This window comes from Antarcticirhabdus aurantiaca (assembly GCF_009765365.1).
GTDB lineage: Bacteria > Pseudomonadota > Alphaproteobacteria > Rhizobiales > Rhizobiaceae > Antarcticirhabdus > Antarcticirhabdus aurantiaca.
In genome coordinates, this window is sequence record NZ_VTOM01000007.1 from 163,694 (window position 1) to 217,667 (window position 53,974).

59 protein-coding genes, 2 tRNA genes and 1 pseudogene (2 of these 62 cut by a window edge) are annotated in these 53,974 nt (G+C 69.6%); 32 read left to right on the plus strand and 30 right to left on the minus strand.

The window, feature by feature from the left end; all coding sequences use genetic code 11:
* The 5 genes from FZN60_RS10635 to FZN60_RS10655 form a co-directional block, all read left to right on the plus strand.
* A protein-coding gene (locus FZN60_RS10635) for an amino acid ABC transporter substrate-binding protein (RefSeq protein WP_158873461.1) crosses the window boundary here: on the plus strand, positions 1-299 show its 3' end. The gene continues 721 nt to the left of window position 1, outside the view; only the last 299 of its 1,020 coding nucleotides appear in the window; its start codon lies beyond the left edge, outside the window; it ends in the stop codon at positions 297-299.
* Between the two features lie 260 nt (positions 300-559).
* Positions 560-1,756: an amino acid ABC transporter permease gene (locus tag FZN60_RS10640; protein ID WP_158873462.1), complete on the plus strand. Its 1,197-nt coding sequence runs from the start codon at positions 560-562 to the stop codon at positions 1,754-1,756.
* 12 nt (positions 1,757-1,768) lie between these two features.
* Entirely contained in the window at positions 1,769-3,265 is a 1,497-nt protein-coding gene (locus FZN60_RS10645) for an amino acid ABC transporter permease (protein WP_158873463.1), read from the plus strand.
* A gap of 65 nt (positions 3,266-3,330) precedes the next feature.
* Positions 3,331-4,074, plus strand: a complete 744-nt coding sequence (locus tag FZN60_RS10650) for an amino acid ABC transporter ATP-binding protein (protein ID WP_158873530.1) — start codon at positions 3,331-3,333, stop codon at positions 4,072-4,074.
* A gap of 151 nt (positions 4,075-4,225) precedes the next feature.
* Entirely contained in the window at positions 4,226-5,410 is a 1,185-nt protein-coding gene (locus FZN60_RS10655) for an AI-2E family transporter (RefSeq protein WP_246726703.1), read from the plus strand.
* A gap of 65 nt (positions 5,411-5,475) precedes the next feature.
* Here FZN60_RS10655 and FZN60_RS28635 read toward each other — a convergent pair whose 3' ends face one another.
* From FZN60_RS28635 to FZN60_RS10670, 3 genes are all read right to left on the minus strand, one after another.
* Positions 5,476-7,524, minus strand: a complete 2,049-nt coding sequence (locus FZN60_RS28635; RefSeq protein ID WP_199266537.1) for an OmpA family protein — start codon at positions 7,522-7,524, stop codon at positions 5,476-5,478.
* Between the two features lie 160 nt (positions 7,525-7,684).
* Positions 7,685-8,860 (minus strand): FAD-dependent monooxygenase, encoded by a 1,176-nt coding sequence (locus FZN60_RS10665; protein WP_158873464.1) that lies wholly within the window; start codon positions 8,858-8,860, stop codon positions 7,685-7,687.
* Positions 8,861-8,876: 16 nt separating this feature from the next.
* Positions 8,877-9,122: a zinc-finger domain-containing protein gene (locus FZN60_RS10670; RefSeq protein WP_158873465.1), complete on the minus strand. Its 246-nt coding sequence runs from the start codon at positions 9,120-9,122 to the stop codon at positions 8,877-8,879.
* Positions 9,123-9,251: 129 nt separating this feature from the next.
* Here FZN60_RS10670 and FZN60_RS10675 point away from each other — a divergent pair, with 129 nt between their 5' ends.
* The 3 genes from FZN60_RS10675 (at position 9,252) to FZN60_RS10685 (ending at position 11,236) form a co-directional block, all read left to right on the plus strand.
* Positions 9,252-10,010, plus strand: a complete 759-nt coding sequence (locus FZN60_RS10675) for an alpha/beta fold hydrolase (protein WP_158873466.1) — start codon at positions 9,252-9,254, stop codon at positions 10,008-10,010.
* 108 nt (positions 10,011-10,118) lie between these two features.
* Positions 10,119-10,952 carry a serine O-acetyltransferase gene (gene cysE, locus FZN60_RS10680; RefSeq protein WP_158873467.1) on the plus strand — a complete coding sequence of 278 codons (834 nt, stop codon included), beginning with the start codon at positions 10,119-10,121 and terminating at the stop codon, positions 10,950-10,952.
* Positions 10,953-11,026: 74 nt separating this feature from the next.
* Positions 11,027-11,236 carry a DUF3126 family protein gene (locus FZN60_RS10685; protein WP_158873468.1) on the plus strand — a complete coding sequence of 70 codons (210 nt, stop codon included), beginning with the start codon at positions 11,027-11,029 and terminating at the stop codon, positions 11,234-11,236.
* 116 nt (positions 11,237-11,352) lie between these two features.
* Here the strand turns inward: FZN60_RS10685 and FZN60_RS10690 are convergent, their stop codons facing one another.
* Together FZN60_RS10690 and FZN60_RS10695 are read right to left on the minus strand one after the other, a co-directional pair.
* Complete coding sequence (locus FZN60_RS10690) at positions 11,353-11,931, minus strand: transglutaminase-like cysteine peptidase (protein ID WP_158873533.1); 579 nt, start codon at positions 11,929-11,931, stop codon at positions 11,353-11,355.
* A gap of 485 nt (positions 11,932-12,416) precedes the next feature.
* Positions 12,417-13,022, minus strand: coding sequence for a PilZ domain-containing protein (locus FZN60_RS10695; protein ID WP_158873469.1), 606 nt, complete (start codon positions 13,020-13,022; stop codon positions 12,417-12,419).
* Between the two features lie 140 nt (positions 13,023-13,162).
* Here FZN60_RS10695 and FZN60_RS10700 point away from each other — a divergent pair, with 140 nt between their 5' ends.
* Positions 13,163-13,930 carry a rhomboid family intramembrane serine protease gene (locus FZN60_RS10700; RefSeq protein ID WP_246726704.1) on the plus strand — a complete coding sequence of 256 codons (768 nt, stop codon included), beginning with the start codon at positions 13,163-13,165 and terminating at the stop codon, positions 13,928-13,930.
* Positions 13,931-13,988: 58 nt separating this feature from the next.
* The gene (locus FZN60_RS10705) at positions 13,989-14,423 is read left to right on the plus strand and encodes a CBS domain-containing protein (protein ID WP_158873471.1); all 435 of its coding nucleotides are present in this window, start codon (positions 13,989-13,991) and stop codon (positions 14,421-14,423) included.
* On the opposite strand, the gene FZN60_RS10710 is transcribed toward FZN60_RS10705, so the two are convergent.
* The 3 genes from FZN60_RS10710 to folE all read right to left on the minus strand — a co-directional run bounded on the left by FZN60_RS10710 (position 14,424) and on the right by folE (position 16,630).
* Positions 14,424-15,311: a patatin-like phospholipase family protein gene (locus tag FZN60_RS10710; protein WP_246726711.1), complete on the minus strand. Its 888-nt coding sequence runs from the start codon at positions 15,309-15,311 to the stop codon at positions 14,424-14,426.
* Positions 15,312-15,569: 258 nt separating this feature from the next.
* The gene (gene hisI, locus FZN60_RS10715) at positions 15,570-16,007 is read right to left on the minus strand and encodes a phosphoribosyl-AMP cyclohydrolase (RefSeq protein WP_158873472.1); all 438 of its coding nucleotides are present in this window, start codon (positions 16,005-16,007) and stop codon (positions 15,570-15,572) included.
* Entirely contained in the window at positions 16,004-16,630 is a 627-nt protein-coding gene (gene folE, locus FZN60_RS10720) for a GTP cyclohydrolase I FolE (protein WP_158873473.1), read from the minus strand. The genes hisI and folE overlap by 4 nt, the downstream gene beginning before the upstream one ends.
* Before the next feature lie 275 nt (positions 16,631-16,905).
* Here folE and FZN60_RS10725 point away from each other — a divergent pair, with 275 nt between their 5' ends.
* The 4 genes from FZN60_RS10725 to thrS all read left to right on the plus strand — a co-directional run bounded on the left by FZN60_RS10725 (position 16,906) and on the right by thrS (position 20,215).
* The gene (locus tag FZN60_RS10725) at positions 16,906-17,355 is read left to right on the plus strand and encodes an iron-sulfur cluster assembly scaffold protein (protein ID WP_158873474.1); all 450 of its coding nucleotides are present in this window, start codon (positions 16,906-16,908) and stop codon (positions 17,353-17,355) included.
* Positions 17,356-17,366: 11 nt separating this feature from the next.
* Positions 17,367-17,534: a nucleotidyltransferase family protein gene (locus FZN60_RS10730; protein WP_158873475.1), complete on the plus strand. Its 168-nt coding sequence runs from the start codon at positions 17,367-17,369 to the stop codon at positions 17,532-17,534.
* A gap of 275 nt (positions 17,535-17,809) precedes the next feature.
* Positions 17,810-18,088 (plus strand): membrane protein insertion efficiency factor YidD, encoded by a 279-nt coding sequence (yidD, locus tag FZN60_RS10735; protein WP_158873476.1) that lies wholly within the window; start codon positions 17,810-17,812, stop codon positions 18,086-18,088.
* Between the two features lie 129 nt (positions 18,089-18,217).
* On the plus strand, positions 18,218-20,215 hold the full coding sequence (thrS, locus tag FZN60_RS10740; RefSeq protein ID WP_158873477.1) for a threonine--tRNA ligase: 1,998 nt from the start codon (positions 18,218-18,220) through the stop codon (positions 20,213-20,215).
* Positions 20,216-20,254: 39 nt separating this feature from the next.
* Here the strand turns inward: thrS and FZN60_RS10745 are convergent, their stop codons facing one another.
* A complete protein-coding gene (locus FZN60_RS10745) occupies positions 20,255-21,238 on the minus strand; it encodes an RgsD C-terminal domain-containing protein (RefSeq protein WP_158873478.1) in 984 nt (327 codons plus the stop codon).
* 383 nt (positions 21,239-21,621) lie between these two features.
* On the opposite strand from FZN60_RS10745, the gene FZN60_RS10750 reads away from it, so the two are divergent.
* From FZN60_RS10750 to FZN60_RS10760, 3 genes are all read left to right on the plus strand, one after another.
* A complete protein-coding gene (locus FZN60_RS10750; RefSeq protein WP_158873479.1) occupies positions 21,622-22,206 on the plus strand; it encodes a nitroreductase family protein in 585 nt (194 codons plus the stop codon).
* An 8-nt stretch (positions 22,207-22,214) separates the two neighbouring features.
* Entirely contained in the window at positions 22,215-22,835 is a 621-nt protein-coding gene (locus tag FZN60_RS10755) for a flavin reductase family protein (RefSeq protein WP_158873535.1), read from the plus strand.
* An 83-nt stretch (positions 22,836-22,918) separates the two neighbouring features.
* The gene (locus tag FZN60_RS10760) at positions 22,919-24,052 is read left to right on the plus strand and encodes a DUF2336 domain-containing protein (protein WP_158873480.1); all 1,134 of its coding nucleotides are present in this window, start codon (positions 22,919-22,921) and stop codon (positions 24,050-24,052) included.
* Positions 24,053-24,067: 15 nt separating this feature from the next.
* On the opposite strand, the gene FZN60_RS10765 is transcribed toward FZN60_RS10760, so the two are convergent.
* Entirely contained in the window at positions 24,068-24,841 is a 774-nt protein-coding gene (locus tag FZN60_RS10765) for an NAD kinase (protein ID WP_158873481.1), read from the minus strand.
* Positions 24,842-24,979: 138 nt separating this feature from the next.
* Here FZN60_RS10765 and FZN60_RS10770 point away from each other — a divergent pair.
* Positions 24,980-25,054: transfer RNA gene (locus FZN60_RS10770), tRNA-Thr, on the plus strand.
* 777 nt (positions 25,055-25,831) lie between these two features.
* Here the strand turns inward: FZN60_RS10770 and FZN60_RS10775 are convergent.
* Positions 25,832-26,062: a hypothetical protein gene (locus FZN60_RS10775; protein WP_158873482.1), complete on the minus strand. Its 231-nt coding sequence runs from the start codon at positions 26,060-26,062 to the stop codon at positions 25,832-25,834.
* A 163-nt stretch (positions 26,063-26,225) separates the two neighbouring features.
* Here FZN60_RS10775 and FZN60_RS10780 point away from each other — a divergent pair, with 163 nt between their 5' ends.
* Entirely contained in the window at positions 26,226-27,323 is a 1,098-nt protein-coding gene (locus FZN60_RS10780) for an SPL family radical SAM protein (RefSeq protein ID WP_158873483.1), read from the plus strand.
* A 13-nt stretch (positions 27,324-27,336) separates the two neighbouring features.
* Here the strand turns inward: FZN60_RS10780 and FZN60_RS10785 are convergent, their stop codons facing one another.
* On the minus strand, positions 27,337-27,666 hold the full coding sequence (locus FZN60_RS10785; protein WP_158873484.1) for a hypothetical protein: 330 nt from the start codon (positions 27,664-27,666) through the stop codon (positions 27,337-27,339).
* Between the two features lie 251 nt (positions 27,667-27,917).
* Here FZN60_RS10785 and FZN60_RS10790 point away from each other — a divergent pair, with 251 nt between their 5' ends.
* Both FZN60_RS10790 and FZN60_RS10795 read left to right on the plus strand, forming a co-directional pair.
* A complete protein-coding gene (locus tag FZN60_RS10790; protein WP_199266538.1) occupies positions 27,918-28,364 on the plus strand; it encodes a DUF4126 family protein in 447 nt (148 codons plus the stop codon).
* A 12-nt stretch (positions 28,365-28,376) separates the two neighbouring features.
* Positions 28,377-28,891: pseudogene (locus FZN60_RS10795) on the plus strand (DNA polymerase ligase N-terminal domain-containing protein).
* A 68-nt stretch (positions 28,892-28,959) separates the two neighbouring features.
* Here the strand turns inward: FZN60_RS10795 and FZN60_RS10800 are convergent.
* From FZN60_RS10800 to FZN60_RS10840, 9 genes are all read right to left on the minus strand, one after another.
* A complete protein-coding gene (locus tag FZN60_RS10800) occupies positions 28,960-29,157 on the minus strand; it encodes a hypothetical protein (protein ID WP_158873485.1) in 198 nt (65 codons plus the stop codon).
* A complete protein-coding gene (locus FZN60_RS10805; protein WP_158873486.1) occupies positions 29,154-29,831 on the minus strand; it encodes a hypothetical protein in 678 nt (225 codons plus the stop codon). The genes FZN60_RS10800 and FZN60_RS10805 overlap by 4 nt, the downstream gene beginning before the upstream one ends.
* A gap of 5 nt (positions 29,832-29,836) precedes the next feature.
* Positions 29,837-30,925, minus strand: coding sequence for a formate dehydrogenase subunit gamma (locus tag FZN60_RS10810; protein WP_158873487.1), 1,089 nt, complete (start codon positions 30,923-30,925; stop codon positions 29,837-29,839).
* Between the two features lie 14 nt (positions 30,926-30,939).
* Positions 30,940-31,536 (minus strand): formate dehydrogenase FDH3 subunit beta, encoded by a 597-nt coding sequence (gene fdh3B, locus FZN60_RS10815; RefSeq protein WP_158873488.1) that lies wholly within the window; start codon positions 31,534-31,536, stop codon positions 30,940-30,942.
* 15 nt (positions 31,537-31,551) lie between these two features.
* Positions 31,552-34,485, minus strand: coding sequence for a formate dehydrogenase subunit alpha (locus tag FZN60_RS10820; RefSeq protein ID WP_158873489.1), 2,934 nt, complete (start codon positions 34,483-34,485; stop codon positions 31,552-31,554).
* Between the two features lie 7 nt (positions 34,486-34,492).
* Positions 34,493-34,720 (minus strand): formate dehydrogenase, encoded by a 228-nt coding sequence (locus tag FZN60_RS10825; RefSeq protein WP_158873490.1) that lies wholly within the window; start codon positions 34,718-34,720, stop codon positions 34,493-34,495.
* A 35-nt stretch (positions 34,721-34,755) separates the two neighbouring features.
* Positions 34,756-35,382 carry a TorD/DmsD family molecular chaperone gene (locus FZN60_RS10830; protein WP_199266539.1) on the minus strand — a complete coding sequence of 209 codons (627 nt, stop codon included), beginning with the start codon at positions 35,380-35,382 and terminating at the stop codon, positions 34,756-34,758.
* A 135-nt stretch (positions 35,383-35,517) separates the two neighbouring features.
* On the minus strand, positions 35,518-36,150 hold the full coding sequence (locus tag FZN60_RS10835; protein WP_158873492.1) for a DUF3306 domain-containing protein: 633 nt from the start codon (positions 36,148-36,150) through the stop codon (positions 35,518-35,520).
* Positions 36,151-36,153: 3 nt separating this feature from the next.
* A complete protein-coding gene (locus FZN60_RS10840; RefSeq protein WP_158873493.1) occupies positions 36,154-37,854 on the minus strand; it encodes a 4Fe-4S dicluster domain-containing protein in 1,701 nt (566 codons plus the stop codon).
* Positions 37,855-38,018: 164 nt separating this feature from the next.
* Here FZN60_RS10840 and FZN60_RS10845 point away from each other — a divergent pair, with 164 nt between their 5' ends.
* Genes FZN60_RS10845 through FZN60_RS10855 form a run of 3 tightly spaced genes read left to right on the plus strand, consistent with a single transcriptional unit; the run spans position 38,019 to position 40,022 of the window.
* Positions 38,019-38,555: a DUF6505 family protein gene (locus FZN60_RS10845; RefSeq protein ID WP_158873494.1), complete on the plus strand. Its 537-nt coding sequence runs from the start codon at positions 38,019-38,021 to the stop codon at positions 38,553-38,555.
* A 2-nt stretch (positions 38,556-38,557) separates the two neighbouring features.
* Positions 38,558-39,568, plus strand: a complete 1,011-nt coding sequence (locus tag FZN60_RS10850; protein ID WP_158873537.1) for a DUF6352 family protein — start codon at positions 38,558-38,560, stop codon at positions 39,566-39,568.
* Positions 39,569-39,572: 4 nt separating this feature from the next.
* Positions 39,573-40,022: a DUF3305 domain-containing protein gene (locus tag FZN60_RS10855; RefSeq protein ID WP_158873495.1), complete on the plus strand. Its 450-nt coding sequence runs from the start codon at positions 39,573-39,575 to the stop codon at positions 40,020-40,022.
* Positions 40,023-40,028: 6 nt separating this feature from the next.
* Here the strand turns inward: FZN60_RS10855 and FZN60_RS10860 are convergent, their stop codons facing one another.
* Positions 40,029-41,285, minus strand: a complete 1,257-nt coding sequence (locus FZN60_RS10860) for a molybdopterin molybdotransferase MoeA (RefSeq protein ID WP_158873496.1) — start codon at positions 41,283-41,285, stop codon at positions 40,029-40,031.
* A gap of 121 nt (positions 41,286-41,406) precedes the next feature.
* Between FZN60_RS10860 and FZN60_RS10865 the strand changes: the two genes are divergently transcribed.
* Positions 41,407-42,264 carry a formate dehydrogenase accessory sulfurtransferase FdhD gene (locus tag FZN60_RS10865; protein WP_158873497.1) on the plus strand — a complete coding sequence of 286 codons (858 nt, stop codon included), beginning with the start codon at positions 41,407-41,409 and terminating at the stop codon, positions 42,262-42,264.
* A gap of 9 nt (positions 42,265-42,273) precedes the next feature.
* Here the strand turns inward: FZN60_RS10865 and FZN60_RS10870 are convergent, their stop codons facing one another.
* From FZN60_RS10870 to FZN60_RS10895, 6 genes are all read right to left on the minus strand, one after another.
* A complete protein-coding gene (locus tag FZN60_RS10870) occupies positions 42,274-44,223 on the minus strand; it encodes a molybdopterin biosynthesis protein (RefSeq protein WP_158873498.1) in 1,950 nt (649 codons plus the stop codon).
* Positions 44,220-45,425, minus strand: coding sequence for a molybdopterin-binding protein (locus tag FZN60_RS10875; protein ID WP_255475937.1), 1,206 nt, complete (start codon positions 45,423-45,425; stop codon positions 44,220-44,222). Before FZN60_RS10875 ends, FZN60_RS10870 begins: the two co-directional genes overlap by 4 nt.
* Positions 45,329-46,174: an ABC transporter substrate-binding protein gene (locus FZN60_RS28890; RefSeq protein ID WP_158873500.1), complete on the minus strand. Its 846-nt coding sequence runs from the start codon at positions 46,172-46,174 to the stop codon at positions 45,329-45,331. The genes FZN60_RS10875 and FZN60_RS28890 overlap by 97 nt, the downstream gene beginning before the upstream one ends.
* A gap of 26 nt (positions 46,175-46,200) precedes the next feature.
* The gene (locus FZN60_RS10885) at positions 46,201-46,926 is read right to left on the minus strand and encodes an energy-coupling factor ABC transporter ATP-binding protein (protein ID WP_158873501.1); all 726 of its coding nucleotides are present in this window, start codon (positions 46,924-46,926) and stop codon (positions 46,201-46,203) included.
* Positions 46,923-47,618 carry an ABC transporter permease gene (locus tag FZN60_RS10890; RefSeq protein ID WP_158873502.1) on the minus strand — a complete coding sequence of 232 codons (696 nt, stop codon included), beginning with the start codon at positions 47,616-47,618 and terminating at the stop codon, positions 46,923-46,925. The genes FZN60_RS10885 and FZN60_RS10890 overlap by 4 nt, the downstream gene beginning before the upstream one ends.
* Positions 47,619-47,693: 75 nt before the next feature.
* Complete coding sequence (locus FZN60_RS10895; protein WP_158873503.1) at positions 47,694-48,353, minus strand: OmpA family protein; 660 nt, start codon at positions 48,351-48,353, stop codon at positions 47,694-47,696.
* 67 nt (positions 48,354-48,420) lie between these two features.
* On the opposite strand from FZN60_RS10895, the gene FZN60_RS10900 reads away from it, so the two are divergent.
* Together FZN60_RS10900 and FZN60_RS10905 are read left to right on the plus strand one after the other, a co-directional pair.
* The gene (locus FZN60_RS10900) at positions 48,421-48,933 is read left to right on the plus strand and encodes an ExbD/TolR family protein (protein ID WP_158873504.1); all 513 of its coding nucleotides are present in this window, start codon (positions 48,421-48,423) and stop codon (positions 48,931-48,933) included.
* Entirely contained in the window at positions 48,930-50,318 is a 1,389-nt protein-coding gene (locus tag FZN60_RS10905; RefSeq protein ID WP_158873505.1) for a hypothetical protein, read from the plus strand. Before FZN60_RS10900 ends, FZN60_RS10905 begins: the two co-directional genes overlap by 4 nt.
* 4 nt (positions 50,319-50,322) lie before the next feature.
* Here the strand turns inward: FZN60_RS10905 and FZN60_RS10910 are convergent, their stop codons facing one another.
* Positions 50,323-50,736: an ExbD/TolR family protein gene (locus FZN60_RS10910; protein WP_158873506.1), complete on the minus strand. Its 414-nt coding sequence runs from the start codon at positions 50,734-50,736 to the stop codon at positions 50,323-50,325.
* A gap of 260 nt (positions 50,737-50,996) precedes the next feature.
* Between FZN60_RS10910 and FZN60_RS10915 the strand changes: the two genes are divergently transcribed.
* Together FZN60_RS10915 and FZN60_RS10920 are read left to right on the plus strand one after the other, a co-directional pair.
* Positions 50,997-51,551: a hypothetical protein gene (locus FZN60_RS10915; RefSeq protein WP_158873507.1), complete on the plus strand. Its 555-nt coding sequence runs from the start codon at positions 50,997-50,999 to the stop codon at positions 51,549-51,551.
* 42 nt (positions 51,552-51,593) lie between these two features.
* Positions 51,594-52,241, plus strand: a complete 648-nt coding sequence (locus FZN60_RS10920; protein WP_158873508.1) for a MotA/TolQ/ExbB proton channel family protein — start codon at positions 51,594-51,596, stop codon at positions 52,239-52,241.
* Between the two features lie 8 nt (positions 52,242-52,249).
* Here FZN60_RS10920 and FZN60_RS10925 read toward each other — a convergent pair whose 3' ends face one another.
* A complete protein-coding gene (locus FZN60_RS10925) occupies positions 52,250-53,074 on the minus strand; it encodes a TrmH family RNA methyltransferase (protein WP_158873509.1) in 825 nt (274 codons plus the stop codon).
* Positions 53,075-53,213: 139 nt separating this feature from the next.
* On the opposite strand from FZN60_RS10925, the gene FZN60_RS10930 reads away from it, so the two are divergent.
* The 3 genes from FZN60_RS10930 to nusG form a co-directional block, all read left to right on the plus strand.
* A tRNA-Trp gene (locus FZN60_RS10930) sits at positions 53,214-53,289 on the plus strand.
* Positions 53,290-53,420: 131 nt separating this feature from the next.
* Positions 53,421-53,618: a preprotein translocase subunit SecE gene (secE, locus tag FZN60_RS10935; protein WP_158873510.1), complete on the plus strand. Its 198-nt coding sequence runs from the start codon at positions 53,421-53,423 to the stop codon at positions 53,616-53,618.
* 18 nt (positions 53,619-53,636) lie between these two features.
* Positions 53,637-53,974: the 5' portion of a transcription termination/antitermination protein NusG gene (gene nusG, locus FZN60_RS10940; RefSeq protein ID WP_158873511.1), read on the plus strand. It continues 193 nt past the right edge of the window; the window shows 338 of its 531 coding nt (coding positions 1-338); the start codon lies at positions 53,637-53,639; its stop codon lies off the right edge, out of view.

Here is a 53,974-nt window from a genome sequence, read left to right on the forward strand (position 1 = left end):
TCAAGTGGACCCACAACGCCCTCCTGAACGCCGAGGAGCTGGGCATCACCCAGGCCAACGTCGAGGAGATGAAGAACAGCCAGGTGCCGGACGTGCGCCGCTTCCTGGGTCTCGACGGCAACTTCGGCCAGGCCATCGGCCTCGACAACGCCTGGGCGATCAACGTCGTGAAGGCCGTCGGCAACTACGGCGAGATCTTCGAGCGCAATGTCGGCTCCAAGACCCCGCTGGCCATCCAGCGCGGCCAGAACGCGCTGTGGACCGACGGCGGCCTGCAGTACGCCCCGCCGATCCGCTGATCGCGCGGACTTGACGCTACGCCGCGGGCCGGTTTCCGGTCCGCGGCTGTTCGCAGGCATGCAATGGCAGCGGGACCGGACGCGCGGATGCGGTACCGCCCGCCCGTGCCTCGCCGGAGCCCGATCCGGCCGGCTGCGCCGTGGATCCGAGGCGGGGGTATCCCCGACCGCTCGGGACCGGCGCTCGACGTCCGAGCCCGCCGCCAAGCTGCGCCCTCCGGCGCCCAAAACGTCCATCTCGAAAGGTCGCGCGCGCTGACATGACGGTCCACACTCAGGCGATGCCCCCGCAGCGAACGCCGCGCCGCGATTCGCTGATCAACAATCCCACGGTGCGCTCGACCGCGATCCAGGTTCTCCTGATCGTCGCGCTCGTGGCCTTCGGCTGGTGGATCGTCGACAACACGGCGACCAACCTTCGCAACGCCAACATCGCCTCGGGCTTCGGCTTCCTCGAGAATCGCGCCGGCTTCGATATCGCCCAGGTGCCGATCGACTACACGTCGAACTCGACCTACGGCCGTGCCATCCTGGTCGGCATCGTCAACACGATCATCGTGTCGGTGAGCGGCATCGTCATGGCGACGATCCTCGGCTTTCTCGTCGGCATCGGACGCTTGTCGCACAACTTCCTGATCCGCGGCCTGTCGACGGTCTTCGTCGAGACCTTCCGCAACATCCCGCCGCTGCTGGTCATCCTGTTCTGGTACTTCGGCGTTCTTTCGGTGCTCGGACCGCCGCGCAATCTCGAAGAGAACATCGCGGGCGTGTACCTCACCAATCGCGGTCTCCAGGTTCCCGCGATCGTCTTCGGCAGCTCCGCCTGGCTTCCGCTCGCGGCCTTCGTCGTCGGCCTCGTCGCGCTGTTCGTCATGTCGCGGCGGAATCGCGCCCGGCAGATGGCGACGGGCGAGCGGCGCAGCCTGGTCGGTCCGGCGCTGGGGCTGCTCGTCGGCCTGCCGCTCGTCGTCTACTTCGTCACCGGCGACCCGATCACCTTCGACGCCCCGCAGGCCACGCGCTTCAACCTCGTCGGCGGCTGGCAGATCAAGCCCGAGTTCCTGGCGCTTTTCCTGGCGCTGTCGATCTACACCGCGGCCTTCATCGCCGAGATCGTGCGCGCCGGCATCATGGCGGTGTCGAAGGGTCAGACCGAGGCTGCGGCCGCGCTCGGCCTGCGCCGCGGCCAGGCGCTGCGGCTGGTGATCGTTCCCCAGGCCTTTCGCGTGATCATCCCGCCCCTGACCAGCCAGTTCCTGAACCTGACGAAGAACTCCTCGCTGGGTCTGGCGGTCGGCTATCCTGAGCTCGTCGCGGTCGGCAACACGGTGCTCAACCAGTCCGGCCAGTCGATCGAGGTCGTGATGATCTGGATGGTCGTTTATCTCGGCATCAGCATCCTGGTTTCTGTGGGCATGAACGCCTTCAACGCCCGTATGGCTCTGGTCGAGCGCTGAGGAGGACGCCCCATGGATGAACAGGTCGCCCGCTTCGTCGCTTCCGATGTCAAGCAGCCGCTGCCGCCGCCGTCGAGCGACATCGGCTTCCCCGCAACCTTGCGCAAGAATTTCTTCGCCACCCCGACCGACGCGATCCTGACGGTCGTCTTCGGCGCGCTCGTGCTCTACGTCGGCTGGCAGCTCCTGAACTGGGCGGTGCTCGACGCCGTCTTCACCGGCACCAACCGCACCGCCTGCCTCGTGGCGGAGGGCGGCCACGGCGGTGCCTGCTGGGCCTTCGTGCGCGCCAAGTTCGAGCAGTTCATCTACGGCACCTATCCGATCGACCAGCGCTGGCGGGTGAACGCCGTCTTCATCCTCCTCGCGGCGCTCGTCGTGCTCGTCGCCGCGCCGAAGATTCCCTACAAGCGCTACTCGGCCATCGCGCTCTTCGCGGTGTTCCCGGTCGTGTCGCTGATCCTCCTGACGGGCGGCGAGTTCGACATCGGCACCGGCTTCGTCGCCTTTCTGATGGCGATCGCCGCCGGCTTCACGGTCGCCGCGGCGGCCGGTCGACCGGACGTCGGCGGGCGAGGCGGCCTTCTGCGCATCGCAGGCGGCCTCGCGGCGCTGGCACTGGTCAGCCTTCTGGCGTCCGGCTTCGTCAGCTCCAAGTCGGTCGAATTCCTGGACTACCGATTCACGCTTCTCGCCTTCATCTCGCTTGTCGCCTCGGTCGCGTCCGTAGCGGTCTGCGTCGCGGTGACGGCTATGGCGGCAGGCATCGCCTCGGCGGCGAAGCTCCTCGTTCCGACCGGCATCGTGCTTCTTCTCGCGACCGTGCTGGTGCTCGACTACGGCATGCCCTTCGTTCCGACCAATCTGTGGGGCGGCCTCCTCGTCACCCTGGTGGTCGCGCTCTGCGGCATCACGGCCTCGTTGCCGATCGGCATTCTCCTGGCGCTCGGACGCCGCTCCAAGATGCCGGCGATCAAGCTCATGTCGGTGATCTTCATCGAGTTCTGGCGCGGCGTGCCGCTGATCACCGTGCTCTTCATGTCGAACTTCATGCTGCCGCTGTTTCTGCCGCAGGGCATGTCGTTCAACCAGCTCTTGCGCGTCCTGATCGGCGTCGCGCTCTTCTCGGCCGCCTACATGGCGGAGGTGATCCGCGGCGGTCTCCAGGCGATCCCGAAGGGCCAGTACGAAGCCGCCGACGCCATGGCGCTGACCTACTGGCAGAAGATGCGGATGATCGTCCTGCCGCAGGCGCTGAAGCTCGTCATCCCGGGCATCGTCAACACCTTCATCGGCCTCTTCAAGGATACGAGCCTCGTCTACATCATCGGCATCGCCGACCTTCTCGGCACGGTGCGGCGCGGCTTCTCCGATCCGAACTGGATCACCCCGTCCACGCCGGCGACGGGCCTCGTCTTCGCGGCCTTCGTCTTCTGGCTCTTCTGCTTCTCGATGTCCCGCTATTCGATCTCGGTCGAGCGGCGCCTGGACACCGGACACAAACGATAGGATCGACGCCCATGTCCGAAAACCTCGCCACCTCCGCGGCAGTCGCGCCGAGGGCGCCCCGCAACATGGCGGGCCGCGAGAACGCGGTGGAGCTGATCAACGTCAACAAGTGGTACGGCGAGTTCCACGTGCTGCGCGACGTGAACCTGCGCGTGCGGCGCGGCGAGCGCATCGTGGTCTGCGGTCCCTCGGGATCCGGCAAGTCCACCATGATCCGCTGCATCAACCGGCTTGAGGAGCACCAGCGCGGCAACATCATCGTCGACGGCATCGAGCTGACCGGGGACCTCAAGAAGATCGACGAAGTGCGCCGCGAGGTCGGCATGGTGTTCCAGCACTTCAACCTCTTCCCGCATCTGACCATCCTCGAGAACTGCACCCTCGCGCCGATCTGGGTTCGCAAGATGCCCAAGAAGAAGGCCGAGGAGATCGCGATGCACTTCCTCACTCGTGTGCGCATCCCCGAGCAGGCCCACAAATATCCCGGCCAGCTGTCCGGCGGGCAGCAGCAGCGCGTCGCGATCGCCCGGTCGCTGTGCATGAACCCCAAGGTCATGCTGTTCGACGAGCCCACCTCGGCGCTCGATCCGGAGATGATCAAGGAAGTCCTCGACGTCATGGTGGGGCTCGCCGAGGAGGGCATGACCATGATCTGCGTGACGCACGAGATGGCCTTCGCCCGGCAGGTTGCCGACCGCGTCATCTTCATGGATGCCGGCCAGATCGTCGAGCAGAACGAGCCGGAAGCCTTCTTCCGCAACCCGCAGCACGAGCGCACCAAGCTCTTCCTCAGCCAGATCCTGCACTGATCGGCCGATCCGGCCAAGCGAACGAGGCCCGTGCCACCCGTCAGCGGCGCGGGCCTCTTGCGTCGGCGGCTGACGTTCTCCGCAGGAACCCGCCCTTCCGGCCCGCTGTTGACTTGGCGGGGACGATCGAAGCATCGGGCGGATCGAAGCGGTGGACGGGTATGAGGGCGGCAAGGGCGCGCGGCCGGGCGCCGTAAGCGCGAAGGTCAGCGAAGCGGTTGCCCAATCGGGCGAGGAGACGATCACGCCCGCAGCGGTCGCGCCGCGCTGGGCGATCATCGGCATCTTCCTGATGCTTCTCGTCGGCGCGCTTTATTTCACCGCGAGCTTCGTGCTCCCCGTCGTCTTCGCGCTGCTCTTCGCGCTGGTGCTCAGCCCGGTCGTGCGGGTCGCGCGCCGCAGGCTGCGCCTGCCCGAGCCGCTGACCGCCGGTATCCTGGTTGTCGGCGCGTGCCTGGCGCTGCTGTTCGGCTTCTATCTCCTCAGCGGACCGGTCGCCGACATCGTCAACAATGCGCCGCGCTACGTCGCAGCGATCGATGAGCAGCTCCAGCCGATCCGCACGCGCCTCGAGCGCCTCGCGGAAGCCCAGCGCACGATGGTCGCGACGGGCGGGCCCCAGGATGCGCCCGAGCCTGTCGTGGTCGAGAGCCCGGGTCTGGTCGACAGCGCGACGACGCTTCTGCCCGAGCTCCTCGCCGGCGTCGCCTTCGCTCTGATCTTCCTGTATTTCCTGCTGGCCTCGGGCAACCTCTTCTACGCCAAGCTGGTCCACGCCATGCCGCGGCTGTCGGACAAGAAGCTGGCGCTGACGATCGCGGGCGACATCGAGCGCGAGCTGTCGCGCTACTTCTTCACGATCACCATGATCAACGTCGCGCTGGGCGTCGTGATCGGCTCCGCCCTCTGGTTCGTCGGCATGCCGACGCCCGTTGTATTCGGCGCGCTGGCGACGCTCGTCAACTTCATTCCCTATCTCGGACCGTTGGCGGGCATGATCCTCGTCGGCATCGTCGCGCTGGCCGAGTTCGGCAGCCTCGGCGAGGCGCTTCTTCCCGTCCTCGTCTACTTCGCCTGCACCTCGATCGAGGGCCAGTTCCTGACCCCGATGATCGTCGGACGTCGGCTGGAGATGAACGCGGCGGCCGTTTTTCTGTCGGTTGCCTTCTGGGGCTATGTCTGGGGCGTCGTCGGCATGTTCCTCGCCGTGCCGGTGATGGTGGCCGTCAAGGTCTTTGCCTCGCACGTCGAGGCGCTGCGTCCCTTTGGAGACTTCCTGTCCGCGACCGATCGACCCGCTGGGCGGGATGCCTCGCCCGAGCCGTCCGAAGCCTGATCAAGCAAAAGGCCGGCGGCGCTTGGCAGCGCCGCCGGCCTCGTTTCGTCAGGCGTTCGGCCGCCTCAGTTGCGGGAGGCCGATTCGACCGGCTTCACCAGTGCCGTGATGCGGCGGACGGTGACGCGGCGGTTCTCGGCGTTCGGCTCCTGCGTGTTCACCTTGAGGTCGGCCTCGCCGTAGCCCTGCGTCACGAGGTTCTCCGGCGGCACGTCGAAGAAGCTCGTCAGCGCCTGCGCGACGGCCTCCGCGCGGCGGTCCGACAGCGTGAGGTTGGCGACCTCGCTGCCGACCGCGTCGGTGTGGCCCTCGATCAGGAAGGTCTCGTCCGGGTTCTCGTCGATCACCCGCGCGATCGCGTCGGCAAGCGCCTGGAGATTCGTCACCTGCGACTGCGGGATCGAATAGGAGCCGAAGTCGAAGTTGATCGTGGCGAGGTCGATCCGGCGCACCTTGTCGCGGATGCGCTTGGAGCGCCGCACCTCGTCCACCGAGTAGATCCGCTCCACGGTTTCCACCGGCGGCGCGACGATCGTGCGGTAGTAGAGGTCCTCGTCCGGCTGGGCGACGTCGACGATATAGGCGTCCTCGGGGATGGTCAGGCGCACCGGCGGCAGCTCGGCGCCGACGTCGTAGTAATAGTCCTGGCCCCGGTCGTCGTCCTCGTAGGGGTCGTAGAAGAGCACCACCTCGCGGCCGTCCGGAAGGATGCGCGAGCGCTGCACCACCTCGCCATAGCGGTCATAGATGGTGACGACCTGGACGCCGTTGTCGCGCACGATCGTCTCGCGCGTCTGCGCGCGCGGCAGTTCCTCCACGTAGTACTCCTGCGAGTTCTCGCGCAGGCGGTTCTCGTCGTTGGAGCGGATGAAGTAGCTCGCCGCGGCACCGGCCGCAGCGCCCGCGAGGCCGGCGCCGATGATGGTCAGGATCTGCCGGTCGTCGTCCGTCCGCTCGACCTGCTGCACCTGCGGCGGCAGCTGGTAGACCGGCGGCTGCTCGATGCGGGTGCCCTCGACGTTCGTCACCGAGTTGATCGTGATGTTCTGCTCGATGTTCTGGACGCGCGCGTCGCTGGCCGCGACGGTGCCGGGGGCGACCTCGCTTTCCTGGATTTCGGCCGCGACCGGCTCGGGCGGCGTGGTCGGGGGCGGCGGTGCCGCGAGCGTCGCCGCGCCTTCCGCCGCCGGCGCAGCCTGCGCCGGTGCGGACTCCGGAGCAGCCGGAGGCGCCGTCCGGGCCGCGCCGTCCGGTCCGACTTCGGGCGTCACGGCGGGGGCCTCGGTGCCGGGCGCTACCGGCTCCGGCTGGATCTCGCCGGCCGGCGCGCCCTCCGTGGCGGCAGGGCTTTCCGGGACGGTCGCCGCAGCGGGTGCTTCGGGCGAGGGCGCGGCGTCGGGCTCCGGCGTCGCGGCAGGTGCCGCGTCCGTCGGGGCCTCGGCGGGCGCTGCGGGCTGCTCGGTTTGAAGCTCCTGCGCTGCCGGCGCGTCGCTCTGCGGCTGCTCGCTCGGAGCCTCGCTCGCGGCGGGCTCCTCGGCCTGCGGCTGCTCGGCTGCCGGCTCGTCCGTGGTGGAGGGCTCGGCCGCCGGCTCCTCGGCCGGCGCAGCTTCCTCGGCGGCGGGTTCCTGCGTCTGCTCCTCGGCGGCGGGCTCTTCTGCCGGCTGCTCCTGGGCCGCCGGCTCCTCCTGCGCCGGAGCCGCCGCGGCAGGCTCCTCCGCGGGAGCTTCCTCAGCCGCCGGCTCCTCGGCCGCAGCCGGTTCTTCCGCAGCAGGCTCCTCGGCGGGCGGCTCTTCGGCCGCGGGTTCGTCCTGGGCAGGCTCCTCGGCCGCCGGCGCCTCGGCAGCGGGCTCGTCAGCCGCCGGCGCTTCCGCGGCCGGCTCCTCCGCTGCCGGCTCCTCGGCTGCCGGCTCTTCCGCGGCGGGCGCCTCGGGCGGGGCTTCCTCGGCCGGTGCCTCGTTCTCCGGCGAAAGGACGGGCTGCTCCTCGGCCTGCGCGAGGCGGACCCGTGCGGCGGCCTGATCCTGCGCGAAGGCCGCGATTGGACCGGACAGCGCCGTGGACGCGGCGAGCGCCGCGATCGTCACGATCCTGCTCGTCCTGTTGATGCTCGACATCGAATGACCTTTCAAACCTGTCCCTTGCAGATTTGCGACGGAGCGGCGGCGCAGGAGCGGCGCTCGTTTCGTCGTTGATGGGTCCGCGCGTCGTTTGTGTCCCGCACGCGGTTCCCGGCCCATGTAGGTGACGCCTCGTCGCTTTCCACGGCGAGAGCGATCAGGGGGCGGGCGACGAAATCGCGATGTCGGGTGGCGTCCAGTCGTAGAGCCAGCCGAGACCGCGCGCGAGCGACGCCTTCGGCTGGAGGGCCAGAACCGCGTCGCGCGCGAGCGAGGCGGGCCTGGGCAGGTGGTAGACGAAGCGATGAAAGGCGACGCGGCGGCGCACGGCATCCACGCGCGGTCGCCGCTCGGCTTCGAAGGCGGCGAAGGCGGCCTCGACGCTCGGCCGGCTCGCCAGCATCGCGGCGCAGACGAAGGCGTCCTCGACGGCGAGCGCGGCGCCCTGCGCGGCATAAGGCGGCATCGCGTGAGCGGCATCGCCGATGAGAAGCGTCGACGCGCCGACGCGGTAGGGACGAGCGGCGTCCACGGACAGGATCGGCCAGGGCGTCGGCGACGCGGCGGCTTCGATCCAGTCGAGGAGCTTTAGATCCCATCCCGAAAAGCGCCGGAGAAGATGCCGAACCGGATCGCCCTCGGCTCTTGCGACCTCCTGGTCGATCAGGACGAGGTTCACGGCGGCGCCGGACTCGATGGGATATGCGACGGCGTGACGCCGGGGGCCGAGCCAAGCATCGATGCCGGCCGGCGCGGCGATGCCGTTCCTGACGGGAATTGTCGTGCGCCAGGCGATCGTGCCGGTGGGCGACGGATCGGCGAAACCGGCTGCGCGGGCGACCTGCGATCGAACGCCGTCCGCCGCGACGAGGCATCGCGCCTGGGCGCAAGCGCCGTCGGCAAAGGCGAGTTCGACGCCGTCGGCGCGCTCCGACACCGAGGCGAGCGATTGGCCGAGATGCAGCCGGATGCGCGGCTCCGCCGTGGCGGCCTCGATCAGCACAGCCTGGAGCGCGCCGCGATGGAGCGACAGATAGGGCGTGCCGTCGGAGCCCTGGACGGGCACTTCCGCGATGGGGCGGCCGCTGTTGAAGCGGCGAAGGGTGACGCTTCGCGCGGCGACGGCGCGGCGGCTCAACGCATCGAGAAGCCCGAGCCGATCGAGAACGCGCAGCGCATTCGGCGAGAGCTGAAGCCCCGCGCCGACCTCCGCCAGCGCCTCGGCCCGCTCGTAGATGTCGACGGCGAAGCCGAAGCGGGCGAGGGCGATGGCGGCGGTGAGGCCGGCGATGCCCGCGCCGGTGACGGCGACCGGGCGTTCGTCGGGCCGCATCCCGGCGCCGCGGCGGTCAGGCCGCCTGGTCGTGGAAGAGGCAGCCGGCGGGCTGCGTCTCGTCGGCGTGGAGCTTGGGATTGTAGCGATAAAGGGTCGAACAGTAGGAGCAGACCTTCTCGCCGTCATTGCCCATGTCGATGAAGACGTGGGGATGGTCGAAGGGCGGGCTCGCGCCGCAGCACATGAATTCGGTCACGCCGATCTCGATCACGTCGTGTCCGGCATCGTTCTGGAAGTGAGGAATGAGCGATCCCGCCATGGGTTCGTCTGCTCCGCGGCTTGGCTTCAAGGTCGGCGGGACCATAGTGATGCGATGCCGGAAAGAACAGGGGTGTTCGCCGTTCCGCCGGCGTCCTATGAGGGCGCGACCGAAAGGGAGCTCATGGGAATGGACACGTTCCGGCACGACGGGCTGCGGCTCGCCTATCTCGACACGGGACCGCGCGACGGCCGGCCGGTGCTGCTCGTCCACGGCTTCGCATCGTCGATGAAGTTCAACTGGATCGATCCGGGTTGGGTGACGACGCTGGAGGGCGCGGGTTTCCGGGTCCTCGCCTTCGATCATCGCGGCCACGGCGACAGCGACAAGCCGCACGACCCCGATGCCTATTATCCCCGGACCATGGTGGCGGACGCCTTTGCCTTTCTCGACCATGTGGGCGTCGAGCAGGCGGTGTTCTTCGGCTATTCCATGGGCGCGCGGGTCTCGGCCTTCGCGGCGCTCGACGCGCCGGAGCGGGTCGAGCGGCTCGTCCTGGGCGGCCTGGGCTCTGGCCTCGTCGAAGGCGTGGGCGACTGGGACCCGATCGCCGGCGCGCTTCTCGCCCCCTCGCTCGACGACGTCGCGAACGAGCGCGGGCGGATGTTCCGCGCCTTCGCCGATCGCACGCGCAGCGACCGCCTCGCGCTCGCGGCCTGCATCCGCACCTCGCGCGACGAGTTGACGCCGGAGGAGGTCGCTCGTATCCGCCAGCCGACGCTCATCGGCGTCGGCACGGCCGATGACATCGCCGGCTCGGGCGAGGCGCTGGCCGCGATGATGCCGAACGCCCGCAGCTTCGCCATCGAGCGCCGCGACCACATGCTGGCGGTCGGCGACCGGACCTTCAAGGCGGCCGTCCTCGACTTCCTCGCCGAGGCGGACTGAAGCCTCGCGCAAGGGGGCGATGTTCGAGCGAGGCCGGATCGCCTATATGGTCGTGACCGCCGTTCGAATCCGGCGGCTCCCGGTCGGGGGCTGCGACAAGGAGGCCGCATGAACACCATCAGCCCGCGCGTCCTGGCAGACCGCCTGCAGGCCGTCGATCCCATCTGGGAGAAGGTGCGCGAGGAGGCCGCGGTCGCGGCGGAGCGGGAGCCCGTTCTGGCGAGCTTCCTTCACGCGACGATCCTCAACCAGAACAGCCTCGAATCGGCTGTCAGCTACCGCGTGTCGCAGCGGCTCGATCATGCGGACGTTCCCGCGGTCACCATCGCGCACGCCTTCGAGGGCCTTCAAGCGGGCGGCACGCAGTGGAGCGAGACGCTTCGCACCGACATCCAGGCCGTGTTCGACCGTGATCCGGCCTGCGAGCGCTACCTGGAGCCGCTGCTGTTCTTCAAGGGCTTCCACGCGATCCAGACCCACCGGCTGGCCCATTGGCTCTGGAACGAGGGGCGGCGCGACTTCGCGCTCTACCTGCAGTCCCGATCCTCGGCGGTCTTCCAGACCGACATCCACCCCGCGGCACCGATGGGTCGAGGCATCTTCCTCGACCACGCGACGGGCCTCGTGGTGGGCTTCACCGCCCGGATCGGCGACAACGTGTCGATCCTCCAGGACGTGACGCTCGGCGGCACGGGCAAGGAGTTCGGCGACCGTCATCCGAAGATCGGCAGCGGCGTGCTCATCGGCGCCGGCGCCAAGATCCTTGGGAACATCGTGATCGGCGACTGCTCCAAGATCGCGTCGGGGTCTGTGGTGCTGAAGCCCGTTCCACCCTATACGACCGTCGCCGGGATTCCGGCCAAGGTGGTCGGAACGGTGGATTGCGGCGATTGCGGCGAACCTGCCCGCGCCATGGACCAGAGTTTCGGAAAGGCCGACTGATCGCGGCGAGTCGCCATTGGCGACGCGACGCTCCGGCCTAGCTAGAGATGCCGCAAGCCGACTTGGAGACTGATGTGAAGGCCGACGAGCTCAAGAAGCTGGAAAAATACCTGCGTGGGACGCTGAAGTCGCCGACCCTGACGGTGAAGGCCCTGCCGCGCAAGAACGACACCGCCGAGGTCTACATGGCGGACGAGTTCGTCGGCCTCATCTCGAAGGACGAGGAGGAGGGCGAACTCTCCTACCACTTCACGATGACGATCCTCGACATCGATCTGGACTGATCGCCGTCCTGCAGGGCCGCCGGTTCCGTCCGGCGGCCGATCCACCAAGCGAGCCATCTTGAGACCCGCGGAGGGGCCGGCGCGATCGACGCCCGGCCCCTTTTCGCATGTTCGCTTCAGCGGACTGAACCGACCAGCAGGTCGCGGAAGTCTTCGATCGTCACCCAGCGGCCCGCATCGGCGTCCGACTGGCGCTTCAGGAAGGTGTAGGGCGTCTGATCCCAGGACAGGACGCGGTCGTCCAGGTTGTCCAGGACGTAGTCGCCCTGATCCGTGCGGATCGTCAGGACGGCGTGGCCGTCGCCGTTGCGCTGCTTGACCACGGTGATCAGGAGGGCCGAGGCGGGAACGCCTTCCTTCTCCAGCGCCCGCTGCTTGAAGAGGACGTAGTCCTCGCAGTCGCCCTGGTCGGTCGGATAGGACCAGAGCTCCGGAACGCCGTGCATCTCCTCGTCGGTGCGCGGGAAGATGCCGACATTGGCGGCGTAGTTGATCTCGGTGATCTTCGCCCACAGAGCCGGGGTCAGCTTGACCACGGCCCGAACCGGATTTCGCCGGCACTCCGACGGATAGCGCTGACAGAACTCGTAGTGGCCGACCGGCTGCGACGTCGATCCGGCCGTGGGCATCGCGCTGCCGGCCTCGGCTGCGGTCGCGGCAAGAAGAAGACAGCTCGCGATGAGCGCCGACTTCATCGATGAAAGCACGTCCGTCACGCTTGTCGTCTCCCCGTCTTCTGGAGCGACAATGACGCTGCGGTTTTATTTTGGGACGAAACCGAGAACTTGGATTTGCGTCAATTCAGAGCGGTGACGTTTACGAGGTTTGCTTCCCGACGGGACAACAACATGCGAAGCGTTTTTCAGGTTCCTGCAGCGCGCCGTTAACCGTTAACGCCTGGAGCCTGATCGAGGCGGCTCGGCGGCTGCCGCATTTACCATGGTGCGCGACTACTCGGCATCCGAGAGGTTAACGCCGCGCGAGCGAGGGCGCCTCCGCCGTTAACGATCGCGCGAGAGCGGCCCATCGGCCGGATCGGCGGATGCCGAAGACGGTGAACCATCGGTAAGGCGAACCGATCAAATGCAAAGACGCCGCCCCGCGGGCGGCGGGACGGCGTCGTCGGACTGTCGGATCGGCGAGGAATCAGCTCAGCGCCGGCTCGCGGAGAGAGCGTCCGTCAGCGGAAGGTGGCTTCCAACGTATCGCGCTGCTGAACGGCCGCGAACTCGATCGCGAAGCCGTCTTCCAGATGGCGCACGACGCGGCCGCGGATGTTGGCGAGGGCGACGCGCGAGCCGATCGCCGGCTTGCCGGCCGCCCGCACCGCGGCGCCCGACAGGGAGAGGTCGATGATGCGGACCTGGACGATCTTCTCGTCGGGCAGGGTGAGCGGGCTCATCGGATTGCCCGGCTGGATGCGCTCGTGGCGGCGATCCTCCGGCAGGTCCAGCTCGTGCCGGTTGGCGAGCCAGGTGAGCTGCGCCGCGAGCTTCTCGCGCCGACGCTCCGTGCCGGCGATGTCCATGCTGTAGCCGCCCTGGAAGACGCCGTTCACCGCGCCTTCGATCCGGCCGACATGGTCGACGTAGAGGATGATCCGCTCGCCCTCGCGCGGGGTGACGGGCGTCGCCACGGCGAGGTCGCCCGGCGACATCGATTCGACGCGGCACGGAAACTCGCGCTGATCCTCCAGCATGAAGCGCCCGAGAAGGTCGACGGCGACGTGCTGGAAGCGGCCGTCGGGGCTCAGCCTCGGGACCTCTGATCGTGCGCTGTTCTGCATCCCTGAACCCCTTGCGGGTTGCCCCGACCTGCTTACCTGCGAAACTAGTCGTTGACGGATTAACGGCTGGTTCGCATGGAGCCTGTCGTTCAACCTTTCCTTCAGGTCCGCGCCCGCGGTCCGACCCCAGAGGTGTGATCTTGACGCTTCCCGATGGCGGCCCTGCCGCGCGCCCGCCGCGCCCCGCGCGGCCGCCGGCCTTCAACGTGCCGTCCGTCATCCTTTGGCTCACCGCCGCCTTCGTCGCGGTCCACGCGGTCCGCCTTTATCTTCTCAGCCCCTTCAACGATGCCTGGCTGCTCCTCAACATGGCCTTCCTCCCCGGCTGCTACGGGTCGGCCGACGAGATCTGCCAGCTTCGGGCGAGCGGCGCGGGCCTTTGGTCTCCGCTGACCTATGCCTTCGTCCACGCGGACTGGATGCACCTCGGCTTCAACACGATCTGGCTCGTCGCCTTCGGCTCGCCCGTCGCGGTGCGCCTCGGCCCCTGGCGCACGCTGGCCTTCTGCGCGGCGGGCGCCATGGCCGGCGCGGCGCTGTTCGAGCTCGTCAACCCCGATCTCGTCGCGCCCGTGATCGGCGCGTCAGGCACGGTGTCGGCCTTGATGGGGGGCGCGAGCCGCTTCGCCATCGGATCGCCCGCGCGACGACCGGGCGGCGGCATGATCGACGCGCGCCGTCGCCTCCTCGGCATCACCGAGGTGCTGCGCGACCGGACGGTGCTCTTCTTCGTTCTGATGTTCTTCGTCACGAACCTTGTTTTGGGAGCGGGCGTCGGCGGTTTCCTCGGGGCGGACGGACAGGTCGCCTGGGAGGCTCATCTCGGCGGCTTCGCCTTCGGCTTCCTGTTCTTCGGCTTCTTCGATCGGTCGCCGCGTGCCGGTCGTATCGGTCCGGGGCCGGCTTGAAACCGGAGCGGGCGTGACGCACCATCCACCCGCAGGCATGTTTGTGGAGGAACGAGCCATGACGGTGAAGCAGATCCTCGAAGCCAAGGGGCGCGATGTGGCGACCCTGAAGCCGGAGGCGACGGTCGGGGAGGCCGCCGCGGAACTGGGACGGCTGAAGATCGGCGCGCTCATCATCCTGGACGGGAATGGCGGCGTTTCCGGCATCCTGTCGGAGCGCGACATCGTGCGCTGCGTCGGGGCGAGGGGAGCGGACAGCCTGTCGCAGCCGCTCGCCGAGGTAATGACGCGCAAGGTCACCACCTGCTCGGAGGAAACGACGATCCACGAGGCGATGGAGATGATGACCAGCGGACGGTTTCGTCACCTGCCGGTCTGCACCGACGGCCGCCTCGTCGGCATCGTGTCGATCGGCGACATCGTCAAGCGGCGCATCGAAGACGCCGTCGGCGAGGCCGAGGCGATGCGTGAATACATCGCCGCCAGCGGCTGATCAGGCCCGCTGCGTTTCGAAGGCGCGGGCGATCTCGGGCAGGCGAAGCTTGGCCTCGGAATAGCCGAGGTCGATCGCCTCCGCCGCGCGGTGAAACTCCGACAGGCCGATGTCGCGCACGCGCGGGTGCAGCGCGACGTCGGGCGGATCGCCCGCCATGCGCGAGCGCAGGATGCGGTCCTGAATGATGTTGAAGGCGTCCGACATGGATTGCGTGATGCCGATCCGCTCGCGGCGGGCGAGCGCCGGCTCGCTGGCGGAGTGCGGCAGCGGGCGACCGGACGGCGACGTCGCGGGGGTTTCCTCCGGGCCGTCGCAGGCGCGCATCCGAAGCACCGCGGCCCGGCCGAACAGGTCGTAGTGCAGGTTGACGGCGACCACCACCGGCTCCTCGTGCGCACGGCAGACGGACACGGGCACGGGATTGACGAGCGCGCCGTCGAGGAGGCGGCGGCCGTTGCAGTGCACGGGCTCGAAGACGCCGGGCAGGGCGTAGGAGGCCCGCATCGCCAGGACCAGCGAGCCCGAATCGAGCCAGACCTCGTGGCCGTTGCGCGCTTCCGAGGCGACGCAGACGAAGCAGCGGTCGAGATCCTCGATCGCGATGTCTTCGAGATGCTCTTCGAGCCGCCGATTGAGCCGCATGCCCTTGAGCAGCCCCGCGCCGCTGAAGGCGAAGTCGAGGTAGCGGATGAGACCGCGACGGGACAGCGATCGCGCGAAGGCTTCGAGCTCGTCGAGCTTGCCGGCCAGGTAGCACCCGCCGACGAGGGCGCCGATGGAGGTACCGGCGATCATGGAGATCGGGATCTTCGCTTCGTCGAGCGCTCTGAGAACGCCGATATGGGCCCAGCCGCGCGCCGCGCCGCCGCCGAGTGCCAGAGCGATGCCGGTTCGCCTCGGGCGCTGACGGCGTCGTTCGACGAAAAACGGCCCCTCGTCACCCGGCGCCGCTCGGAACCCGTCCGAGGCCGCATGCCGATCGTCTGGTTCTGCGGGCGCGACGGTCGCCGCGTCCACCTGCCCGAACACGCGATGCAACACCGTGCGTCCTCCCTTGGCTGGCCGTTCCCGAAACTAACCCGGGATTCTTGACCAGCCTCTTAAGGTCGCGCCGGCTCGCAGCGACCGCCTTCCTCCGTTCAGTTAGCGCTGGACGGTGGAAGGTCCCGCATCGTCGGGCACGAACTCCAGCGAACCATCGGCGCGGGCGCGCCGGTAGAAACACGTCGTCCGGCCCGTGTGGCAGGTGTCTTCGGGCTTGAGGACGTCGACCAGGAGCCAGAGCGCGTCCTGATCGCAGTCGACGCGGATCTCGCGGATGCTCTGCAGGGCCCCTGACGTCTCGCCCTTCTTCCATAGGCTGGCACGGGAGCGCGACCAATAATGCGCGATGCCGGTCTCCAGGCTGAGGCGAAGGGCTTCGTCGTTCATGTGGGCGACCATCAGGAGGTCCCTGGTCGCGGCATCGCTGACGACGGCCGTGACGAGGCCGTGCGCGTCGAAGCGCGGGCGCAGGAGGACGCCTTCCTCCTGCTCGCGCTTCGAGCCGGCCGGCGGATGAAGACGGGGCGCGTCGCTCACCGGCGGTCGTAGACCATGGTGAGGAAGCGCGTCTGAGCGACCGGATCGTCCCTGAAGGCGCCGAGAAAGGCCGTCGTCAGCGTCTTCGAGCCGCGGGTGCGGATGCCGCGCATCGACATGCACATGTGCTCGGCTTCCAGCATGACCGCAACGCCGCGGGGCTTCAGCGAGTCCTTGATCGTGTCGGCGATCTGCTGAGTCATCGCTTCCTGCGTCTGGAGGCGGCGGCCGAATATGTCGACGACGCGCGCGATCTTGGACAGGCCGAGCACCTTGTCGTGCGGCAGGTAGGCGACGTGCGCCTTGCCGACGATCGGCACCATGTGGTGCTCGCAATGACTGTGGAAGTCGATGTCCTTGACGAGCACGACGTCGTTGTATCCGGCGACGTCCTCGAAGGTGCGCCCGAGCGCCTCCGCCGGGTCGATGCGATAGCCGCCGAAGATCTCCTCATAGGCGCGCACGACGCGCGACGGCGTGTCCACCAGCCCTTCGCGATCCGGATCGTCGCCGATCCAGCGCAGCAGCACCCGCACCGCGGCTTCCGCTTCCTCGCGGCTCGGCCGCTCGACGCTCGCATCCGAAGCGGTGCTGTTGGGAAATTGTCTGACGGTTGCGTCCATGCCGGCGATACGCCTCCGCTTGGGAACTCTGGCGGCTACCCATTCGGAATGGGGATCCGGCTCTCGACGGGATTCGTCGTCGGCCGCGGCCTTGATGGGGATTCCATAAATACGCATTAGCGTCTCGATCCTGCGACGAGAAGGCCGGAAAGCGACGAGCAATGCCGACCCGCCGGCCTCGGAGCTCCTTTGGACCAAGCCCGCCACTCCCTATATAAGGGGTACGCCGGGCGCATAACAGCTTGGCACGGCAACAGCGGACATCGAGGCTGGACGTGATCGACGACGTCTACAATGCGCGGATCCTGGCTTTCGCGGGCAACATACCGAGGTCGGGCCGCCTGGAGCGCGCGGACGCGACGGCGAAGGCGCATTCGAAGCTCTGCGGATCGACGGTGCTCATCGACCTCGTTCTCGAAGACGGTGTGGTCACCGATTTCGCCCACGAGGTGAAGGCCTGCGCCCTCGGACAGGCCTCGTCCTCGATCATGGCGAGCAATATCGTCGGCGCTTCGGCCGACGAGCTGCGGCAGGTGCGCGAGACGATGCGCGCCATGCTGAAGGACAACGGCCCGCCGCCGGAAGGCCGCTTCGCGGATCTGCGCTACCTGGAACCGGTGCGCGACTACAAGGCGCGCCACGCCTCCACCATGCTGACCTTCGACGCCGTCGTCGACGCGCTCGACCAGATCGAGGCCAAGCGCGGCGCGTCGGCCGCTGCCTGAGGAGAGGGGGCATGCGACCGTCCGAGGCGCTGGCGAAACACCGGGACGAGGTGATCGAGGCGATCGCGCGGCTCGGCGCGTCGAATCCTCGGCTGTTCGGCTCCGTTGCGCGCGGCGAGGACGACCATGAAAGCGACATCGACATCATCGTGGATATCGAGCCTCCGTCCACATACTAAGTCGTGTTCAAGATCGAGGACGAGCTCGGCGAGCTTTTAGGCGCGCGTTGACGCTCACACGCCGGGTAAGCTGACATCACGCTTCATGCAGCGGATTAGAGACGACATCCGGCCCATATGATACGTGGCCTAGAGCGCATTAGGCCTAAACGGCTTCGGGATCTCTCGAACTGGCGCGAAGAGGCGAATGTCCTCGTCGCGGAGCGCGGACTGGCTGATCGTTCGAAACGATCGCACGCCGCAGGTGAGAGCCTAATCATGGCTGGCCGAACTCGATGCCGATAGGTCGTAACTACACCGGCCGGTGGCGGCTCACGCCGGGGCGGCTGCTGGGCATCGGCTTCGTGCGGCTCTACCAAATCGTCTTTTCGCCGCTCGTCGGCGGCCACTGCCGGCACATCCCGACCTGTTCCGAATACGCCTACGAGGCCGTGGCACGGCACGGGCTCCTGCGAGGCGGCTGGCTTTCCGCGCGGCGCGTTGCGCGCTGCGGGCCGTTCGGCAAGGCGGGGTTGGACCCCGTGCCGACGGAATGCCGGCGTCATCGACACTGAGGCCCCGGCGGTTGCGCCGTGATCCCGCGATGGTAAAAGCGCCGCTCCGGCCGAAGGGCTCGGCCGGCACAATCGATCGAACAAAGCTTACCCGCAACCGTAGGCGGGGGTGAGCGGAAAGGAAGACCCATGATCGACATCCAGTTTCCCGACGGCTCCGCGCGCGCCTTCGAGCCGCAGGCGACCGGCGCCGAGATCGCGGCATCCATCTCCAAGTCGCTGGCCAAGAAGGCGGTCGCCTACGCGCTCGACGGCGACGTGCGCGACCTGTCCGATCCCGTGGGCCGCGCCGGCACCATCGAGATCCTGACCCGCGAGGATCCGCGCGCGCTCGAGCTGATCCGTCACGACGCCGCGCACGTGATGGCCGAAGCCGTGCAGGAGCTCTGGCCGGGAACGCAGGTCACGATCGGGCCGGTGATCGAGAACGGCTTCTACTACGACTTCGCCCGCGACACGCCCTTCACGCTCGACGACCTCGCCACCATCGAGAAGAAGATGGCCGAGATCGTCCGCCGCAACGCGCCCTTCACCAAGGAGATCTGGCCGCGCGAGAAGGCGCGCCAGGTCTTCGCCGACAAGGGCGAGGGCTACAAGGTCGAGCTGGTCGACGCGATTCCCGAAGGGCAGGATCTCAAGATCTACCGCCAGGGCGAGTGGTTCGACCTTTGCCGCGGACCGCACATGGCCTCGACGGGCCAGATCGGCGAGGCCTTCAAGCTGATGAAGGTGGCGGGCGCCTACTGGCGCGGCGATTCCACCAAGCCCATGCTGACGCGCATCTACGGCACGGCCTGGGCGACGAAGGAGCAGCTCCAGTCCTACCTCACCATGCTGGAAGAAGCGGAGAAGCGCGACCATCGCCGGCTCGGCCGCGAGATGGACCTCTTCCATTTCCAGGAGGAGGGGCCGGGCGTCGTGTTCTGGCACCCGAAGGGCTGGTCGCTGTTCCAGGATCTCGTCGCCTACATGCGCCGGCGCCTCGCCGATTCTTACGACGAGGTCAACGCGCCGCAGGTGCTCGACAAGTCGCTCTGGGAAACGTCCGGCCACTGGGGCTGGTACCGCGAGAACATGTTCCAGGTGCAATCGGCCGGCGACGAGGCGGAGGACAAGCGCGTCTTCGCGCTCAAGCCGATGAACTGTCCGGGCCACGTGATGATCTTCAAGCACGGGCTGAAGTCGTATCGCGAGCTGCCGATCCGCTATGCCGAGTTCGGCATGGTGCACCGCTACGAGCCGTCCGGCGCCATGCACGGCCTGATGCGCGTGCGCGGCTTCACGCAGGACGACGCGCACATCTTCTGCACCGACGAGCAGATGGAAGCCGAGTGCCTGAAGATCAACGACCTGATCCTCTCGGTCTATCGCGACTTCGGCTTCGAGGAGATCGTCGTGAAGCTCTCGACGCGCCCCGAGAAGCGCGTCGGCTCGGACGAGCTGTGGGACCGCGCCGAGAGCGTCATGAAGAAGGTGCTCGGGACGATCGAGGCGCAGTCGGGCGGGCGGATCAAGACCGGCATCAACGAGGGCGAGGGCGCCTTCTACGGGCCGAAGTTCGAGTACACGCTGAAGGACGCGATCGGTCGCGAATGGCAGTGCGGCACGACGCAGGTCGACTTCAACCTGCCGGAGCGCTTCGGCGCCTTCTACATCGACGCCAATTCCGAGAAGACCGTGCCGGTGATGATCCACCGCGCGATCTGCGGCTCGATGGAGCGCTTCCTCGGCATCCTGATCGAGAACTTCGCCGGGCACTTCCCGCTCTGGCTGGCGCCCCAGCAGGTCGTGGTCGCGACGATCACCTCGGAAGCCGACGATTACGCCCGCGACGTCGCGGCGGCGCTGCGGCGCCAGGGGATGCGGGTCGAGACCGATCTTCGCAACGAGAAGATCAACTACAAGATCCGCGAGCACTCGGTCGCCAAGGTGCCGGTGATCCTCGTCTGCGGCAAGCGCGAGGCGGAGGAGCGGACGGTGAACGTGCGCCGCCTCGGCCAGCGCGACCAGACCTCGGCAAGCTTCGACGAGGCGGTGGCGATGCTCACCGCCGAAGCCGAGGCGCCGGACCTGAAGCGTCGCCGCGAGATGCGCGGCGGCGAGGCGCCGGCCGTCGCGGCCGAGTAGGCCGCCGAAGTCGGCACACCGATCCCGGATCGGGCGGCGTCAGTCGCCCGATCCGCCGTTATCGCCGCTGCTGCCGGTCGCGGAGCCCTCGGAGACGAGGTCGGCGGCCGTGACCTCGACTTCCAGATCCTTTCCGCCCTCCACCGTGATCACCCGCTGATAAACGCGGTCGCGGTTGTTCGCGACGATCTCGTAGTCGCCGGCCGCGAGGATCAGCGAGGCGTAGGCACCGACGCTTTCCCGCACCACGTCGCCGGATGAGGACGAGATCGTCCAGGCCGTGTCCGCCATCGCCTCGCCGCCGGCCTCGCGCACGAGCTTGAGCGTCAGCTTGGCCGCGTGGTGCTGCAGCGTGGCTTCGGTGATCTTCCCGGCATCGACGTGGATGTTGGCGCGCACGACCGCGTTGATGGCGCCGTAATGCGAGACGACGTGATAGGTGCCGGCATTCAGCCGCACCACGGCGTCGGCGGGCACGTCGCTCGCCACCAGGTCGCCCTCCGTATCGCCCTCGGCCAGCGTGTAGATGTCGAAGTCGAGCTCCGGCGATTCGATCGGCGCATCGGGGCCGGCCATGGCATGCAGCGACAAGCCGCCAGCGTCGAGGAGCAGCGTTTCCTTGGCCGATAGGCCAGTGAACCGGATGCGCTTCGTCAGGCCGGCGCGGCCGAAGGCGAGATGGACGACGTAATCGCCCTCCGGCACGTCGAAGACCGCTTCGCCGCCCGCGGCGGAGGCGACCAGCGGCAACTGGCCGTCGAGCGCCGGGACGGCGGAGAAGAGCCGCCATTCGAGACCGTCCGGCACGCTCCCACCCTCGGCCGACAGCTTGGCGTCGAGCTTGAGCGCGGGGCGCGGCTTCAGGATGTCGAGGCTGGGCAGCGGCTGCGGTGCGAAGGCGGGGAGGGCCGGTAGGTCGGGAAGCGCCGCGCTGCCCTGTTGGAGCGGAGCGGGCAGGGGAATGGGATCGAGGCGCTGGAGGCGCCGGTTGGCGGGAACGCCGACTTCGGAATCCTCCGGCACGAGCTCGCGCGCCGACGGGGAAACATAGGCGCCCGGGGCCCGGGGCTGTGCGCCGAAGAGGTTTCCGAGAAAGCTTCCGCCGCCCTCGGGTCCGCCCGCGGGAGCTCCTTGCGCCAGCGCCTGCGCCGTCCCCGAAAGGGCCAGCAGCGTCGCACATAGGACCAACCGTTTCGACGATGCCAAGGATTTCACCGGGATGAATTCTGCGGATGTTCGTGGGCGAGGAACGGAGCGGAGGGATGGCGCGCGATCATGGACCATTTCGTGGCGAATTGCGCCGTGATGCGTGAAGATTCCCCACTGTTGCCGATGTGTCGCCCTTCCCATCGCGGCAGTGGACGATTAGCTCGGCGGCACGACCGACAGGAAAGGCCCGTTCCGCGATGGTTGACGCCGCGACCCACCTGAAGACCCGCCGCTCGATTCCCATCCCCATGCTCAAGGAGCCGGGACCGAACGAGGCGGAGCTCTCCGCCATCCTGGAGATCGCCGCCCGCGTGCCGGATCACGGCAAGCTCGCGCCCTGGCGCTTCATTCTGTATCGCGGCGACGCCGCGCGCAGCATCGGCGAAGCGCTCTTCGCCATCGTCCGCCGCCGGGACGGCGAGAGCCAGACCGACACGCGGCGGGCGGTCGAGACCGGCCGCTTCACGCGCGCGCCCCTCGTCGTCGGCGTTGTGTCCAAGGCCGCGCCGCACGTGAAGATCCCGGAATGGGAGCAGGTCCTATCGGCGGGCGCCGCCGCGATGAACCTCATCCATGCCGCCCACGCGCACGGCTATGCCGCCAACTGGGTGACCGAGTGGGTCGCCTACGACGACGAGGCGAAGGCCGTGCTCGGCATCGCGCCGAATGAGAAGGTCGTCGGCTTCATCCATATCGGCACGCCGACCGAGCCGCCCTCCGAGCGCCCGCGTCCGGCGCTCGCCGACATCGTTTCGGAAGCCGCGACACCGGACGGGTATTGAGCGCCGTGCTGTTCTGGACCACGGACGAGAACCGGCACGGCCTGCCGCACGACCCGTTCAAGGCGATCGTCGCGCCGCGTCCGATCGGCTGGATCTCGACCCGGACGGCGGAGGGCGAGACGAATCTGGCGCCCTACAGCTTCTTCTCGGCGATCTCCGATCGGCCCAAGCTCGTGATGTTCGCCTCTTCGGGCTTCAAGGACGCGGCGACGGCCGCGATCGCCAGCGGCGAGTTCGTCGCCAATCTTGCGACCGCCCCGCTGGCGCGCGCCGTCGTGAAGACCTCCGCGCCGGCGCCCCGGGGCGTCAGCGAGTTTGACCTCGCCGGCCTCACCGAAGCGCCGTGCCAGCTGGTCAAGGCGCCACGCGTCGCCGAAGCGCCGGCCGCGCTGGAGTGCCGCGTGACGCAGTGGTTCCACCCGGAGGCGATCGACGGCTCGCGTTCCGAGACGGTGGTGGTGATCGGGCAGGTCGTCGCCATCCACCTCGACGAGGCGGTGCTGCGCGACGGCATGATCGCCTCGGATCTCGCGCGCCCGCTCTCGCGCCTCGGCTACCTCGACTACGCCGAGACCCGCGAGACCTTCGCCATGCCGCGCCCGAAGCGTCCCGACGCGACGGACATCTGACGGCTCGTTCGGATCATGGTGAACGAATTCTCAACGCATGATCGGCAGACTCGGCTTCGAGGAACGGGAGTCGGGCGCACGCCATGGTCGTTGATCAGTTCATCCGCTGGTGCGAGACGGCCGGCGTCGAGGCTCGCCGACGCGGCCTCTTGATTCTCGCCCAGGCCTGGGCGGAAGGTGCGCTGGCGCCGTCCGAGCGGGTGGCGGCCGAGGAGGCCTTCCTGCTCTTCCTCGACGACCCGTCCGACCGGGTCCGCCGCGTCCTGGCCGAGATCGTCGCGCCGCATGCCGACGCACCGCTCGGCGTACTCCTCGGCCTGTGCGAGGATATCGAGCCGATCGCCCTTCTGACGGCTTCGACCGCGCCGGCTTTGAGCGAGCGCCAACTCTGCCACGTCGTCGACGTTCGCCCGCCCTCCGTCCAGGCCGCGATCGCCGGCCGGCCTTTCCTGCCGGGAGTCGTGGTGCGCCACATCGCGGAGCACGCCAGCCGCGAGGCCTGCCTGGCGCTTCTCGCCAACCAGTCGACCCGGCCGGCGCCCGAGAGCCTCGCGCTGATGGCCGAACGCTTCCCATCGGACGGCACCGTCCGGGCCGCGCTTCTCGAATCGCCGCGCCTTCCGGCCGCGGCGCGCCAGTCGCTCGTGGAAGCGCACGCCGCGGCGCTCTCGGACTGCGGCTTCGTCCGCGGCCTTCTCGGATCTGCGCGAGCCCGCGACATCGTCCGCGGCGCCGCCGACAAGGCCGCGGTCGCGATCGGCCGCGAGGCCGCTTCCGCGGGTCAGTCCGCGGACTTCGTCGAGCATATGCGCGCGAGCGGCCAGCTGACGGAGGCTTTCCTGTTCCGCAGCCTCTTCGACGGCAACGTCGACCTTTTCGCCGCCGCGCTCGCCGCGCTCAGCGGCTATTCGGACAAGCGCGTGCGCGCCGTTCTGGTCGAGGCGCGCGAGCGCCCGCTCGGCTCGCTGCTGGCTGCCGCCGGGCTCGACAGGTCGGGCGTGCCGGTGGTGCGCTCGGCCCTCGTCGCCTGGCGCGAGGCGGCGCAGGAGGGGCGGCGCGGCACCCGCGCCGGCGTCGTGACCGAGGCGCTGCGCGTCGCAGCCTCGGCAGCGCCGAAGCCTGCGCTGCGCGACCTCGTCGCCCTGCTCGGCCGTCTCGCCGCGGAAACCGTTCGCGACGAGGCACGGCCCGCCCGCCGCCGCGCCGCTGCCGCCTGATCTCCGACTGCCTGCCTAGTAGCGGAACTGCTCGGTGAGGATCCGCTCGTCCCAGGAGTGATCCCGGTCGAAGAGGATAACGCCGCTTTCGGTCAGGCTCTCGCGAATGGTGATCCGCCGGACCGACTTCACCTCGTGCGCGTCGGCGACCGCGTTGACCGGTCGCTTGCCGGGCTCGATCGCTTCGATCTCCACCGTCTGCCGGTTCGGCAGGAGCGCGCCGCGCCAGCGCCGCGGCCGGAACGGGCTGACCGGCGTCAGCGCGAGGAGCGGGGCATCCATCGGGATGATCGGACCCTGGGCCGACAGGTTGTAGGCTGTCGAGCCGGTGGGCGTCGCCACCATGACGCCGTCGCAGACGAGTTCCTCCAGCCGCACGCGTCCGTCGATCGAGATCCGCAGCCGCGCCGCCTGGTAGGACTGGCGGAAGATCGAGACCTCGTTGATGGCGAGAGCCACGTGGGAGCGTCCATCCTCGTCGATCGCCGTCATGGAGAGCGGTCGCACGACGTTCTCGACCGCGGCGGCGATCCGCTCGTGGAGGCCCTTCTCCCGGTAATGGTTCATCAGGAAGCCGACCGTCCCGCGGTTCATGCCGTAGATCGGCACGCCGGTGGACATGAAACGGTGGAGGACGTGCAGCATGTGCCCGTCGCCGCCCAGAGCGATCACGGCCTCCGCCTCGTCGGCCGGATGATCGCCGTAGAGGCCCGCGAGCGCTTCCGCCGCCTGCCGGGCCTGATCGGTGTCGGCCGGCAGAAAGGCCAGCTTGTTGAAGTATCGCGCCATGGCCTCCCCTTTGCCGGCAAGGGCTAGCATAGCTTGATGAAGCGGCGAAGGCGAAAGCGCCCCGCTCCACAAGGCCGCCGCCACCCGCAGATTGCGGCTGCAATCACCGACGATCCATGCTAAGGGCGATCCCCGTCGGCCGGATTAGCACAGCGGTAGTGCAGCGGTTTTGTAAACCGAAGGTCGGGGGTTCGATCCCCTCATCCGGCACCATTCTTTCCAATGACTGTGCAGCGGTTTTGGCTGATCCGCACGTCGCGCCATGTCGCAGATATGCGGAGGCTAAGGCGTTGATTCGCAACAGTTCGAAGTTGCACGCGGCTGCTGGACGCGACAATGGAACGCGACAAGGGAGGGCCTTCAGACGCCTGTCCGGTGGTACTTCCGGCTGTGTGAGGGGCCTCAGTGAGCGTCGAGAATCTGAGTTGGGTGGCAAAATGGTAGCAGCGCGTTCCCAGGCTGTTCCGTCGAGGTCGGGATTGGCGCTACCCTTCTCGCCACCCTCTGGCTCGCCGCTGGAACTGATCTGCTCAACCGGCCTTAGCCGTCATAGAGATTACGGTCAGCCGGGAAGGCCATGTTGGAAGCGGATGAGGCTGATAGGCGGGATTCGGTAAGGCGCAACGTCGCCTCGCTGCGGATGCAGATCGGACAGGCCTCATTCGAGACGCACACTGAGATGACGCCACAGGGGTTGCTGGCGATCGGCGGCATGGTGAGCCTCATCCTTCTGTCCGTGGTTCCCATCATCTGGGTATCCACGCGCAAGCTCCCTCATGGAGCTATGCCGAGAGGCATGAGGCGCTCGCGCCTTTAACCGACCTCAACCCAGTACGAGCTCGAATGAGCGGATGATCGGCACCGCGTCGCCACCGATCTGGGCCCGCTTCTTTGCCTTCGCCAAAGCGTGGGTGCTGAGTTCCTCCGGCATGTCGCTGGATACAGGAAGCGGGATGGTAGCCTGTCCCGCCGCCTCGCATTGTTTGCCGCTTAGCCGGCGCCTTCGCGGCGCGCACCGGCGATCATGCGTCGTGCGATCTCGCGGACCGCTTCGTCGTCCTTGGTGTCGTCGCGGGCGGGATCGCCGAGGTGGTCGATACTGCCTTCGATGTGGTCGAGAAGACCGGGGTGCCGCGCCTCGACGTACTCGATCAGCTTGAACAGCACGTGCTCGGTGGCGATCTCGCGGCGGCGGGCTTGGACGGCGACATCATCGGTCATCGGCTTCTCCTCGGTTGGTCCCGCTCAACGCGCGTCCGCGCCGTTCGTGGCGACTGCGCGACGCGGTATCGCGAAAGGCGGGCAATCTGTCGCGGCGACGGGAGGGGCACCGACAGCATGCCGCAGGCGATGAACGTCGGGCAAACCGGCTGCGTTACCGACGATGCTGGATGCTCCACAACTCGAGTCCATCGATCAACGCGCGCGTCTGTGGCGGCCGAAGCGGGTCGTGATAACCCGTTCGGCGGCTGTTCTGGACCATGGACGCGCGATCGCCGAGCGCGCCCAAGCGCTTGGCCTTTCGGTGGAGCGTCTGTCCTCCGACCGATTGCCGTTCAACCAGCCCGCCGATCCGCGCCGCGCCTATGCGCAAGCCAAGTCGACGCTCGCCGTCGTGGTCGCGCCGCCGGGCAAACTGAAGTTCCAGCCGATCGCGCCGAGCGCCGACTGGCGCGTCGATCCCGCCGAGGGATGCCCTGCTCATTGCAGCTACTGCTATCTCGCCGGCTCCTTGAAAGGACCGCCGATCACGCGGGCCTTCGCCAACATTTCGGACATCCTCGCCGCGCTGCCGGCCTATCTCGGCCAGGGCACCGTCACTTCGCGAAGCGCCGACCGCGCGGGCGAAGGCACGACCTTCGAGGCATCCTGCTACACCGATCCGCTCGCCATCGAGCACCTGACCGGATCGCTGTCGGCGCTCATCGCTCACTTCGGCCGATGGGACGCCGACGTCCAACTGCGGTTCACGACGAAATTCGCGGCGGTGGAGCCGCTGCTCGGGCTCGACCATCGCGGCCGCACCCGGATGCGCGCATCGCTGAACCCGGCCGCATTCGCGCGCTTCGAGGGTGGTACAAGCTCCGTGGCCGATCGGCTCGTCGCCCTGCGGCGCATGGCCGATGCCGGCTACCGCATCGGACTGACGATCGCCCCGATCATCGCGGCCGAAGGGTGGGAGGAGGCGTATGGCGGCCTCATCGACGCCGTTGCGGAGCGGCTGGCCGGGGCGCCCCCGCAGGCGGACCTGACGGTGGAGCTCATCACCCACCGGTTCACGCCCACGTCGAAGACGGTCCTCGAAAGCTGGTATCCCGGTTCCGACCTCGACATGACGGATACGCGCCGCAGCGAGAAGCGCACGCGCTTCGGCGCCGTGAAGCACGTCTACGACGCAGCCACGATGAAGGCGCTGCGGAGCTTCTTCCAGACGACGATCGCCGCGCGGCTGCCGCAGGCGCGGATCCTATACTGGACGTGAAGCGGCGCGGCGCTCACACCGTGTAGCGGAACTCCGCCTGATCGTCCTCGTCGCGGATCCGCACCTCGCCGTTTTCGATCGCTCCGCTGAACGCGTGGCCCGAAGCGTGGTCGCGGCCGTGAAACGTGTTGTTTTCGACGAGGAAGTCGATCAGGGCATTGGTTTCGTGGAAGAAGATGGCGCTTCCTTCCATGCCGGTGATGTGCGCGCTGGTATCGTTGTCGAAGTCCGGCCGCAGCTTGGAGGCGAGGCGCCTGTCGTGGCTGTAGACCTCGGTAGGCTGCCGCTTCTCGATCTGAAGAGCTGCCGCATAGGCGATGATGCGCCTGACCGCTTCGATCATGATGCCGTTCTCCCGAGACAGTCCGTGCCCGCACCTTGCGATCGGGTACCGAAGTCAAGAGTTGTAGGCTGTTGGCGCACGGTCACCAGACCAGAAGCATGTCGGCGACCCTTGATCCTCGAGGGTTGCCGTCCGTCGGAGGTCACCGTCGCGCTGTCCAGTTCCGCCCCCCGGGTTTTCGTCAGCCCCAATCGGCTGGATCGCTGAACGGCGCTGAGCGTTGCGCAATCATCGACCTGGCGGAGGCTCACGTGATCCGATCCATTCTTCTCGGCCTGTCGGCCGGCATGCGCTCGATGACGCCGGTCGCGGTCGTCGGCGAGGCGGTGCGCCGCGGGCAGTTGCCGGTCACGGGCTCGGCCGGCGCGCTGCTGGCGCGCGCCGGCGTCCGACCGGCCGCGTTGCTTCTCGCTGCCGGCGAGATCGCGGGCGACAAGCTGCATTCAGCGCCCGACCGCATCGTCGCGCCGGGCCTCGTGGCGCGGCTCGCGACCGGCGCGCTCGCCGGCGCGGCGGTCGCGCCGAGGGACCGCCAGGGCGTCGGGGCCCTGCTCGGGGCGGCCGCTGCCGTCGGCTTCGCCTACGTGTCCTTCGCCGCGCGTATGCGGACGATGCAGCGTCACGGTCAGACCTCGACGGGCCTCGTCGAGGACGCGGTCGCGCTCGCCATGGCGCTTCTCGCCGTTCGGCCGCGCTAACGGTCGCGGAGCATGGCAGTGGACGACGAGCAACGGCGGGCCTTCTTCGTCCAGAAGCACGCCGCGCGCCGGTTGCACTTCGACTTCCGGCTGGAACTCGGCGGCGTCCTGTTGAGCTGGGCCGTGACGCGCGGTCCGAGCCTCGATCCCGCCGACAAGCGACTGGCGGTGAAGGTCGACGATCACGCGCTCGGCTATGACCGTTCGAGGGTACCATCGCCGGCGGCTACGGCGCCGGAACGGTCATGCTGTGGGATCGTGGATGGTGGCGGCCGGAAGGCGGTGCCGCCGCCGAGGCGTCGCTCGCGGCCGGTCGTCTGCGCTTCGAACTCTTCGGCGAGCGCATGCGCGGCGGCTGGATGCTGCTGCGCATGCGCACGAAAAAGAAGGGCGACAACTGGCTCCTGCGCAAGCTCGACGACGCCGAGGCGCGCGTGCCCGACGACCTGACCGTCCGTTACACGCTCAGCTTGGCGAGCGGACGGAGCATGGAGGAGATCGCAGCGGCGGGTGCGAACCCGAAGTGACCGGCGCTCGCAAACGCTCGGCGGGCTCGATAAGCAGCGCGCGCCGCTTCCCCGGGCCTTCGCCGTTCTCACTCCTCCGCCTGAGCTTGAGCCGGATCGTTCAACCCGTCCCATCGCTGACCGACGAGGTTCTCGCCGGGGTCGCCGACGCGCGTGCCCGAGGTCGCGAAGCGCTCGTAGGCGGGTTCCTGGATCTCGGCGAGCCCGAAGGACGCCGCGATGGCGACGAGAACGGCGACGAGGATGCCGGAAAGGATCGCGGTCACGGTGTAGCTCCACTGGGCGCCGCGGGCGGTGGGGGAGCCGGCGACTGTTCGAGGAAGCGCAGGTCGAGGGCGGCGAGCGTCATCAGGGCGGGCGGCATGTCGACGCCAGCGCGACGCATGGATCGGGTCGCCGCTTGGCAGCCGGGGATGTCGTTGGCGCTCGCGAGCGCCTGACCCTCGGCAAGCGTCATGGTCGGCGGCTTCTTGATCACGTCGCCGGCGGTCGGCGTCGGTGCGCTGATGCCGGAAGACTGAGGCGCGTTCTGGCCGGAGCCGGCCGCGGGCGCCGCGCCGGTCTCCTTGGGCGCCTCGACGGCCGGCGCGGATTGGTTCGTGACCTGCTGCGCCGAGCCGCCCTCCGCCTGGGCCTGCGTGGGCGGCTGACCGCCGGCAGTCGCCGCGGGCGCGGCTTGAGCCGGAGGCACGCCGGGCGCGGCGACCGGCGGCGGCGGGGCCGGGTCGGTCAGGAAGGCGACGAGCTCAGCACAGATGTTGGCGGGGCCGCCGGCCGGCTGTTGTGCCGCCGCAGCGGGCGCGGGCGCGGGCGCAGCCGGCGCGGCCACTGCGGGCGGAGCCGGCGGGGCGGCTGGCGCAATCTGGGCGAGGGCGCTCGTCGACATGGAGGCGGCGAGGACAGCGAGGAGGATGGGCCGGCGGGACGAGAGCATGGACATGGGGCTCACTCCGCGGGGGCCGGGTTGCCGGGCGGGAGCTGCGCGCCCTTGGCGGTCTTGGCCTGCTCCTCCTCGACCCACAGGCTGTGATGGGCCTTGGCCCAGGCGAGGTCCACCTCGCCGCTTCCCATGGCGTCGTAGGCGCCCTCCATGCCGAGCGTGCCGATATAGATGTGGGCGATGATGATCGCGATGAGGCCGACGCCGACGACCGAATGAACGACGAAGGCGACTTGCATCCCGTTGATGTCGAGGAGCGTGAAGGGGAACAGCATCATCAGCCCCGACGCGGAGAGGGCGAGGCCGCCGAGGGCCACCGACCAGAAGATCATCTTCTGGCCCGCGTTGAAGCGCTTGGCCGGCGGGTGCTTCTTGCCCACGAAGCCGCCGAACTGCCTGATCCAGTTGACGTCCGTCTTGTCGGGGATGTTGTCCTTGATCCAGACGAGGATCATGAAGACGAGGCCGAGCATGAAGGCCCAGGCGACGTAGTTGTGGACGTACTTCGCCCACTGGCTGAAGGCCGCGAAGGCGTCCGGCCCGATGATCGGGAACAGGAGCCGCTTGCCGAAGATGTAGTTGAGGCCGGTGATCGCGAGGAGGATGAAGGCCGTCGCGGTCATCCAGTGGTTGAAACGCTCCAGGAAGGTGAAGCGCAGGATCTTGATGCCGGACATCGGGCTGTCCTCGAGCATGATCCGGCCGCGCGAGAAATAGAAGACACCGAGCGCGAGCACCATGCCGAGGATCGCGATCGCGCCGATCCAGGGGAGCCAGCCCTCGTGAAAGGCGCGGTATTCGCGCCCCTGCGGCTGCTGGAGGACGGCGGCCTTGGAGTCGGGGATCGAGACGCGCCCGTCGATGCGCCCGTTCTGCAGCGCCTGGAAGAGCTCGGCTTCGGTGGGCGCCGCGGCGGTCGGGTTCTGTCCGCTGGGGTTCGCGCCCGCCGGCGCGTTGACGGTGTTCGGGGGAGCGATCGATTCCACGCCCGGCGGAACGTTGGCCTCGCCCTGCTGGGCGAGCGCCGGCAGGGCCGGGAGCACCAGCGTCGTCGCGAGGGCGCCCGCCGCGAGGATGGCCTTGATCCGCCGCATGCCGATCTCCCCGCTCACACCTGCACCGTCTCGCGATAGGCCGTCTGCCAGCCCCATGCGCCCGTGCCGTAGCCGCGCGTGGCGACGCGCTCCTTGTAGATGGTGGCGATGATATCGCCGTCGCCGGCGAGAAGCGCCTTGGTCGAGCACATCTCGGCGCAGAGCGGCAGCTTGCCCTCGGCGAGGCGGTTGCGGCCGTACTTGACGTATTCGGCCTCGGAGCTGTCGGCCTCCGGGCCGCCGGCGCAGTAGGTGCACTTGTCCATCTTGCCGCGCGAGCCGAAATTGCCGACCCGCGGATATTGCGGTGCGCCGAAGGGGCAGGCGTAGAAGCAGTAGCCGCAGCCGATGCACAGGTCCTTGGAGTGCAGGACGACGCCGTCCGCCGTGGTGAAGAAGCAGTCCACCGGGCAGACCGCCGCGCAGGGCGCGTCGGTGCAGTGCATGCAGGCCATCGAGACCGAGCGCTCGCCCGGCTTGCCGTCGTTCAGCGTCACCACGCGCCGGCGGTTGATGCCCCAGGGCACGTCGTGCTCGTTCTTGCAGGCCGTGACGCAGGCGTTGCACTCGATGCAGCGATCGGAATCGCAGAGAAACTTCATTCGCGCCATGTCGCGCTCATCCCTTCAGGCCGCTTCGATCTGGCAGAGGACGACCTTGGTCTCCTGCATGCCCGTGACGGGGTCGAAGCCGTAGGTCGTCACCATGTTCACCGATTCACCGAGCACCACCGGGTCGGTGCCCGGCGGATAGAACTCCCGCCAGTCCTCACCCGCGAAGTGGCCAGAGAAGTGGAAGGGCATGAAGGCGACGCCGGGCGCGACGCGCTCGGTGACGAGCGCCTTCACCTTGGCGCGCGACTCGTTCTCCGCGCCCTTCACCCAGACGAACTGGCCGTCGGCGATGCCGCGGGCGCCCGCGTCCTCCGGGTTGATCTCGACGAACATGTCCTGCTGCAGCTCGGCGAGCCACTTGTTGGAGCGCGTCTCCTCGCCGCCGCCCTCGTATTCCACGAGGCGGCCGGAGGTGAGGATGATCGGGAAGGTCTTGGCGACGCCCTTCTCGACCGCCGCCTTCTGCACGGAGAAGCCGACATTGGGCATGCGGAACTGCCGCTCGTCGGGGCGCGTCGGGTACTGCGCCACGAGATCGGGACGCGAGGTGTAGATCGGCTCGCGGTGGACGGGCACGGGGTCGGGCAGGTTCCAGGCGACGGCGCGGGCCTTGGCGTTGCCGTAGAACATGACGCCGTGGTCCATGCAGACGCGCTGGATGCCGCCCGACAGGTCGGTCGCCCAGCTCACCGAATCCGGCTTGTCGCCGCCGACGCGCAGGATCGTCGCCAGCTCTTCCGGCCGAAGGTCCCGGTCCCAGCCGAGCTTCTTCAGGATGCCGAAGGTCATCTCGGGATAGCCGTCGGTGAGGTCCGAATCGACGTTGTAGGAGTCCTCGGCGAGCAGCGTTTCGCCGTTGCGCTCGACGCCGAAGCGCGCCCGGAAGGTGCCGCCGCCTTCCCACACCGGAATGTCGGTGCGGTAGAGGATGGCGGAGCCCGGATGCTTCATCTCGGGTGTGCCCCAGCACGGCCAGGGCAGGCCGTAATAGTCGCCGCCGACCTCCGGATCGTCCTTCGGGGCGCGCAGCGTCACGAGGTCGAACTTGTGCTGGTTGCGCATGTGCGCCTTCAGCCGCTCCGGCGACTGACCGCAATAGCCGGTCGAGAAGCCGCCGCGGTTGATCTCGCGCAGCACGTCCTCGGCGAGGACGTGGCCGTTCTCGCGGCCGATGTTCTTGAACATCTGGTCGGCGAAGCCGAGCTTGGCGGCGAAGTCGTAGATCACGTCGTAGTCGTTGCGCGACTCGAAGGCCGGCTCGACGATCTTCTCGCCCCACTGCAGCGAGCGGTTGGAGGCCGTGCGCGAGCCGTCGCATTCGAGTGAGGTCGCGATCGGCAGGAGGTAGGTGCCGTTGCGCCGGTTCTTCAGCGCGCCGAAGGTCGTGGCGTGCGGGTCGGCGACGACGAGAAGCTCCAGCTTCTCCACCGCCTTCAGCATTTCAGGAATGCGCGTGACCGTGTTGCCGCCGTGGCCCATGACCAGCATGCCGCGCAAGGGGGCGGTCTGGTCGATCTCGTCGGCCGGCAGGTTCACCGCGTCGAACCAGCGCGTCGAGGTGATCCCCGGCGTTTCCATGTTCTCCTTGCGGCTTCGAGCCTTGCGGCCGGCGATCGCCGGCACCTCGTCGAAGCGGCTCTGGAGCCACTCGTATTCGACCTCCCAGACGCGGCTCCAATGCTTCCAGCCGCCTTCGGTCAGGCCGTAGTAGAGCGGCAGCGAGGTCACGTCCAAGCCGAGGTCGGTCGCGCCCTGCACGTTGGTGTGGCCGCGGAAGATGTTGGCGCCGGTGCCGGGCTTGCCGATGTTGCCGGTGGCGAGCACCAGCGTGCAATAGGCGCGAACGTTCGCCGTGCCGACCGTGTGCTGGGTCGCGCCCATGCACCAGATCAGGGTCGAGGGCTTCTCGTGCGAGAAGAGATAGGCGACGCGCTTCAGCTGCTCGCCCGGAACGCCCGAGACGCGCTCGACCTCCTCGGGCGTCCACTTCTCGACCTCCTTGCGCACCTCGTCCATGCCGTAGACGCGGGTGCGGATGAATTCCTTGTCCTCCCAGCCGTTCTGGAAGATGTGCCAGAGCATGCCCCAGATGACGGGAATGTCGGTCCCTGCGCGAAGGCGCACGTATTCCGTGGCGTGGGCGGCGGTGCGCGTGAAGCGCGGATCGATGACGATGAGGTTCGCCCGGTTGACCTCCTTTCCCGCCAGGACGTGCTGCATGGAGATCGGATGGGCTTCCGCAGGATTGCCGCCCATGATGATCATGGTCTTGGCGTTGCGGATGTCGTTGTAGCTGTTGGTCTGGGCGCCGTAGCCCCAGGTGTTGGCGACGCCGGCGACGGTGGTCGAGTGGCAGATGCGGGCCTGGTGGTCGACGGAGTTGGTGCCCCAGAAGGCGCCGAACTTGCGAAGGAGATAGGCGCCCTCGTTGGTGAACTTCGCCGATCCCAGGATGTACATGGAGTCGGCGCCCGCCTTTTCGCGGATCTCCAGCATCTTGTCGCCGATCTCGTCGATCGCCTGTTCCCAGGACAGGCGCTGCCATTCGCCGTCGACCAGCTTGAGCGGATACTTCAGGCGGCGGGGGCCATGCACCAGCTCGCGGATCGCCGCGCCCTTGGCGCAGTGCGTGCCGCGGTTGATCGGGCTGTTCCAGCTCGGCTCCTGGCCAGTCCAGACGCCGTTCTGCACCTCGGCCGTCACCGTGCAGCCGACCGAGCAGTGGGTGCAGATGTTCTTCTTGATCGTCACCGGCACGCCCGGCTGGGGGCCGATCATGGCGTCGGCCTTGCGCACGCTGCCGGCCGCCATCGCACCGAAGGCGGCGAGGCCGGCGGCGCCGACGCCGGCGCGCTTGAGGAAGTCGCGACGGTCGAGGCCCTTCGGGGCGGTCGCCGCCGCAGATCCGGCGCGGGAAGCGGGAGCGTTTTGCCGCTTGATCAGCATGGCCGCGTCAACCCTTCAACAAAGCTTCGTAGCCGTTCGTGCGGTAGAAGGCCTGCACGTCCGGCGCGTCCGGCTGATACTTCGAGCGCGTCTCGTCCTCGCCGGGATCGTAGGCCTCGGCCTCGACCGTCATGCTCGGCGAGATCGCCACGGCCGCCGCGGCGACGCCCGCGACACCGCCGGCTGAGCGCAGGAAGCTGCGGCGATCGAGGCCTTGTCGCTTGTCGGAGGTCATCGCCTCGTCTCCTTGTTGGGTTCGCGCCCCGCCGCTCATGCGGCGAGCGCCATCAGGTCGGCCTCGATCTCGACGAAGGCTCGTCCAAGAGCGCCGACATGGCGGTAGAAGTTCGCGGCTTCCGCCTGCTCGACGTCGGCGAAGAAGCGCACGACGAAGGGGGCGAGGTGGGCGTCGAAGAAGGCGCGGTCCGAACCGGGAGGCGCGTCGAAGCGCCCGTCGATCAGGCCGGCCATGGTCTCGCAGAGAATGCCGACGTGATCCTCGAGGTCGACGGTGTCCGGCGCGCGCTCGATGCCGAGCGCCGCGAGGTCGCCGCGCAGCCGCGCCAGCGGTTTCTCCTGCAGGAGGCCCGTCTGGTAGAACGAGCCGTAGGGCACGATCTCGCCGCGCCCGACGCCGATGAAGAGGCGGAAATATTCCCGCTCGACGGTTTTCGGATCCGCTCGGACGGCGGCTTCGGCGAGCGCCGCATGGGCGCGGCCGAGCGCCGAGCCACTCCCGGTAAGCCGGCTTGCGAGATCGAGCGTTTCGCGCGTCGGCGCCGCTCGAAGGAGAACGGCGAGCAGTCCGTAATGCTGGGCGCGAAACAGGTCGAGCTCATCCGCGGGCGGAGGCGGCGCCGCGGCTGTGTCTGGGAGATCCGTCTCGAGAGTCATCATAGTCAATGCTCGGCCGGAAGCGACCATCCTTTTTGGAATGATCCTAAGGCGGCCGTTGTAATGTGCAACGGCCAATCCGCGAAATGCGCGATCACTTGATCGTCGGTCCAAGCCGAACGCCGTCGTGAGGGCCGATCACGACGGCAAGGCGCTGCCGTGCCGCCGCTGACGTGGCTGCAGGGGAGCGTCCGCGGGCTCGTTGAAGGGCGATGACGGCGAATCGGAAGCCGGCTTGCACTCCGGACCGTCGGCCGCGACGGAAGCCGGCGGCGGATCGTCGCGAAGAGCAGCAACGGGAGCCGGCTCCTGCTGGTCGACGGGAGGCAAGGGCTCGACGGCAGGGTCGGGCCCGTCCGCATCCAAACCACCGCCGAAGATGCGTCGCACCATGCCCTCCACGTCGAAGCCCTCCGGCAAAGGACCGGAGACCGGAACACCGCCGGGCACGTTCCAATCCCACGCGTAGTCGCGCGCTTCGCCGACGAAGTCGCGGATCTCAGGGTCCACCGCCCACATCCGCCGCAGGGCAGCGTTGCGCAGCGCTGCCGGCACGCCGCGCCGCAGGAAGGGCGCGAGGTCGGCGCCGGGCAGCAACGCTTCCGGCGCGGGCAGGGCGGCGATCTCGTCCGGCTTGATCATCTCGTCCGACTCGGGAGCGAGAAGCCCGGGCTCGGAATGGAGTTCAAGTGCCTCGTCCGGCGCCTCGACGGGTGCCTCGCTCGCGCCGCGCTTCAACCGCGACCAGCGGGACAGGAAGTCCTCGCTCATGCCTCAGCTCTCGCCCGGCGCGCGGTAGGCCGCGGCGGTGCGGGGCTCGGGCCGCGGGGCGCCGGCATAGGGATCGAACCCCTCGTTCAGCGCGGCTTCCACGCGGCAGGTCTCGCACATGCGGATCGCGTCGAGGCGCCGGCGGTTCTCGCCGGCGAACATCCAGTGGCTGTCTTCCAGCTTGGCGACGACGCGCTCGATCGTGGAGCGCGTGCCGAAGGGCTTGGCGCAGCGGATGCAGGGGAAGGGCTCTTCCTCCTTGATCACGCGGCGCGGGCTCCGCCAGGCTTCGAAGTCGATCCGCGGCTCGAGGGCGATCACCTCCTCGGGGCAGGTCGCGGCGCATAGGCCGCATTGGACGCAGGCGCTTTCCGAGAACGCGAGGAGCGGCCGGTCCTCGCCCGCCGAGAGCGCGCCGGTCGGGCAGGCGGTCACGCAGGAATGGCAAAGCGTGCAGCCGGACACGTTCACCGCCAGCGTGCCGAAGGGTGCGCCGGCCGGCAGCTCCACCCGCGGCACCGGTTCGGGCGCGACCTCGTGGAGCGTCGTCAGTGCGAATTCCAGAAGCCCGCGCTTGGCGCCCATCGGCGCGAAGCGCGACGGCTTGGCGCTCGGATGGCCGAGCGGCGCGGCGTCGAGGCCGGCGAGGAGGTCCTCCGCCGTGTCGGCGTGGAGGATCGCGCAGGCGCCGTCTCCGTAGCCGAGCGCACCGGCGATCGTCTGTGCCAGGTCCACCGTGCCCTTCAACGTTGCGATGCCGTTCTTCGGTGCGCGCCGCGCGAGGACGCGCACGCCCGCCGCGCCGTAGGCGAGCGGCGCGGCGAGGCTTTCGAGGCCGAGCTGCTTGATCTCGTTGACCGAAAAGGGAAGCACGTTGTCGGGCAGGCGCGCGCCCGCGGCCGACACGAGCGGTGCGCCGACATAGCCGTCGTGGAAGAGCACCACGGCATCCCGTCCACCGGCGTCTCGATAGGCGAGCACGAGGTCGCGCAGGCGGTCGAGCGTCGCGTCGACGCTCGGCAGGGCGTAGGAGGCCGCGCCCGTCGGGCAGACGGCCGCGCAGTTGCCGCAGCCGGCGCAGACGTAAGGGTCGATCGAGACGTGGTTGCCCGCCGGCGTGATGGCTTCCATCGCGCAGGCGTCGAGGCAGCGCGTGCAGCCGGTGATGTTGGAGCGCGAATGGGCGCAGAGATGATCGCGGAAGGCGACGTAGAGCGGCTTGTCGAAGCTGCCGACGAGCTCGGCCGCGATCTCCGTCGCCGCGCCCACGGCGATCGGATCGGCGGGATCGGCCTTGAGATAGCCGTCGCGTGCCTCGTGGGCGGGAAAGAGCGGCGCGGCGCCGGAGAGGTCGAGCACGAGGTCGCAGCGCGACGCGACGCCGTCGCGGACAGCCGTCGCGCCCGGCGCGACGTAGCCGTCGACCCTCACGACATAGGCGCCGAAGCGCCCGCTTGCGGAGGCCGCGAGGCCGCGCGCCACGGGAAAGGGCAGGCCCGCCGGCACGTCGACGGCCACGCCCGGCTCGATCAGAACGGTCACGTCGAGCGTCGCGGTGAGGCGCAGCGCGGCCTCGATCGCCGAGCCGTCGCGGCCCAGGACGAGCACGACGCCGTCGCTGTCGACGGAGATGTAGTCGGGTCGGGGAAGGGGTTTCGTCGCCAGTGCCGCCAGCGCAAATTCACGCGCCGACAGGTCGCTCACGTCTCGGTCATCAAGCACGATCGATATACAAGTCCTTGTGCGCGCTCGGTTTCGCGCGGTTGGCGCCAAGGGTAGAACGATTGTAAACTGGCGCAAGCAAAGAGTTCGGTGTCGCGATCGATGATTTTTCCCGTCCGCCTTCGTTCCCGCCGCGCGAGGCCCGCATGAGGCTTCCGCGCGCCATCCGGCTGGACCCGTCCGACGCCTTCATCTTCGACCCCGCCGCCGAGCCGGGCGAGTGGGTCGTGCCCGGCGCCTTCCGCTTTTGGGGCGCGGACCCGGCCGGCCTTTCGGGCAAGCCGCGCCAGGCCTTCCGCTCCGGCTTTCTCGGCCTGTCGAGCTTCGGCTGGTCGACGCTGGCGACGGTGAGCGAGGCAACATCGGCCGAGCGCGAAGCGGCGGTGACGCTGCTCTCGCAGCAACTCGTGCGGCACATGGGCGCGCCGAGCGAGGCCGAAGCGCGTCCGGCCGCCGAAGGGGAGATCGCCGTCGCGGCCTCGCTCTGCGACCACCCCGTCGGCACCATCCTCGCCGTCGAGCGCACGCTCGAGGATGGCGAGATCCGCGAGCGCTTCCGCACGCTCCATCGGCGGGCGGGAGCCCGGCTCGATCCGGCGCGCGCCTTCGCCTTCGTGCCCGTCGAGGAAGAGGAGCCGGTCGAGGATTTCGACATCCGCACCCTCGGGCGAACCGGCTCATGAGCCTGCGCGATTTCTGGGTGTCGTCCGGACACCAGCTCCTCGACCGCAATGCCGAAGGCCATCTCCAGCTGACCGATGCCTTTCTGAAGGCCTATTTCGCGCGGCCGGAGTTGGTTCCGCCGGAGGATGCCTGCGCAGCGGAGCGGGCGCTCCACGCCTCGCTTCTCGCCGATCCCCGTCGCCGCGTCGCCGCGGGCGAGATCGAGGCGCTGGCCGATGCGGACGCGCGTGAGAACTGGGCGGTGATGCTGACCTTCCGCGACCGGCTCGTCGCCGCACCGACGGTCGAGGCGGCCTACCTGTCCCTCGTGCGCGGGGGTACGGGGCGCACGCCGCCGCTCTTCCTGAACCAGCTGGCGCAAGTCATCCTGCGCAACGCGCTCGACGCCGTCGACGACCCACTGGTGCTGCGCGCGGCCGAGCTGTTCTTCCGCCCGCAGCGGGCGAGCCTCCACGAGGGCGCGCTGCTTCTGGCCGATGCCGAGACGATCGACCATGCCGAGGCGGCGCAGAGCCGCGCCCCGCTCCTCGCGATGTTCGGCGGCCCGGCCGTCGGATCGCTCGACGTGCTGACGCCGGAGAACGCGGAGAGCTACTTCGGGCGCAACGAGGCCTTCGACACGGTGCTGAGCCTTGCCGGCGGCGTGACCGCGCGCTCCGGGATCGCGCGGGCGATCGAACTCTGGGTGCGCCACCTCCTCGGGATCGAGGTTTCGGTGGAGCCTCTGGCGCGCATCGAAGACGCCGACTGGGCCTGGTTCGTCGGGCTGGACGCCGAGGCGACGCGCATCGGCAATGCGCTCTGGAAGGGACGGGGCGTCGAGGAGGACGATCTTTCGCGCATCGTCGGGCTCTTCGCCCTGCGCTTCCGCCGGCCGGACGAAGCGCTTCCCGCGGTCGGTGCGCGGCCGGTGTGGCTGTTCCTTGCGGTCGGCGCGGACGGGGTCATCCGGATGAAGCCGCAGAACCTGGTCGCGTCCTTGCCGATCCTCGATCCCACGGCGCGGAGCTGAACCGATGACCCACCAGACCTTCCGCGTCGGCGTCGTGGTCGCCCGCCGTCCCAGCGCGAGCCCCTGGACGCAGCATTCCTGGCGGGTCGCCGCCATCGTGCCGGAGGCGCCCTCGCTTGGGGCTGGCCAGGTGCTCGGCGAGGAGGGCGCCGAGACGATGATCTATGCCGGCACCGGCGAGGTGGAGTTCCACCGGGTCGAGACGGCGAACTACCGCGACAACCTCGTCGCCGGCCGGCCTTCGCTCTGGGTGACGCTGGAGCCCGTGGACGGCGAGCCCGGCATCCGCCTCGTGGCGGTGACGGCCGATCCGGCCGAAGGCGAGTCGATGACGGAGGCCGGCGAGCTGCTCGTGGAGGTCGCGCCGATGCCGCCGGAGATGGCCGAGGCGCTCGCGGCCTTCGTGCGCGAGCACCACGTCGAGCGCGTCTTCACCAAGCGCAAGCGCGAGTGAGGCGGCTCAGAACAGGCTGTTGAAGGGCCGGAACGCGACGACGTCGCCGGGCGAGACGCCACCTGAATCCTCCGGAAGCTCCACGAGCCCGTCCGTGTCGACCAGCGAGGACAGGAGGCCGGCGCCCTCGCGCGGAAACTTCTCGGCCTCGAACAATCCGTCCGGCGTCGAGCGCAGCACGACGCGGACGAACTCGCGGCGCCCGGCCTTCTTCCGATAGGCGAAGGCGGCCCGCACCGGCATGGCGGACGCGGCCTCCGGCCCGGCGCCCGACAGAGCGAGAATAGCCGGCCGCGCGATCGTCGCGAAGGTGACGAAGCTTGCCACCGGATTGCCGGGCAGGCCGATGAAGGGTGTGCCGCGCACGACGCCCATCGCGACCGGGCGCCCCGGCTTGATCGCGACGCGCCAGAAGACCAGCGTGCCGGCCCGCTCGATGGCGGTGCGCACGAAGTCCGCCTCGCCGGTCGACACGCCGCCGGACGTCAGGATGAGGTCGTGCCCCGTCGCGGCCTCGATGAGGGCGCGGCCGATCGCGTCGAGATCGTCGGCGAGGATGCCGAGGTCGGTCACGCTGCAGCCGAGCCGGCGGAGCATGGCGGCCAGCATGAAGCGGTTGGAGTCGTTGAGCTGCGCGGGCCCGCGCGCCTGCCCCGGCTCGACGATCTCGTTGCCGGTGGAGAGAACCGCGACGCGCAGGCGACGGCGGACCGCGACCTCCGGCATGCCGAGCGCGGCCAGGAGCCCGACGTCCTGCGGGCGCAGTCGCCGTCCCGCGGCGAGCACGGGCGATCCGGAGGCCACGTCCTCGCCTGCCGGCCGGACGTTGGCGCCGCGGCGAAGGCCCGGCGGCAGCACCGCCGCGCCGGAATCGTCGAGCGTCACGTCCTCCTGCATGAAGACGGTGTCGGTGCCGGCCGGCATCGGCGCGCCGGTGAAGATGCGCACGCAGGTACCAGAGCGGACGGCATGGTCGGCGCTGGCGCCGGCCTGCACCCGGTCCGCGACGGCGAAGGCTCGCGGCGTGTCGCCCGGCAGGTCCTCGCCGCGGATCGCGTAGCCGTCCACGGCCGAATTCGTGAAGGGCGGCAGCGGCAGGGGCGCGGACAGGTCGGCGGCGAGGACGCGTCCGTCGGCCTCGGCTAGTGCCACCGTCTCGACCCCGTCAATCGGCGAAAGGCGGGACACCAGCAGCGCCACCGTTTCCTCCACCGTCCGCATGGGACCGCCGAAGGCGAAGCAGTCGTCGGAGAGTTGCGCCATGGCTTCGCTCGTGCGCTCCGCTAGCTGTCGTGTCTCGTCCGGCCGGTTTAGGTAGCCTGACCCGCCGGCGCAACACGAAGCGGCCGCCCCAGCGGGTAGCCGCCTGCTTGATCGAGACCGCATGCCTGAGACGACGCCGACCCAGTTCCCGCCCGGGCCGTGGCCGCAGCCGGACGATCCCGACCTGTCGGAGGCCTTTCCCGGCATCGACCAGACCGGTGCGGAGGTGCTGGTGCGGGTGCCGGCCGAGCGCGCGGCGACGATCCTCCTCGACGGGCAGGAAGTCGTGACGCTGATGACGGTCGGCGACCATCCGCGCGACCTCGCGCTCGGCTATCTCCTGAACCAGGGCCTGCTCGACCCCGGCGAAACGGTGTTGTCGATCGACGTCGACAGGGCCGCGGGCCGCATCGCCGTAACAACCGGTCATCTGGTCGACCGGGACGAGCGATTGGCGGGGCGCCTCGTGCGCGCCGGCTGCGGGCAGGGTACGTCGGTCGGGCTGGCCGGCGCCGAGATCGCCGTCCGATCGGTGCCGGCCGCGCCGCTGCGGACATCCTGGCTGCACGAGATCCTGCGCCGGGTGAACACGGCACCCTCGCTCTACCTCGCGGCGGGCTCGATCCACGGCTGCGTCCTGGCGCAGGGGCCGGAGGTGCTCTGCTACATGGAGGACGTCGGCCGGCACAACGCCATCGACAAGGTCGCCGGCTGGATGGCCCGGACCGGCATTCCCGCGGCGGACGCGATCCTCTACACGACCGGTCGGCTGACGGCCGAGATGGTGATGAAAGTGCTGCGCATGGGCGTGCCGGTCGCCGTGTCGCGCTCGGGCTTCACGACGAGCGGCCTCGATCTGGGCCGGCGGGCGGGGCTGCTGATGGTGGCGCGGGCCCGTGGCAAGCGCTTCGTGGTCGTGTCCGGCGCCGAGCGCATGGTCTTCGACCGGGTCCCCGTGGAGGGCGGCGGAGGGGCTTGAGGTCCGCGTTCAATCCGCCGGCCGGAAGCCGATCGCCTCCAGCGCCGCCCGGCTCTCCGGTGAGCGCAGCGAGGCCAGGAAGGCCTGGACGGCGGGACGCCCACTGCGGCTCGTCACGAGCGCGAAGTCGTAGTGTTCTTCGGCGAGCGGGATGAAGCCGAGGCCGGCCGCGCGGGCGGCCGGCTCGATCGTCACGCCCCAGTCCGCGCGACCCTGCGCGATGCTCGCGGCGACCGCGTTGTGCGAGCGCGGCTGGTTGGCGTAGCCGTCCGGCCGCGCGCCGCCCAGCAGCCGGTCGACGAGGATGCGGGTGCCCGAACCCGCATTGCGGTTGACGAGAATGCAGGCGGGATCGGCTAGGGCCGCCGCGGCCGCTTCTTCGACGCTCCGCCCCTCGAAGCGTGCATCGCCCGGCCGATAGGCGATGCCCTGCATGCGCCGCCAGCCGGGCACGAGTTCGAGCCCCTCCGCCAGGAAGGGCGCGTTGTAGGTTCCCGTCGCTTCGTCGAGGAGGTGGATGGGCGCGAGGTCGCACTCGCCCCGACGCGCGGCGGCAAGGCCTCCGAGGCTGCCCACAGCCACCGTGCGCACGCTCAATCCTTCCTGCGCCAGTGGCGCCGTCACTCGGTCGAGCCCGACGCAATGGCTGCCGACGATCACGAGATCCGGCAGGCGGAGGCTCGGTGTCAGGAGCGTCACGGGCACGCGGGCGCCGGCGGGCAGGTGGTCGGCCAGCGCCTCGATCGTGACGAAGCCGTCGGCCTGTCCGAAGGCGGTGACGGCGCCCGAGCCCTTGGTGCCGGGGAAGGCGACGAGGCCGTCGTCGCCTTCCACGAGCGAGACCATGGCGAACTCGGTGCGTCCGAGCTCCGAAGGCAGGCGCAGCGGCACCCGCGCCTCGACGCGCGTATCGGTGCGCGCCGGCAGGCCGGCCATGCGGCGCAGGATCGGCACGATCATGTCGTGAAAGGTGAACATCGCCGAGGTCGGGAAGCCCGGCAGGACCACCAGGGGCTTGTTGTCGCAGACCGCGAGGCAGAGCGGCTTGCCGGGCTTCAAGGCGACGCCGTGCGCGACGATGCCCGGCGCGCCCAAGCGCGACACGATGCGGTGGCTGAGATCGCCCGCACCCTTCGACGTGCCGCCGGACAGGATCAGCATGTCGTGGGTGGCAAGGGCGTCCCGCATCACCGTCTCCAGCGCTGCGGCGTCGTCCCGCACGATGCCGAGGAGGTGCGGCTCGCCGCCGTTCTCCTCGATCATCGCGGCGACGATCGGGCCGTTTGAATCGTAGATCCCGGCGGGACCGAGCGCCTCTCCCGGCGCGACGAGCTCGTCGCCCGTCGACAGGACGGCGACGCGCGGTGGCCGCACGACCGGCACCCGTGCGATGCCGCAGGCGGCAAGCATGCCGATCTCGCGCGAGCCGACGAGCGTTCCGGCGCGCAGCAGCGTTTCGCCCCTCGCGATGTCCGAGCCGGCATAGGCGACGAACTGTCCCGCCGCGGCGCTGCGACGCACGAACACCCGCCCGTTTGCCTCGTCCGTGTGCTCGACCATCACCACGGCGTCGGCGCCGCGCGGCAGCGGCGCGCCCGTCGCGATGCCGACGGCTTCGCCGGGCCCGAGGGCCTGGGTGGGCGCGGTGCCGCAGTGGATCGTCGCGCCGGCGAGAACCAGCGGCACCGATCTCCCTTCCGCAGCCCCCGCGATGTCCGCGGATCGGACGGCGTAACCGTCGACCGAGGACCGATCGAAGGGCGGGATGTCGAGCGGCGCGACGACGTCTGCGGCAAGCGGAAGGCCGAGCGCGCGCAGGATCGGGCGCTCCTCGACTGCGAGCGGCCGGGGGAAGAGCGCCGCCGCGAAGCGCGCGAGAGCCTCCTCGCGCGACAGAATCGAGAGGAACTGCTCCTGCCCGGATGGGCGGGACGCGGGCGGCTGCGGCGTGTCGGTCATGGTCTGCCCGGCAGGGGATGAACGGGGATGGTCGCGCCGGCGGGATGGCCTTCGCTGCCGGCCGGCACCAGGGTCCAGGCCGACGCATCGCGGAGCGCGTGAAGAGGCAGGGCGCCGACGGTCAGCGGCTCATAGGTGCCCTCGGCCGTCTGCGCGAGAAGCGCGAGTTCGGCGTGGCCGGCATCGGAGGCGATCTTGCGCGAGAGGCGCACCTGCCGCGGCGCTGACGGCCGGGCGGAGGACAGGTGCCGGAGGAGCGGCTCGACGAGCACGAGCCAAGCCGCGAGCGCGGCATCGGGCGAGCCGGGCAGGGCGACGAGCGCCGCGTCGCCCTGGCGGCCGACCGCGCTCGTGCGTCCGGGCTGGAGGGCGATGCCGTGGTGGACCGTCCAGCCCGCATCCGCAAGGCGCGAGGCCGTGGCGTCGCCTGATCCCGTGCCAGTTCCGCCGATCGTGAGGAGAGCGTCGCAGCCCTCCGGCGCGAAGGCCTGGCGCTCGCCGACGGGGCGATGATCGAGGATGGCGGTGGCCTGCGCGGCGAGTGCCGCGACGAGGGACAGGGTCGGGCCGCCCGCTGCGCCGTTCATCTCGACGAGGCGAAGGCGCGGACGGCGCACGAGCATGCGCTCCAGACCGGCATTGCGTGCGAGAAGCGCGTCGAGCGGTCCGAGGCGCGCGCCGGGCCGGAGCAGGGGATCTCCCGCGCCCATATCCGCGCCGCGCCGCCGGACGCCCTCGCCGGGTCTCGCCTCGCCGATGACCAGCGCCAGGGGGCCGGCCTGCTCCACCAGCCCCCCGTCGAGGACGCAGTCGCAGCCCTCCGGCAGGGGATCGCCCACCGACACGAAGCGCGGCGGTGCGGCGAGCGCGAGGGGGGCGTAGGGCGACGCGCCGGACAGGTCGCCGGAGCGCAGGGCAAAGCCGTCGATCGCGGCGCGGTCGTCCGCCGGAATGGGCAGGACGGCAATCGGGGCATGGGCCAGGACGGCGCCCATCGCGGCGGCGAGGGGCACCTCGACCGGCGCCACCGGCTCCAGGCCGCCGAGCAGGACGTCAAGCGCCGCCTCGACCGAGACGAGGGAGGCGGCGCCGATGAGCTGTGCCGTCAGGTCCGCTTCTCCGGCGCGTTGGGGAAGAAGAGCTGCTGACCGTCGATGCGGTAGTCCGCAATGGTCGTCTGCCCCTCGGGCGAGATCAGCCAGTCGATGAAGCTCTGGCCGAGATCGGCCTTCACGTGGGGGTGCTTCGCCGGGTTCACCAGGATCACGCCATACTGGTTGAAGAGGCGCTTGTCGCCCTCGACGAGGACCTTCAGATCGCCGCGGTTCTTGAAGGAGAGCCAGGTGGCGCGGTCGGCGAGGACGTAGGCGTTCATCGCGCTGGCGGTGTTGAGCGCCGCGCCCATGCCCTGGCCGATCGAGCGGTACCAGTCGCCGCCCTCGCTCGCCGGGTCGAGGCCGGCCTCCTTCCACAGGCGCAGCTCCGCCGTGTGGGTGCCCGACTTGTCGCCGCGCGACACGAAGGGCGCCTTGGCCTCGTCGATGCGCTTGAGGGCTGCTGTCGCGTTCGCAGTTCCGGCGATGCCGGCGGGGTCACTCGCCGGGCCGACGATCACGAAGTCGTTGTACATCACGTCGAAGCGCTCGACGCCGAAGCCTTCCGCGACGAAGGCCTCCTCCTGGGCTTTGGCATGGACGAAGACGACGTCGGCGTCGCCCCGGCGGGCGGTCTCCAGCGCCTGGCCGGTGCCCTGCGCCACGACCTTCACGGCGATGCCGGTCTCCTTCTCGAAGATCGGAAGGATGTGGCCGAAGAGGCCGGAATCCTCAGTCGAGGTGGTCGATGCGACGGTGATCGACTTGTCCTGCGCCGCGGCGGGAGCGGCCAGTCCGGCGAAGGCCGGCAGAACGGCCGCGAGGAGGGCGGCGAGGACGCGTCTGCGATGGATCATGGGTCCGGTCTCCTGGGTCTCTGGTCTTAAAGGACGATGTCGCCGGCGAGGAAGGCTCGGGCTTCCGGCGTCGCGGGGGCGGCGAAGAAGGCTGGCGCCGCGGCCCGCTCACGCACGCGGCCGCGCGTCATGAACACGACTTCGCCGGCGAGGCGCCGCGCCTGCCCGAGGTCGTGGGTGGCGAGGATGATCTTGACACCGGCGGCCGCGGCCTCCCCGACGATCGCCTCGACGCGGCGGGCCGAAGCGGGATCGAGGTTGGCGGTCGGCTCGTCGAGGAGTAGGAGCTCCGGCTCACGGGCGAGTGCCCGCGCCAGCGCCAGCCGCTGCTTCTCGCCGCCGGAGAGGGCGGGCGCCGCGCGCCCGGCAAGGTCGGCGAGGCCGACGCGCTCGAGGAGCGCTTCGGCGCGGGGCCGACGCTGCCCCCAGGGGCAACCGGCCCGGGCGAGAGCGAAGGTGACGTTGGCGAGCACCGAGCGGCGCAGCATCACCGGCCGCTGGAAGACGAGGGCGCGCCGCACCGGCGGCGCAGCCAGCCGGCCGCCCCACAGGACGCGTCCTTCCGTCGGCGCCGTCAGCCCCATGGCGACGTGGAGGAGCGAGGTCTTGCCCGAGCCGTTCGGCCCGATCACCAGGGTCGGCGCGCCCGCCTCGATCGCGAGTTCGACGTGGTCGAGGATCGCGACCGATCCAGCGCGAAGAGAGACAGCGTCGAGGACGAGGGGCAGTTCGCGGAAGACCTGGTGCCTCATGCGGTGCGGCCCGTCTCGCCGACGCTGCGCAGCGTCCAGGCCGCGGCGTTGACGACGAGGATGACGGCGACGAGCAGGATGCCGAGGCCGAGCGCCAGCGGCAGGTCGCCCTTCGAGGTTTCCAGCGCTATGGCCGTGGTCATGGTGCGGGTGAAGCCGTCGATGTTGCCGCCGACGATCATCACCGTGCCGACCTCGGCCGCCGCTCGGCCGAAGCCCGCGAGCAGGGCCGTCAGAAGGCTGTAGCGTCCGTCCCAGACCAGCGCCGCGACGCGCCCGGCCGGGCCGACGCCCATCGCGACGAACTCGTCGCGATAGTCCCGCCACAGGTCCTCGATGGTCTGGCGCGCCAGCGCCGCGATGATCGGCAGGACGAGGACCGCCTGCGCGATGATCATGGCGGAGGGCGTGTAGAGGAGGCCGAGGTCGCCCAAGGGGCCGGAGCGCGACAGAAGGAGGTAGACGCCGAGACCCACGACCACGGGCGGGAGGCCCATGAGACCGTTCAGAACCACCACGACGGCACCGCGGCCGCGGAAGCTGGTGAGCGCGAGGAGCGCGCCGAGCGGCATGCCGACAAGGGCCGCGATGGCGACCGCCGACAGGCTGACGATCAGCGACAGCCGAAGGATCGCGAAGAGCGTCGGATCGCCGCCGATGATGAGCTGCCAAGCCGTGGCCGTTTCAGCCATCCTACGTCTCCCTGTCGATCCTTCTGTGGCACAAGGACGAACGTTTTCAAAGGGCTAAGCGGAAAGGGCGAGCGGTCACCCGGCGTCACGCGCGGCCGCATCCCCGTTTTCGCTTCCGGTCAGGAGGCGGCCTTCGACGCGGCGGTTGCGCGGATCGTAGGGGTCGCTCTCGCGCGGCCGCGTTTCGCCGAAGCCGATCGCCGACAGGCGGGAGCGATCGACGCCGTTCTGCGACAGGAAGGCGACCACGGAGGCGGCGCGTCGCTCCGACAGGTCGAGATTGGCCGCGTCCTCGCCGAGGGCGTCGGTGTGACCTTCGATCCGGAAGCGCAGGCGCGCGAGGCCGGGCGAGTTGACCGCCTCCGCGAAGCGCGCGAGCCGCTCGCGGGCGCCGGGCGTCAGGCGCGCGGAGTTCAGCTCGAAGGTCACCAGAAGATCGAAGGTCGGCGCCCGGTCGAGCAGTCGTTCGCGCTGGGCCTCGATCTCCGGAAGCACCGTCGGCGCGCGGCGGGCCGTGCCGCCCGCGGGGGCGGGATCGTCGCACTCCTCCGCCGTGCCGAGACAGATCGACGTCGGCGGCGCGCTCGGGGCCGCATCGGCCGCGCCTCGCTCGAAGAAGCGGATGACGTCCTGCGTGGAATAGTCGCCCTGCTGCGCGAGGGTTGGAACCGGCGACGCGAGGGTGGCCGCGAGCACGAAGGCGAGGACGGGGCTTGGATGAATTCGATTGGTCACGCTATGGCTTGGATCTCGAAGGATGAATCGGTGGCCGCGCGGCATGCGGCGTCGGGCGGCAGATGACATGAGGCCACCAAGGCAAGTCAACGAGGACAAGGGCTTCGGCGCCTTTTTCGGCGAGACCGGAGCCGCGCGCCCTTCGCCGCGCGAGCCCATGCGCCCCATCATCCGCCTGCCGCGGCCGGAGCGGCGCACCCATGTCGACGCGCTTCTGCCGCTCATCAACATCGTGTTTCTGCTTCTCATCTTCCTAATGATGTCGGGAACGCTCGGCACCCCGCTGCCCGGCGGGCTGACGCTGGCGCGCAGCACGGCCGCGAGAGATCCAGCCGTCGTCGCGAATGCTCTCATCATCAAGACCGACGGCAGCTTCACCTATCGCGGCAGGCCGGTCGCGGCGAGCGACCTCGCCGCTGCCGTGCGCAGGGAAGGGCACGGGGCGCGGGAGCCGCTGACCGTGGTGGCCGACGGCGGCATGCCGGCCGAGGCCTTTCTCGCGGTGATGCGCCGCCTGTCGGACGACGGGATCGCTTCGATCTCCCTGGTCACGGCGCCGACCCCCAGCGGCAGGCCGTGAGCGCCGTCGCGGGAACGGCCAATGCCGCCTGGCTCCTGCCGCGGCGAACGATCCCGGCGCGCGTGCTCGCTCTCGCTGCCGTGGGCTCGGTCGTTTTCCACACGTCGATCGTTTACTTCGCCGGCTCCTCGCCGCAGCCGGAGCTGGAACCGTCGGCGCCCGCGCCGGGAGTCGAGGTGTCGGTGCTGCCGTCGGACGCGCTCTTCGACGAAGGTGGCCGGACCGCGCCGGTGGCGCGGGCCGCGATGCCGGAGCCTGCGGCTCCTGCCGCGCCCGCCCCAGCACCTGATATCGCGGCTCCAGCGCCAAGGCCGGAGGCTGCCGCGCAAGCGCCGCCGGTGACGGCGGCTCCCGTCCAGCCGCCCACCTCGGCGCCGGCGCCGGTCGTTGCGCCGCGACCGGCTGCGCCGCTGACCGGCGTTGCGGTGGTGGAGGCGCCGACGCCTCCCGCTGCGACCCCGAGTCCCGCGGGTCCGGCGCCGGCTGCGACGCCGGCCCAGCGTCCCCTGGCGCAGGTTGTGCGACCGTCAGCCCCGGCCACCGCAATCGCCGCGGCGCCGGCGGGAGCCGCGGCCGTCGCGACGGCGCCCGGGCCGGTGCCGGCGGCGCCCGTCGTCAGCGCGGCACCGGCGTCCCGGGCTGCCGTGCCGACCGGCGCTTCGACCATCCAGTCGTCCGTCTCCCCGGCGTCGGCAGCGACGGCATCGGGTCCGGCGCCGGTCGCGACGACCGCGCCGGCGCCGACCATCGCCGCGACAGCCGGTACGACGCAGGTAGCGGCAGCCAGCGACACGCCCGCCGTCGCAGCCGCTCCGGTCGCGCCTGTCGCTGCGTCGCGCGCGCCGATCGAACTCGCCGCACGGGCGGGAAGCGGATCGGGCGGCGGCGGCGGGGACGATTGTTTCGGCTGGGCTCTGGCGCGGGCGGACGGCCGCGAGCGCGTTCTGCCGGCCGGAGCCTCCTTTGCGGCGCTCGGCGGCGGAAGTGGGACGTGCCCGGTTCTGACATCGGGCGCGGACGCCGGATCGGCGCGCCTCCTCAGCGCCGAGCGAACCGACATCCGGGCGGGCGAGGCGGCGCGCGGCCGGATCGGCGGCGACGCGTCCTCCGCTCCGCCGCTGCTGTTCATTCTCGATGCCCGGGGGCGGATCCACGATGCCCGCGCCTTCCTGACGCGCGACGCCGCCGGCTGGAGCTACGACATCCCGCTGACGCTGCCGCGCGGAACGTCCGCGATGCGCACGCTGATCGTCGCGATTCCCGCAGCCGATGCGGCGCGCTTGCCCGCAATCTTCGCGGCGACGCCGCTCGGCGATATGGCCCCGGCGCTGGACGCGATGGGTGGGCGCTTCGCGATCTCCGCCCTGACGGTCCGTTCCCCCTGACCGGTCAGCGGGTCAGGACGCGCACCGCGCCGATGCGCGCGGCGCGGACCGCTTCCAGCGCGGTGACGAGATCCTGCACGTCGGTTCCGCTCCTCATCTGGAGGAGCACCTGGACGTCGTCGGAGCCCGCCCGGGCACGCAACGCCGCTTCGAGGCCGCCGGGCGGAACGGCAGCGCCGTCGAGCGAGGCCGCGACGCCGTCCGCGCCGGGCGCGGCACCCACCGTCAGGAAGAGCGTGCGCTTGTCCTCCGCCTGCGCGGCTCCCGATGCGGTGCTGCCGGACGCGATGCCGACGTCGAGCCGCCGGAGCGGCACGAAGGTCGAGGACAGCATGAAGAACATCACCAGGAGGAACACGACGTCGATGAGCGGCGTCAGCATGATGCGCCGCCGCCGCGTGGCGGGGAGTCGGATCATGCGGATCTCGCTCTCGGCGTCGCGTCGCTCGGCGGCATGACAGCGCGGCTCCCCTGCGAATCGGCGGCATGCCGCATCCGGTTCACCCTTCGATACGACGTCGGAGGCGGTCCCGTGAAGGCCGACGCGGCCGATCTGTACCGATGGGCTCCGGACGTTGCCGTCACACCGTTGCCTTCGCGCCGCACGCCCGGCATGGTGACGCCGATTCGTGAAGCAGGCAGGCGAGTTGGAGAAGCGGGATGAGGCGAGGGCAGGCCATGGCTGTGACGACCGAGGAGATGTCCCGGCGCCGCCGCTTCGCGCCGGGGCATGCCGCCGGGCTCGCTCTCAGCGCCTGGATGGTCGCCGCGCCGGCATTCGCGCAGGAGCCGCCGGCAGCCCAAGTGCCGCCTCCGGCGTCCCCCACGGCGACCGAGCCTGCCGCCGTCGCGCCGCCCCAAGGCGCGGGCGAGAACGCCGGCCCGGAGATCGTGCTTCAGCTGAACAACCTGCAGCCGATCCAGCCGTCGGGCTGCCGCTTCACGTTCCTGGCGACAAACAATCGCGATACGCCGATCGAGCGTCTCGGCGTCGAACTCGTCGTCTTCGACGCGCAGCGGCAGGTGGATCAGTTTCTCGTGCTCGAATTCACCCGTCTGGCCGCCAAGAAGACCAAGGTCTCGCAATTCGACTTGGCCGAGCGGTCCTGCAGCGACGTTTCGCAGCTCCTCGTCAACGATGTCGTGAACTGCGGCATCGAGGAGGGCGCGACGCCGACCTGCGCCGAGCGCGTGAAGCTCGACAATCTCACCGATATCCAGCTCGCTTATTGAGCGTGACCGGGCCTCGGCCCGGCACCGCGGAGCCTTGAACCGATGGACGCCGTCCTGTCGATCGTCGAGCTGGGAGGACCGATCGTCATCCTGCTCCTGGCGATCTCCGTCTTCACCCTCGCGCTGATCATCTCGAAGCTCCTGCAGTTCCGGCGCCTCGGCGTCGGACGGCATCGCGACGCGCGCCGCGCCGTGATTCTCTGGCGCAGCGGCGACCGGGTTCGCGCCGCTCAGCTTCTGTCCGGCAAGGGCTCGCTGTGCCGTTCGGTGCTCGCCTTCGCAGTGGGGGAGATGCGCTCGATCCGCGAGGCGGCCGGTCGCGAGGCGCCGGAGGATCGGGCGGAGGAGCGGGTTCGCGAGGAGGCGGTGGCCTTCGCGACGGACGAGCTCCTGCGCCTGGGCGCCGGGCTGCGCTTCCTGGACATCGTCGCGCAGATCGCGCCGCTGCTCGGGCTCCTCGGCACCGTGATCGGCATGATCGAAGCCTTTCAGGTGCTGCAGGCCTCGGGCGAAGCGGCCAGTCCGGCGCAGCTCGCGGGCGGCATCTGGACGGCGCTGCTGACGACGGCGACGGGCATCGCGGTCGCGATTCCCGCGCTCGTCGCCTCCGTCTGGTTCGAAGGCCGGGTCGAGCGGGAGCGCTCGGCCATCGAGGTTCTCTTGACGGGCCTCTTCGCCCGCGGCATCTGAGGCGGCCGTCAGCCGAGGCGACGGCGCGCCGCGTAGAGCGAGATGGACGCGGCGTTGGAGACGTTGAGCGAGCGGATCGCGCCGGGCATGTCGAGCCGGGCGAGAACGTCCACCGTTTCCCGCGTCTTCTGCCGCAGGCCCTTGCCCTCGGCGCCGAGAACGAGCGCGAGCTTCGGCGCGTCGAGATGGGCCTCGACCTCGTTCTCGCCGTCCGAATCGAGCCCGATCGTCCGATAGCCGAGCGAGGCGATCTCGCCGAGGGCGTCGGCGAGGTTGGTCACCTGGATATAGGGAATGAGCTCCAGCGCGCCGGAGGCCGCCTTGGCGAGGACGCCGGATTCCTGCGGCGAATGGCGCGAGGTCGTGACCAGCGCGCCGGCCTTGAAGGCGACGGCCGAGCGCAGGATGGCTCCGACATTGTGCGGATCGGTCACCTGGTCGAGGACGAGGATGAGATCCGAATCGGTGAGGGCGCCGAGCTTCTTCGTTGCCAGCGGCCGGGCTTCGAGGACCGCGCCCTGGTGGACGGCGTCGTCGCCGACGAGGCGGTCGAGCACGCGCGGCTCGACGATCTCGTGCGGCACCTTCAGCGAGGCCGGATCGATCTCCATGCGCTGAAGGGCATTGCGCGTGACCTGGAGGCGCAGGAGCTTGCGCTTCGGGTTGGCGAGCGCGGCGGCGACCGTGTGGAGGCCGTAGAGGCGCACGAGGTCCTCGTCGCCCGTGCTCCGCCCGGCGGTGCGGTCATCCTCCCGGACGCGATCGCGGTGGGCGCGGCGCAGGCGCGCGTAATGGCTGTCCTTGGGGGTGCCGGCGGTGTCATCGTTGCTCATGGGCCCGTCATGCGGCCTCCCAAGGGCCGTGGCAAGCCTCGGCGCGGGGCTCGGGGGCCGGGAACGGAGGAGACGAGCAGAATCTTCTTGAACGACGGCAGGCTTCGGCTTATTCGGAAGGCCGTTCGCTAGAGGGCGAAGGGGTATAGCTCAGCTGGTAGAGCGGCGGTCTCCAAAACCGCAGGTCGGGGGTTCGAGCCCCTCTGCCCCTGCCAATCGCGACGAGCCCTCTTGATTTTTTCGGGCCTTGTGAATCACTTCGAGCCCGTTTATGTAACCCTTAACACACAGATGGCGCGTGGGGTCGCTAAGGGACCTTCGACGCGCTTTTAGCCGTGAGCGGTGCATGGCCCGGACGAATCCTTTCACCTTCCTGCAGCAGGTGCGTGCCGAAACCGCCAAGGTTTCCTGGCCCTCGCGCCGCGAGACGACGATCTCGACGCTGATGGTGTTCCTGATGGTGGCCTTCGCCTCCGCCTTCTTCTTCGTGGTCGACATGGCGCTGGCCTACGGGGTCGGCGCCGTCATGACCCTCGGGCGCTGAAGAAGGAACGGTAGTCGCATGGCAGCCCGCTGGTACATCGTCCACGCTTATTCGAATTTCGAGAAGAAGGTCGCCGAATCGATCGAGGAGCAGGCCCGGCAGAAGGGTCTGTCCGACAAGTTCGAGAAGATTCTGGTCCCGACCGAGAAGGTCGTCGAGGTGCGCCGCGGCCGGAAGGTCGATTCGGAGCGCAAGTTCTTCCCCGGCTACGTGTTGGTGAAGGCCGATCTGACAGATCAGGTCTTCTCCATGATCAAGAACACGCCGAAGGTGGCCGGCTTCCTCGGTCCCGACAACCGGCCGGTTCCGATCTCCGAGGCCGAGGCCAATCGCATCCTGAACCAGGTGCAGGACGG

Excerpts from the sequence above, each read along its gene's own strand:
- folE (WP_158873473.1), bottom strand. The coding sequence starts at position 16,630 with ATGGACGCAACCGTCAGACAATTTCCCAACAGCACCGCTTCGGATGCG.
- FZN60_RS10830 (WP_199266539.1), bottom strand. The coding sequence starts at position 35,382 with ATGATGACTCTCGAGACGGATCTCCCAGACACAGCCGCGGCGCCGCCT.
- FZN60_RS10910 (WP_158873506.1), bottom strand. The coding sequence starts at position 50,736 with ATGATCCGACTCCCCGCCACGCGGCGGCGGCGCATCATGCTGACGCCG.
- FZN60_RS10835 (WP_158873492.1), bottom strand. The coding sequence starts at position 36,150 with ATGAGCGAGGACTTCCTGTCCCGCTGGTCGCGGTTGAAGCGCGGCGCG.
- FZN60_RS10730 (WP_158873475.1), top strand. The coding sequence starts at position 17,367 with ATGCGACCGTCCGAGGCGCTGGCGAAACACCGGGACGAGGTGATCGAG.
- FZN60_RS10750 (WP_158873479.1), top strand. The coding sequence starts at position 21,622 with ATGGTTGACGCCGCGACCCACCTGAAGACCCGCCGCTCGATTCCCATC.
- FZN60_RS10780 (WP_158873483.1), top strand. The coding sequence starts at position 26,226 with ATGCTGGATGCTCCACAACTCGAGTCCATCGATCAACGCGCGCGTCTG.
- FZN60_RS10645 (WP_158873463.1), top strand. The coding sequence starts at position 1,769 with ATGGATGAACAGGTCGCCCGCTTCGTCGCTTCCGATGTCAAGCAGCCG.
- FZN60_RS10920 (WP_158873508.1), top strand. The coding sequence starts at position 51,594 with ATGGACGCCGTCCTGTCGATCGTCGAGCTGGGAGGACCGATCGTCATC.
- FZN60_RS10855 (WP_158873495.1), top strand. The coding sequence starts at position 39,573 with ATGACCCACCAGACCTTCCGCGTCGGCGTCGTGGTCGCCCGCCGTCCC.
- FZN60_RS10805 (WP_158873486.1), bottom strand. The coding sequence starts at position 29,831 with ATGTCCATGCTCTCGTCCCGCCGGCCCATCCTCCTCGCTGTCCTCGCC.
- FZN60_RS10865 (WP_158873497.1), top strand. The coding sequence starts at position 41,407 with ATGCCTGAGACGACGCCGACCCAGTTCCCGCCCGGGCCGTGGCCGCAG.
- FZN60_RS10860 (WP_158873496.1), bottom strand. The coding sequence starts at position 41,285 with ATGGCGCAACTCTCCGACGACTGCTTCGCCTTCGGCGGTCCCATGCGG.
- FZN60_RS10810 (WP_158873487.1), bottom strand. The coding sequence starts at position 30,925 with ATGCGGCGGATCAAGGCCATCCTCGCGGCGGGCGCCCTCGCGACGACG.
- cysE (WP_158873467.1), top strand. The coding sequence starts at position 10,119 with ATGAACACCATCAGCCCGCGCGTCCTGGCAGACCGCCTGCAGGCCGTC.
- FZN60_RS10825 (WP_158873490.1), bottom strand. The coding sequence starts at position 34,720 with ATGACCTCCGACAAGCGACAAGGCCTCGATCGCCGCAGCTTCCTGCGC.
- FZN60_RS10705 (WP_158873471.1), top strand. The coding sequence starts at position 13,989 with ATGACGGTGAAGCAGATCCTCGAAGCCAAGGGGCGCGATGTGGCGACC.
- FZN60_RS10670 (WP_158873465.1), bottom strand. The coding sequence starts at position 9,122 with ATGGCGGGATCGCTCATTCCTCACTTCCAGAACGATGCCGGACACGAC.
- FZN60_RS10760 (WP_158873480.1), top strand. The coding sequence starts at position 22,919 with ATGGTCGTTGATCAGTTCATCCGCTGGTGCGAGACGGCCGGCGTCGAG.
- FZN60_RS10765 (WP_158873481.1), bottom strand. The coding sequence starts at position 24,841 with ATGGCGCGATACTTCAACAAGCTGGCCTTTCTGCCGGCCGACACCGAT.
- secE (WP_158873510.1), top strand. The coding sequence starts at position 53,421 with ATGGCCCGGACGAATCCTTTCACCTTCCTGCAGCAGGTGCGTGCCGAA.
- FZN60_RS10690 (WP_158873533.1), bottom strand. The coding sequence starts at position 11,931 with ATGAAGTCGGCGCTCATCGCGAGCTGTCTTCTTCTTGCCGCGACCGCA.
- FZN60_RS10775 (WP_158873482.1), bottom strand. The coding sequence starts at position 26,062 with ATGACCGATGATGTCGCCGTCCAAGCCCGCCGCCGCGAGATCGCCACC.
- FZN60_RS10890 (WP_158873502.1), bottom strand. The coding sequence starts at position 47,618 with ATGGCTGAAACGGCCACGGCTTGGCAGCTCATCATCGGCGGCGATCCG.
- FZN60_RS10640 (WP_158873462.1), top strand. The coding sequence starts at position 560 with ATGACGGTCCACACTCAGGCGATGCCCCCGCAGCGAACGCCGCGCCGC.
- FZN60_RS10900 (WP_158873504.1), top strand. The coding sequence starts at position 48,421 with ATGAGGCCACCAAGGCAAGTCAACGAGGACAAGGGCTTCGGCGCCTTT.
- fdh3B (WP_158873488.1), bottom strand. The coding sequence starts at position 31,536 with ATGGCGCGAATGAAGTTTCTCTGCGATTCCGATCGCTGCATCGAGTGC.
- FZN60_RS10665 (WP_158873464.1), bottom strand. The coding sequence starts at position 8,860 with ATGCGGCCCGACGAACGCCCGGTCGCCGTCACCGGCGCGGGCATCGCC.
- FZN60_RS10650 (WP_158873530.1), top strand. The coding sequence starts at position 3,331 with ATGGCGGGCCGCGAGAACGCGGTGGAGCTGATCAACGTCAACAAGTGG.
- yidD (WP_158873476.1), top strand. The coding sequence starts at position 17,810 with ATGCCGATAGGTCGTAACTACACCGGCCGGTGGCGGCTCACGCCGGGG.
- thrS (WP_158873477.1), top strand. The coding sequence starts at position 18,218 with ATGATCGACATCCAGTTTCCCGACGGCTCCGCGCGCGCCTTCGAGCCG.
- FZN60_RS10675 (WP_158873466.1), top strand. The coding sequence starts at position 9,252 with ATGGACACGTTCCGGCACGACGGGCTGCGGCTCGCCTATCTCGACACG.
- FZN60_RS10925 (WP_158873509.1), bottom strand. The coding sequence starts at position 53,074 with ATGAGCAACGATGACACCGCCGGCACCCCCAAGGACAGCCATTACGCG.
- FZN60_RS10885 (WP_158873501.1), bottom strand. The coding sequence starts at position 46,926 with ATGAGGCACCAGGTCTTCCGCGAACTGCCCCTCGTCCTCGACGCTGTC.
- FZN60_RS10695 (WP_158873469.1), bottom strand. The coding sequence starts at position 13,022 with ATGCAGAACAGCGCACGATCAGAGGTCCCGAGGCTGAGCCCCGACGGC.
- FZN60_RS10845 (WP_158873494.1), top strand. The coding sequence starts at position 38,019 with ATGAGGCTTCCGCGCGCCATCCGGCTGGACCCGTCCGACGCCTTCATC.
- FZN60_RS28635 (WP_199266537.1), bottom strand. The coding sequence starts at position 7,524 with ATGTCGAGCATCAACAGGACGAGCAGGATCGTGACGATCGCGGCGCTC.
- FZN60_RS10820 (WP_158873489.1), bottom strand. The coding sequence starts at position 34,485 with ATGCTGATCAAGCGGCAAAACGCTCCCGCTTCCCGCGCCGGATCTGCG.
- FZN60_RS28890 (WP_158873500.1), bottom strand. The coding sequence starts at position 46,174 with ATGATCCATCGCAGACGCGTCCTCGCCGCCCTCCTCGCGGCCGTTCTG.
- FZN60_RS10915 (WP_158873507.1), top strand. The coding sequence starts at position 50,997 with ATGGCTGTGACGACCGAGGAGATGTCCCGGCGCCGCCGCTTCGCGCCG.
- FZN60_RS10870 (WP_158873498.1), bottom strand. The coding sequence starts at position 44,223 with ATGACCGACACGCCGCAGCCGCCCGCGTCCCGCCCATCCGGGCAGGAG.
- FZN60_RS10785 (WP_158873484.1), bottom strand. The coding sequence starts at position 27,666 with ATGATCGAAGCGGTCAGGCGCATCATCGCCTATGCGGCAGCTCTTCAG.